The organism is Mitsuaria chitosanitabida ATCC BAA-476 = NBRC 102408 (assembly GCF_001598255.1).
Taxonomy (GTDB): Bacteria; Pseudomonadota; Gammaproteobacteria; order Burkholderiales; family Burkholderiaceae_C; genus Roseateles; species Roseateles chitosanitabidus.
This window is the reverse complement of sequence record NZ_BCYP01000022.1, coordinates 112,320-168,196: the sequence shown is the minus strand read 5'-3', so window position 1 is coordinate 168,196 and position 55,877 is coordinate 112,320. Positions and strand designations below refer to the sequence as shown.

The 55,877-nt window shown below is 69.7% G+C and carries 54 protein-coding genes, 1 tRNA gene and 1 pseudogene (2 of these 56 cut by a window edge); 32 read left to right on the top strand and 24 right to left on the bottom strand.

Annotated features, from left to right (window positions below; translation table 11 throughout):
• The 7 genes from MCHT01_RS15410 to MCHT01_RS15380 form a co-directional block, all read left to right on the top strand.
• Positions 1–618, top strand: partial view of a dipeptide ABC transporter ATP-binding protein gene (locus MCHT01_RS15410; protein WP_067066223.1) — the 3' portion only. 384 nt of this gene lie to the left of the window's left edge; only the last 618 of its 1,002 coding nucleotides appear in the window; its start codon lies beyond the left edge, outside the window; the stop codon is at positions 616–618.
• 232 nt (positions 619–850) lie between these two features.
• Positions 851–1,102 carry a type II toxin-antitoxin system Phd/YefM family antitoxin gene (locus MCHT01_RS15405; RefSeq protein ID WP_067066222.1) on the top strand — a complete coding sequence of 84 codons (252 nt, stop codon included), beginning with the start codon at positions 851–853 and terminating at the stop codon, positions 1,100–1,102.
• Positions 1,092–1,460 (top strand): type II toxin-antitoxin system RelE family toxin, encoded by a 369-nt coding sequence (locus tag MCHT01_RS15400; protein WP_067066221.1) that lies wholly within the window; start codon positions 1,092–1,094, stop codon positions 1,458–1,460. Before MCHT01_RS15405 ends, MCHT01_RS15400 begins: the two co-directional genes overlap by 11 nt.
• A gap of 83 nt (positions 1,461–1,543) precedes the next feature.
• Entirely contained in the window at positions 1,544–3,142 is a 1,599-nt protein-coding gene (locus MCHT01_RS15395; protein WP_067066220.1) for an ABC transporter substrate-binding protein, read from the top strand.
• A 2-nt stretch (positions 3,143–3,144) separates the two neighbouring features.
• A complete protein-coding gene (locus MCHT01_RS15390) occupies positions 3,145–4,047 on the top strand; it encodes a LysR family transcriptional regulator (protein ID WP_067066219.1) in 903 nt (300 codons plus the stop codon).
• 37 nt (positions 4,048–4,084) lie between these two features.
• A complete protein-coding gene (locus tag MCHT01_RS15385) occupies positions 4,085–4,741 on the top strand; it encodes a M15 family metallopeptidase (RefSeq protein WP_084452715.1) in 657 nt (218 codons plus the stop codon).
• Between the two features lie 108 nt (positions 4,742–4,849).
• On the top strand, positions 4,850–5,929 hold the full coding sequence (locus MCHT01_RS15380; protein WP_067066218.1) for a S66 peptidase family protein: 1,080 nt from the start codon (positions 4,850–4,852) through the stop codon (positions 5,927–5,929).
• 183 nt (positions 5,930–6,112) lie between these two features.
• On the opposite strand, the gene dacB is transcribed toward MCHT01_RS15380, so the two are convergent.
• Both dacB and MCHT01_RS15370 read right to left on the bottom strand, forming a co-directional pair.
• Entirely contained in the window at positions 6,113–7,549 is a 1,437-nt protein-coding gene (gene dacB, locus MCHT01_RS15375) for a D-alanyl-D-alanine carboxypeptidase/D-alanyl-D-alanine endopeptidase (protein WP_067066217.1), read from the bottom strand.
• Positions 7,546–8,493 (bottom strand): ornithine cyclodeaminase family protein, encoded by a 948-nt coding sequence (locus MCHT01_RS15370; protein ID WP_067066216.1) that lies wholly within the window; start codon positions 8,491–8,493, stop codon positions 7,546–7,548. Before MCHT01_RS15370 ends, dacB begins: the two co-directional genes overlap by 4 nt.
• Positions 8,494–8,722: 229 nt before the next feature.
• On the opposite strand from MCHT01_RS15370, the gene MCHT01_RS15365 reads away from it, so the two are divergent.
• Positions 8,723–11,632, top strand: coding sequence for a TonB-dependent receptor domain-containing protein (locus MCHT01_RS15365; protein ID WP_067066215.1), 2,910 nt, complete (start codon positions 8,723–8,725; stop codon positions 11,630–11,632).
• A 379-nt stretch (positions 11,633–12,011) separates the two neighbouring features.
• Entirely contained in the window at positions 12,012–12,491 is a 480-nt protein-coding gene (locus tag MCHT01_RS15360; protein WP_067066214.1) for a hypothetical protein, read from the top strand.
• On the opposite strand, the gene MCHT01_RS15355 is transcribed toward MCHT01_RS15360, so the two are convergent.
• The 5 genes from MCHT01_RS15355 to MCHT01_RS15335 form a co-directional block, all read right to left on the bottom strand.
• Positions 12,481–13,359 (bottom strand): S66 peptidase family protein, encoded by an 879-nt coding sequence (locus MCHT01_RS15355; RefSeq protein ID WP_067066213.1) that lies wholly within the window; start codon positions 13,357–13,359, stop codon positions 12,481–12,483. The two genes, MCHT01_RS15360 and MCHT01_RS15355, sit on opposite strands and share 11 nt — an antisense overlap.
• 74 nt (positions 13,360–13,433) lie before the next feature.
• Positions 13,434–14,738 (bottom strand): serine hydrolase, encoded by a 1,305-nt coding sequence (locus MCHT01_RS15350; RefSeq protein ID WP_148661545.1) that lies wholly within the window; start codon positions 14,736–14,738, stop codon positions 13,434–13,436.
• Between the two features lie 21 nt (positions 14,739–14,759).
• Entirely contained in the window at positions 14,760–16,040 is a 1,281-nt protein-coding gene (locus tag MCHT01_RS15345) for a D-amino acid dehydrogenase (protein WP_259375161.1), read from the bottom strand.
• 259 nt (positions 16,041–16,299) lie between these two features.
• A complete protein-coding gene (locus MCHT01_RS15340) occupies positions 16,300–17,493 on the bottom strand; it encodes an amino acid aminotransferase (RefSeq protein ID WP_067066210.1) in 1,194 nt (397 codons plus the stop codon).
• 198 nt (positions 17,494–17,691) lie between these two features.
• Entirely contained in the window at positions 17,692–19,023 is a 1,332-nt protein-coding gene (locus MCHT01_RS15335) for a glutamate carboxypeptidase (RefSeq protein WP_067066209.1), read from the bottom strand.
• Between the two features lie 172 nt (positions 19,024–19,195).
• Between MCHT01_RS15335 and MCHT01_RS15330 the strand changes: the two genes are divergently transcribed.
• Both MCHT01_RS15330 and MCHT01_RS15325 read left to right on the top strand, forming a co-directional pair.
• Complete coding sequence (locus MCHT01_RS15330; protein ID WP_245643325.1) at positions 19,196–19,510, top strand: putative quinol monooxygenase; 315 nt, start codon at positions 19,196–19,198, stop codon at positions 19,508–19,510.
• Positions 19,511–19,793: 283 nt separating this feature from the next.
• Complete coding sequence (locus MCHT01_RS15325) at positions 19,794–20,264, top strand: BON domain-containing protein (protein ID WP_067066208.1); 471 nt, start codon at positions 19,794–19,796, stop codon at positions 20,262–20,264.
• On the opposite strand, the gene MCHT01_RS15320 is transcribed toward MCHT01_RS15325, so the two are convergent.
• The gene (locus MCHT01_RS15320) at positions 20,224–21,438 is read right to left on the bottom strand and encodes a DUF2332 domain-containing protein (protein WP_067066207.1); all 1,215 of its coding nucleotides are present in this window, start codon (positions 21,436–21,438) and stop codon (positions 20,224–20,226) included. The two genes, MCHT01_RS15325 and MCHT01_RS15320, sit on opposite strands and share 41 nt — an antisense overlap.
• Positions 21,439–21,517: 79 nt before the next feature.
• Between MCHT01_RS15320 and MCHT01_RS15315 the strand changes: the two genes are divergently transcribed.
• Positions 21,518–22,198 (top strand): Crp/Fnr family transcriptional regulator, encoded by a 681-nt coding sequence (locus tag MCHT01_RS15315; protein WP_067066206.1) that lies wholly within the window; start codon positions 21,518–21,520, stop codon positions 22,196–22,198.
• Between the two features lies 1 nt (position 22,199).
• On the opposite strand, the gene MCHT01_RS15310 is transcribed toward MCHT01_RS15315, so the two are convergent.
• Both MCHT01_RS15310 and MCHT01_RS15305 read right to left on the bottom strand, forming a co-directional pair.
• Positions 22,200–22,700 (bottom strand): glutathione peroxidase, encoded by a 501-nt coding sequence (locus MCHT01_RS15310; protein WP_067066205.1) that lies wholly within the window; start codon positions 22,698–22,700, stop codon positions 22,200–22,202.
• A gap of 139 nt (positions 22,701–22,839) precedes the next feature.
• Positions 22,840–23,700, bottom strand: coding sequence for an EamA family transporter (locus tag MCHT01_RS15305; RefSeq protein ID WP_067066204.1), 861 nt, complete (start codon positions 23,698–23,700; stop codon positions 22,840–22,842).
• Positions 23,701–23,887: 187 nt separating this feature from the next.
• On the opposite strand from MCHT01_RS15305, the gene MCHT01_RS15300 reads away from it, so the two are divergent.
• A complete protein-coding gene (locus MCHT01_RS15300; RefSeq protein WP_148661544.1) occupies positions 23,888–24,829 on the top strand; it encodes a hypothetical protein in 942 nt (313 codons plus the stop codon).
• Positions 24,830–24,910: 81 nt separating this feature from the next.
• Here the strand turns inward: MCHT01_RS15300 and lplT are convergent, their stop codons facing one another.
• Positions 24,911–26,188 carry a lysophospholipid transporter LplT gene (gene lplT / locus MCHT01_RS15295; protein ID WP_067066202.1) on the bottom strand — a complete coding sequence of 426 codons (1,278 nt, stop codon included), beginning with the start codon at positions 26,186–26,188 and terminating at the stop codon, positions 24,911–24,913.
• A gap of 219 nt (positions 26,189–26,407) precedes the next feature.
• On the opposite strand from lplT, the gene alr reads away from it, so the two are divergent.
• From alr to MCHT01_RS15280, 3 genes are read left to right on the top strand one after another with little or no spacing between them, the layout of a single operon-like run.
• Entirely contained in the window at positions 26,408–27,511 is a 1,104-nt protein-coding gene (gene alr / locus MCHT01_RS15290; protein ID WP_067066201.1) for an alanine racemase, read from the top strand.
• Between the two features lie 46 nt (positions 27,512–27,557).
• On the top strand, positions 27,558–27,962 hold the full coding sequence (gene arfB, locus MCHT01_RS15285; protein ID WP_067066200.1) for an alternative ribosome rescue aminoacyl-tRNA hydrolase ArfB: 405 nt from the start codon (positions 27,558–27,560) through the stop codon (positions 27,960–27,962).
• Positions 27,963–27,974: 12 nt separating this feature from the next.
• Positions 27,975–28,742 carry a hypothetical protein gene (locus MCHT01_RS15280; protein WP_067066199.1) on the top strand — a complete coding sequence of 256 codons (768 nt, stop codon included), beginning with the start codon at positions 27,975–27,977 and terminating at the stop codon, positions 28,740–28,742.
• Positions 28,743–28,764: 22 nt separating this feature from the next.
• Here the strand turns inward: MCHT01_RS15280 and MCHT01_RS25675 are convergent.
• The 3 genes and pseudogenes from MCHT01_RS25675 to MCHT01_RS15270 all read right to left on the bottom strand — a co-directional run.
• Positions 28,765–28,938 (bottom strand): annotated as a pseudogene (locus tag MCHT01_RS25675) (type II TA system antitoxin MqsA family protein); the annotation flags it as partial.
• Between the two features lie 21 nt (positions 28,939–28,959).
• Positions 28,960–29,847: a DMT family transporter gene (locus tag MCHT01_RS15275; protein ID WP_067066198.1), complete on the bottom strand. Its 888-nt coding sequence runs from the start codon at positions 29,845–29,847 to the stop codon at positions 28,960–28,962.
• Between the two features lie 120 nt (positions 29,848–29,967).
• Positions 29,968–30,597, bottom strand: coding sequence for a LysE family transporter (locus MCHT01_RS15270; protein WP_067066197.1), 630 nt, complete (start codon positions 30,595–30,597; stop codon positions 29,968–29,970).
• Between the two features lie 239 nt (positions 30,598–30,836).
• Here MCHT01_RS15270 and MCHT01_RS15265 point away from each other — a divergent pair, with 239 nt between their 5' ends.
• From MCHT01_RS15265 to MCHT01_RS15225, 9 genes are all read left to right on the top strand, one after another.
• Positions 30,837–32,306 carry a sodium:solute symporter gene (locus MCHT01_RS15265; RefSeq protein WP_067066196.1) on the top strand — a complete coding sequence of 490 codons (1,470 nt, stop codon included), beginning with the start codon at positions 30,837–30,839 and terminating at the stop codon, positions 32,304–32,306.
• A 133-nt stretch (positions 32,307–32,439) separates the two neighbouring features.
• The gene (gene radA / locus MCHT01_RS15260; RefSeq protein ID WP_067066195.1) at positions 32,440–33,798 is read left to right on the top strand and encodes a DNA repair protein RadA; all 1,359 of its coding nucleotides are present in this window, start codon (positions 32,440–32,442) and stop codon (positions 33,796–33,798) included.
• 208 nt (positions 33,799–34,006) lie between these two features.
• Positions 34,007–34,387 (top strand): antibiotic biosynthesis monooxygenase family protein, encoded by a 381-nt coding sequence (locus MCHT01_RS15255; RefSeq protein ID WP_067066248.1) that lies wholly within the window; start codon positions 34,007–34,009, stop codon positions 34,385–34,387.
• Positions 34,388–34,438: 51 nt separating this feature from the next.
• Positions 34,439–34,825 (top strand): hypothetical protein, encoded by a 387-nt coding sequence (locus MCHT01_RS15250; RefSeq protein WP_067066194.1) that lies wholly within the window; start codon positions 34,439–34,441, stop codon positions 34,823–34,825.
• Positions 34,826–34,879: 54 nt separating this feature from the next.
• The gene (locus tag MCHT01_RS15245) at positions 34,880–35,803 is read left to right on the top strand and encodes a branched-chain amino acid transaminase (RefSeq protein WP_067066193.1); all 924 of its coding nucleotides are present in this window, start codon (positions 34,880–34,882) and stop codon (positions 35,801–35,803) included.
• Between the two features lie 94 nt (positions 35,804–35,897).
• Entirely contained in the window at positions 35,898–36,116 is a 219-nt protein-coding gene (locus tag MCHT01_RS15240) for a zinc-finger domain-containing protein (protein WP_067066192.1), read from the top strand.
• A gap of 12 nt (positions 36,117–36,128) precedes the next feature.
• Complete coding sequence (locus MCHT01_RS15235; RefSeq protein WP_067066191.1) at positions 36,129–36,590, top strand: YybH family protein; 462 nt, start codon at positions 36,129–36,131, stop codon at positions 36,588–36,590.
• An 11-nt stretch (positions 36,591–36,601) separates the two neighbouring features.
• The gene (locus MCHT01_RS15230; protein ID WP_067066190.1) at positions 36,602–37,591 is read left to right on the top strand and encodes a YheT family hydrolase; all 990 of its coding nucleotides are present in this window, start codon (positions 36,602–36,604) and stop codon (positions 37,589–37,591) included.
• Positions 37,592–37,622: 31 nt separating this feature from the next.
• Entirely contained in the window at positions 37,623–38,174 is a 552-nt protein-coding gene (locus MCHT01_RS15225) for a DUF2946 family protein (RefSeq protein WP_067066189.1), read from the top strand.
• A 109-nt stretch (positions 38,175–38,283) separates the two neighbouring features.
• Here the strand turns inward: MCHT01_RS15225 and MCHT01_RS15220 are convergent, their stop codons facing one another.
• Complete coding sequence (locus MCHT01_RS15220) at positions 38,284–38,877, bottom strand: c-type cytochrome (protein ID WP_067066188.1); 594 nt, start codon at positions 38,875–38,877, stop codon at positions 38,284–38,286.
• A gap of 283 nt (positions 38,878–39,160) precedes the next feature.
• Here MCHT01_RS15220 and MCHT01_RS15215 point away from each other — a divergent pair.
• The 3 genes from MCHT01_RS15215 (at position 39,161) to MCHT01_RS15210 (ending at position 42,674) form a co-directional block, all read left to right on the top strand.
• Positions 39,161–39,235: transfer RNA gene (locus MCHT01_RS15215), tRNA-Arg, on the top strand.
• A 798-nt stretch (positions 39,236–40,033) separates the two neighbouring features.
• Positions 40,034–41,599, top strand: a complete 1,566-nt coding sequence (locus tag MCHT01_RS25670) for an ATP-dependent nuclease (RefSeq protein WP_084452703.1) — start codon at positions 40,034–40,036, stop codon at positions 41,597–41,599.
• Between the two features lie 67 nt (positions 41,600–41,666).
• A complete protein-coding gene (locus MCHT01_RS15210; protein WP_067066187.1) occupies positions 41,667–42,674 on the top strand; it encodes an NAD-dependent epimerase/dehydratase family protein in 1,008 nt (335 codons plus the stop codon).
• Here the strand turns inward: MCHT01_RS15210 and MCHT01_RS15205 are convergent.
• From MCHT01_RS15205 to MCHT01_RS15175, 7 genes are all read right to left on the bottom strand, one after another.
• Positions 42,661–44,202 carry a methyl-accepting chemotaxis protein gene (locus MCHT01_RS15205; protein ID WP_067066247.1) on the bottom strand — a complete coding sequence of 514 codons (1,542 nt, stop codon included), beginning with the start codon at positions 44,200–44,202 and terminating at the stop codon, positions 42,661–42,663. The genes MCHT01_RS15210 and MCHT01_RS15205 overlap by 14 nt on opposite strands.
• Before the next feature lie 252 nt (positions 44,203–44,454).
• Entirely contained in the window at positions 44,455–45,291 is an 837-nt protein-coding gene (locus tag MCHT01_RS15200; protein WP_148661543.1) for a hypothetical protein, read from the bottom strand.
• Between the two features lie 160 nt (positions 45,292–45,451).
• Positions 45,452–46,120: an ABC transporter ATP-binding protein gene (locus MCHT01_RS15195; protein ID WP_067066185.1), complete on the bottom strand. Its 669-nt coding sequence runs from the start codon at positions 46,118–46,120 to the stop codon at positions 45,452–45,454.
• Positions 46,117–46,785 (bottom strand): molybdate ABC transporter permease subunit, encoded by a 669-nt coding sequence (modB, locus tag MCHT01_RS15190; protein WP_067066184.1) that lies wholly within the window; start codon positions 46,783–46,785, stop codon positions 46,117–46,119. The genes MCHT01_RS15195 and modB overlap by 4 nt, the downstream gene beginning before the upstream one ends.
• A 57-nt stretch (positions 46,786–46,842) precedes the next feature.
• On the bottom strand, positions 46,843–47,595 hold the full coding sequence (gene modA / locus MCHT01_RS15185; RefSeq protein ID WP_084452701.1) for a molybdate ABC transporter substrate-binding protein: 753 nt from the start codon (positions 47,593–47,595) through the stop codon (positions 46,843–46,845).
• A gap of 119 nt (positions 47,596–47,714) precedes the next feature.
• On the bottom strand, positions 47,715–48,038 hold the full coding sequence (locus MCHT01_RS15180; protein ID WP_067066182.1) for a winged helix-turn-helix domain-containing protein: 324 nt from the start codon (positions 48,036–48,038) through the stop codon (positions 47,715–47,717).
• Positions 48,039–48,134: 96 nt separating this feature from the next.
• Positions 48,135–50,267: a diguanylate cyclase domain-containing protein gene (locus tag MCHT01_RS15175; RefSeq protein ID WP_067066181.1), complete on the bottom strand. Its 2,133-nt coding sequence runs from the start codon at positions 50,265–50,267 to the stop codon at positions 48,135–48,137.
• Between the two features lie 228 nt (positions 50,268–50,495).
• Here MCHT01_RS15175 and MCHT01_RS15170 point away from each other — a divergent pair, with 228 nt between their 5' ends.
• The 4 genes from MCHT01_RS15170 to MCHT01_RS15155 all read left to right on the top strand — a co-directional run bounded on the left by MCHT01_RS15170 (position 50,496) and on the right by MCHT01_RS15155 (position 54,659).
• On the top strand, positions 50,496–51,923 hold the full coding sequence (locus tag MCHT01_RS15170; protein ID WP_067066180.1) for a circularly permuted type 2 ATP-grasp protein: 1,428 nt from the start codon (positions 50,496–50,498) through the stop codon (positions 51,921–51,923).
• Position 51,924: 1 nt separating this feature from the next.
• On the top strand, positions 51,925–52,893 hold the full coding sequence (locus MCHT01_RS15165; RefSeq protein ID WP_067066179.1) for an alpha-E domain-containing protein: 969 nt from the start codon (positions 51,925–51,927) through the stop codon (positions 52,891–52,893).
• A gap of 68 nt (positions 52,894–52,961) precedes the next feature.
• Positions 52,962–53,873 carry a transglutaminase family protein gene (locus MCHT01_RS15160; protein ID WP_067066178.1) on the top strand — a complete coding sequence of 304 codons (912 nt, stop codon included), beginning with the start codon at positions 52,962–52,964 and terminating at the stop codon, positions 53,871–53,873.
• 51 nt (positions 53,874–53,924) lie between these two features.
• Positions 53,925–54,659, top strand: coding sequence for a proteasome-type protease (locus MCHT01_RS15155; RefSeq protein ID WP_067066177.1), 735 nt, complete (start codon positions 53,925–53,927; stop codon positions 54,657–54,659).
• A gap of 191 nt (positions 54,660–54,850) precedes the next feature.
• Here MCHT01_RS15155 and MCHT01_RS15150 read toward each other — a convergent pair whose 3' ends face one another.
• Together MCHT01_RS15150 and MCHT01_RS15145 are read right to left on the bottom strand one after the other, a co-directional pair.
• A complete protein-coding gene (locus MCHT01_RS15150) occupies positions 54,851–55,552 on the bottom strand; it encodes a penicillin-insensitive murein endopeptidase (protein ID WP_067066176.1) in 702 nt (233 codons plus the stop codon).
• Positions 55,549–55,877: the 3' portion of a YybH family protein gene (locus MCHT01_RS15145; protein WP_067066175.1), read on the bottom strand. Its footprint extends 145 nt past the window's final position; 329 of the gene's 474 nt are visible here — the last part of the coding sequence; the start codon falls outside the window, past its right edge; the stop codon is at positions 55,549–55,551. The genes MCHT01_RS15150 and MCHT01_RS15145 overlap by 4 nt, the downstream gene beginning before the upstream one ends.

Sequence of the window (55,877 nt, the reverse complement as noted above, 5' to 3'; positions counted from 1 at the left end):
CTGGCCGAGCCGCTGGTCATCAACACCCGCTTGAGCCGCGCGGAGCGGCAGGAGCGCGTCGAGGCGCTGGCCGCGAAGGTCGGGCTGCGGATGGAGCACCTGCGGCGCTACCCGCACATGTTCTCGGGCGGACAGCGTCAGCGCATCGCGATCGCGCGGGCGATGGTGCTGCAGCCCGGCATCGTGGTGGCGGACGAGCCGACGTCGGCGCTGGACCTGTCGATCCAGGCGCAGATCCTCAACCTCTTCATGGATCTGCAGGAGGAGTTCCGCACCGGCTACGTGTTCATCTCGCACAACCTGGCGGTGGTGGAGCACGTGGCGGACGAGGTGCTGGTGATGTACCTGGGCCGCGTGGTCGAGCGCGGCGAGAAGCGTCAGCTCTTCGCGCGTCCGCTGCATCCGTACACGCAAGCCTTGATCAGCGCGACGCCGGCACTGCGGCCGGCGGATCGCCGCGCGCGCATCCGCATCCACGGGGAGTTGCCGAGCCCGCTCAAGCCGCCGACGGGATGCGCCTTCCATCAGCGCTGCCCGATGGCCGTCCCGCGCTGCGCGCAAGTCCGCCCCGAGCTGCGCGAGGTCGACGGGCGGATGGTGGCCTGCGACCTGGTGTGAACGGTGGCCCGCCGCAGATTGCGGTGGGGACAGCCCTCGCTCCAGGTCAGTATTTCGACTGGTCCGAGTCATTGCGAGCGTGGACGCGACGACGTGAAATGACGCCTCTCTCAACGCTGGAGGCGCCTCCATGCCGTATCGCGCACCCGAGTTCCCCATGCCCACCGGGAGCCGTCCGTTCCGGCCGGCCCCACACTCGCCACCCATAATCGACTCGCCCTCTGGAGCCGACATGGACGCGAACAACGACGAACTGGCTGTCAGCATTTCTGCCTTCAAGAAGCAGACCGAGACGATTCTGAAAGAGGCCAACCATCGGCCGATCGCCGTCCTCCGCCATGGAGCGCCGGCCTTCTTCGTGATGGACCCGCTGCTCTATGCGGCGATCATGGAAGACCTCGCGGACCAGCCCGTCTATCAGAAGACCATCGAACGACTGGCCAACGCCTCCCACCTCGTCGAGGTCGACATCGATGACCTCTGACGACGCCCCATCTGGTCGAAGGCGCTACCGCCTTCGCTTCTTCCCGGCAGCCTGGGACGAGTGGCTCGCGCTCGATGGTTCGGTGCGGAAGACGCTGAAGCTGCATTTGGAGAAGCGGCTGATCAACCCTCATCGACCAGGGTCAGTCCTCAACGCCGAGCTGGTCGGCCTCTACAAGATCAAGTTGCTGCGCCAAGGCATCCGGCTGATCTACAGCGTCAATGACGGACTGCTCCTCCTGATCGTCTTCAGCATCGGCAAGCGCGAGGACGCGGCGGCCTACAGGAGCGCGCTCGTCCGGCTCAAGCAAGCGAGGGACAAGGACCAAGGCTCGGGACTGGGGGCCTTGCCCGCATAACCCGGTGTTATGGTCCAACCCGCCCATTTCAGTTGTGACCGTGGAGCCCGCGTTTCGACAATGCGCTGGCTTGCCTCCCCCCGATGCGTCCTGCCCTCCACCACTCCCTGGCCGCCCTGCTGGCCATCGCGTTCTCGACCGCCTTCGCCGCCGGCACCGCCGCGCCGAAGCCGCTGGTCTACTGCACCGACGCCAGCCCCGAGGGCTTCGATCCGGGGTTATGGGATTCGGCCAGCACCAACAACGTCAACAACCAGATGTTCCAGGGCCTGGTCCGCTTCGAGCGGGGCGGCACGGCGCTGCAACCCGCGCTCGCGACGAGCTGGACCATCAGCCCCGACGCCCGCGAGTTCACCTTCACGCTGAGGCCCGGCGTCCATTTCCACACCCGGCCCTGGTTCACGCCCACGCGTGACTTCAACGCCGACGACGTGCTCTTCACCTTCGGCCGCTTCCTGGACCGCGAGCACCCGTTCAACAAGGCCTTCCCGGCCAACTTCATCTATCCGCAGAACCTCGGCCTGGCCAAGGCCATCGCGAAGATGGAGAAGCTGGACGACCACACCGTCCGCTTCACGCTGACCCAGCCCAACGTCACCTTCGTCACCTGGTTCGCGATGGCCTTCGCCGGCATCCAGTCGGCGGAGTACGGCGCCCAGCTGCTGCGCGAGGGCAAGGCCGCGCAGATCAACCGGCTGCCCATCGGCACCGGCCCCTATCGCTTCCGCAGCTACGCCAAGGACGACGTCGTCCGCATGGAAGCCAATCCCGACTACTGGGGCGCGCCGCAACGCACGCGGAAGCTGATCTTCACCATCAGCCGCGAGGCTCCCGTCCGCGTCCAGAAGCTGCTGGCCGGCGAGTGCCAGATCACCTCGCCGCTGCGCGACATCGACGTCGCCGCCATCGACCGCCATCCGGACCGCATCCAGCTCGAGAAGATCCAGGCGCTCAACATCTCCTATCTCTCCTTCAACCTGCGCAAGCCGCCCACCGACAACCGGCTGGTGCGCGAGGCGCTGGACATCGCGATCGACCGCGACGCGATCTTCCGCGCGCTGTTCCCGCGCGGTGACGCGATGCAGGCGGTGAACCCCTTCCCGCCCGCGATCCCCGGCTACAACAAGGCCATCAGGAACGAGTTCAACCCCGAGCGCGCGAAGCGCCTGCTCGCCCAGGCCGGTTTCCCCAACGGCCTGGACATCGACCTCTGGGCCCTGCCCGTCACCCGGCCGACCAACCCCAACGGCCAGCTGATGGCGCAGCTGATCCAGCAGGACTGGGCCCGCATCGGCGTGCGCGCGCAGATCCGCACCTACGAATGGGGCGAGTACCTCAAGCGCGCCAACGCGGGCGAGCACTCGGTCTACATGAGCGGCTGGGCCGGCGATAGCGGCGACGCCGACGACTTCCTGACGCCCAACCTCAGCTGCGCGACCAACAAGTCCGGCGTGAAGTTCTGCAACCAGGAGTTCGAGCGCCTGATCGACGCCGCCCGCGCCACGCCCGACCAGGCCAAGCGCAACGCCCTGTACGAAAAGGCCCAGGAGATCTTCAAGCGCGAGCGCCCGTGGATCACGATGGCACACTCGACGGTCTACATCCCCACCAGCAAGGACCTGCGCGGCTTCCGCATGCAGCCCAACGGGGGGGTGGTCTTCGAGAACGTCTATCGCGAGTGACCATGCGGCTCCGACACATTGAAGTCTTCCACGCGATCATGCAGGCCGGCACGATCAGCGGCGCGGCGCAGTTGCTGCACATCTCGCAGCCGGCCGTGACGAAGGTGCTGCAGCACTGCGAGCTCCAGCTCGGCATGCCGCTGTTCGACCGCGTCCGCGGCAAGCTCTATCCGACCCCCGAGGCGCAGCGGCTCTTCGTCGAGATCGACAAGCTCAACCGCGACCTGGTCGCGATCCGGCGCCTCGCGGCCAACCTGCGCAGCGGCGAATCCGAATCGCTGCGCCTGATGGCCACGCCGACGCTGGGGGCCTCGGTGATCCCCGCCGCGATGACGCACTGGGCGCAGGCCTTCCCCCGCAGCCGCTGCCAGCTCAGCACCAACCACACCCGGGAGATCGTCTCCGCGCTGCTCCTGGGCGAGGCCGACCTGGCCCTGTCGCTGCACGATCCGCGCCATCCCGGCATCAAGGCCGAGGCGCTGGCCACCGGCACCATGATGGCGCTGTGCCCGCTGCACAGCCCCGAGGCGCAGGGCAGCGGCCCGCTGCCGCTGGAGGAGATCCAGTCCGAGCTGATCGCCATGGCCGAGGACGATCCCATCGGCCACATGCTGCACAACGCCAGCGAGGCCGAAGGCCGTCACCTGGACAGCCGCATCACCGTGCAGACCTACCAGCTCGCCCGCGCGCTGGTGGAGGCGGGTGTCGGCATGACCGTCGTCGATCCGTTCACGGCCGCGTCGGCCGACCGCAGCCGCGTCAAGGTGCGGCCGCTGGCGCCGGCGATGAGCATCCAGCTCTACCTGCTGACCTCGGCCAGCGCCCCGCTCGCGCAAGCGGCGCGGCGCCTGGTCAACTACCTGCGCGACGCCGCGCGGGCCAACCTCGAGAGCCTCGACGACTGACCGGTCGCGGCGCTCCCGTCCCATCGCTCCATCTGCCATGCCCACGCCGGACGCCGCCGCTTCTCCCCTCGATCTCCTCGCCTCGCCCGCGCCCATCCCCTGCGAGGAGATCGCCGCGCATCCCGAGTTCCGCGCGCTGCTGACCATCCCCGGCATCGCGGTGGACCTGCGCTACGCGACACCGGACAACTTCGTCGGCCGCGCCGTCTACGGCGGTCTCGACTGCGCCTACCTCCGGCGCGAGTCCGCCGACGCGGTCGAGCAGGCCGCCGCCTGGCTGGCCCGCCACTGCCCCGGCGTGACGCTGGTGGTGCTGGACGCGCTGCGGCCGCAGCGGGTGCAGGAGGCCTTGTGGGCCGAGCTCGAAGGCACGCCGCTGACCCGATACCTGGCGCACCCGGCGCGGCGCTCCATCCATTCCTTCGGGATGGCCGTCGACGTGACGCTGCTCGATGCCGACGGGCGCGAGCTCGACATGGGCACCGGCTTCGACGAGATGACGCCCGCGTCGCACCCTGAATTCGAGGCCGAGCAACTGGCCTCGGGCGGGCTGACCGCCGAGCAGCTCCGGCACCGCGGCTGGCTGCGCGCGGCGATGCGGCAGGCCGGCTTCCAGACCATCAGCACCGAGTGGTGGCACTTCGATTTCGGCGACCGCGACCAGGTCCGCCGCAGCTTGCCCCTGGTGCTCTGACGCGTCCGGGCGGCGGCGTCACGGCCGCGCCGCCGGCCCGACGTCGGCGCGTCGAGCCGGCCCCCTCGCATGCCACCGAACGAATTCGCACGACCTCCCGGAGACCTCATGACCGCTTCCCGCCGCCTGATCCTCACCGGTGCCGCCACCGCCGCGGCCAGCGCGCTGACCGCCGCCTTGCCCGCCCAGGCGCAGAGCGCCGCGCCCTCGCGCGACGCCCGCCCCGGCGCGGCGCCCGAGCCCTTGCGCGCGCGCCGCCTGAAGGCCGGCGACACGATCGGCCTGGTCAGCCCGGCCAACGCCACCTACGAGCGCGAGCCGCTGGAAATCGCGGTCGAGTCCCTGCGATCGCTGGGCTTCAAGGTCAAGCTGGGCCAGCACGTGCGCGGCCGCTACGGCCAGTTCGGCGGCACCGACCTGGAGCGCGCCGCCGACATCAACGACTTCTTCGCCGACGACGAGGTGGCCGGGATCATCGCGCTGACGGGCGGCTCGGGCAGCAACCGCATCGTCGACAAGCTGAACTACGCGCTGATCCGTCGCAAGCCCAAGTTCTTCGGCGGCTTCTCCGACCTGACCAGCCTGGTCAACGCCATCCAGAAGCAGACCGGCCTCATCACCTTCCATTGCCCGGTGGCGGGCTCGGACTGGAACGAGTTCTCGCTGCAGCACTTCAAGTCCGTGGTGATGGACGCGCAGCCCGATCTGTTGCAGAACCCGCCCTTCACCGGCGGGCCCGGCGTGGTGCAGCGCGAGGACCGCATCAGCACGCTGCGCGCGGGCGTCGCGCGCGGTCCGCTGGTGGGGGGCAATCTGGCGGTGCTGAGCTCGCTGGCGGGCTCGGCCTACTTCCCCGACACGCGGGGCGCGATCCTCTTCCTGGAGGAGATCAACGAGTACATCTACCGCGTCGATCGCATGCTGTCGACGCTGCGCCTGTGCGGCGCGCTCGATCAGCTGGCGGGGGTGGTGCTGGGCAAGTTCACCAAGTGCGAGCCTGGCGACGGCTACGGCACGCTGACCCTGGACGAGGTCTTCGACGACTACTTCCTGCCGCTGAACGTGCCGGTCTATCGCGGCGCGATGATCGGGCACATCAAGCGCAAGTTCACCGTGCCGGTGGGACAGGCGGCGGAGATGGACGCGAGCGCGGGGACGATCAGGCTGCTGTCGGCGGCGGTGGTGTGAGGGAGGGCGGGGCTCGCTGCCTCACCCGACCCTCACCCCCGCCCTCTCCCACTCCGTGGGCGAGGGAGCCGCGAGCGCTCAGGCAGTAGCGTTATGAAATCCCGAGCGGCACTGAAGCCCCTCGCCCACGGAGTGGGAGAGGGGTGGGGGTGAGGGCCGGGTGAGGCAGCGAGCCTCCATCCTTCACTGACGCGCCACCCAGTCGATCAGCGCATCCACCGCCGGCCGCGCCTTCATGGCGTTGTCGTCATTGACCAGCACGACCACGATCCAGGTCTTGCCCTTCGCGTCGGGCACGTAGCCGGCCAGCGCCACGGCGTCGCGCAGCGTGCCGGTCTTCAGGCGAGCGCGGCCCTCGGCGGCCGTGCCCTTCATGCGCCGGACCAGCGTCCCATCCACGCCCGCCACCGGCAGCGTGGCCAGCAGCTCCGGCCCGTGCGCGCCGCGTTGCGACGCCAGCAGCACCGCCGCGAGCTGCGAGGCCGTGATGCGCTCGAGGCGAGTCAGGCCCGAGCCGTTGTCCAGCACCAGCCCGGTCGCGTCGATCTGATGCTCCGCGAACCAGGCCCGCACCACGCGACCCGCCGCGACCTGCGAGTCCTCGCCCGGCTGGGCCGCCGAGGCGCCCAGCCGCTTGAAGATCAGCCGTGCCAGCGCGTTGTCCGAGGACTTCATCACCGGCCGGAGCATCTCCGCCAGCGGCCGGTCCCGGTGCTGCGCGAGCACGCGCGCGCCCTCGGGCGCCGTGCCCTCGCGGATCTCGCCCGACAGCGTGCCGCCCAGCGAGGTCCACAGCTGGCGCAGCGCCTGCGCGGCCAGCCATTGCCGGTCCAGCACGTTCAGCGCTTGCGTCACCTGGCAGCCGCGCGGGAACTCGCCCTGCAGCGACAGGCGCCCCGCCCCGCCCGGCAGGGGCTCGAAGCGCGGCGGCTTCCAGCCATCCTCCCAGTCCTTGCAGGGGCGGTCGACCAGGGTCATCGACGAGCCGTCGATCGTCAGACCGCCGAACTGCGGGAAGGGCCGCGCGGTGACCCCGCGGGCGTCGGACGCGAGGTCGAACTGCAGCAGGTTGCCGTTCAGCTGCAGCGCGTCCGGGATGACGTTGTAGGGGAACTCGGGCTGCGAATCGAAGTCGGCCACGCCCAGCTCCGGGCGCGAAGGCAGGAACAGCGCGCGGTCGACGATGACGCCGCCGGCCAGCTCGCGCAGGCCGTGGCGCTCGCGCAGCTCGCGCAGCATCAGCCACAGCGCGGGCCAGTCGAGGTCGGCGTCGCCGTTGCCCTTGAGCACCAGCGGGCCGTCGAGCCGGCCGTCGCGGATCTCGCCCGCCGCCAGCAGCTCGGTATGGCCGCGGCTGTTGGGCCCGAGCTTGTCCAGCGCGACCACCGCGGTGATGGTCTTCATCGTCGACGCGGGCTGCATCAGCTGGTCGGCGTTCAGGCGCAGGCCGGTGCCCGGCGCATCGATCGGGAAGGCGACGACCGCGATCGACGACAGCGGCACGCCCGAGGGCTTGAGCGCCTCGGCCATCGGCGCCGGCGGCTCGTGACCGAGGCTGGCGCAGCCGCTCAGCGCGGCCATCGCGGTCAGCGTCAGCGCGACCAGCAGACGGCGCTTCATGCGCGTTCTCCGGTGGCGTTCTCGCCGGCCTGCACGCCGCGCCAGACCAGCGCCGCCAGCGCCACGTCCTCCAGCCCGATGCCGACGCTCTTGTAGACCACGATGTCGGTGGCCGAGGGCCGGTGATCCGCCGCCAGCAGCTCGCCCAGTTCCTTGAGCCGCTCCGGCGCGATCACGCCCGGCGCGGCCCGGACCAGCTCGCCGGCCTCGGCCTGCGCGGCGGTCTTCCATTCGACGACCACGGCCGCGGCGCGCGACAACAAGGTGTCGTCGAGCTCGCGGGCGATGGGCTTGCTCGATCCGACCGCGCAGACCAGCGTGCCGGGCCGCACCCGAGCGCCGTCGAACAGCGGCTCGGTGGCGCGGGTGCAGGTGGCGATCACGTCGGACTCGGCGACGACGCGGGCCGCCTCGGCGGCCTCGACCGGGACGCCGAACTCGGCCGACCAGCGGGCCGCGACGGCGGCGGCGTCGGTGCGGGCGCAGAGCAGGACGCGCGTGAAGCGGCGCACCGACAGCAGCGCCTCGACATGGGCCTGCGCCTGCACGCCCGAGCCGAACACGCCCAGCACCGTGACGTCGGGACGCGACAGCGCGTCCACCGCCAGCGCGGTGGTGAGCGAGGTGCGCACGCGCGTGAGCTCGTTGGCCTCGACCGTGGCCAGCGGACGACCGGTCGCGGTGTCGAAGAGATTGACGACGAACTGGAACTTGCCGCTCAAGGTCGCGTAGACCTTGGTGCCGAGCAGGTCCGGCAGCACCGCGCCCATCGCGCTGACCATGGGCGCGCCCGGCGCTTGCGCGAGCGCGGCGCGGCTGCGCGCGAGCACCGCGGCCTGGCCGCGCGCGAAGTGGAGGAAGGACTCGCGCAACGCCGCGAGCTGGGCCGGCCGGCGGGCCGGGGTCAGGTGTTCACGCACCTGCGCTTCGGAGATCAATCGCATGGGTGGAAATGTATATTCGCGCCCCCGCTGCATTCCCGCAGGTTATACGCGCGCGACAAGCATTCATCGTGGCCTGCGCAACAAATGGGTGACGGCCCTATGACGAGGAAATCGTCTCGTGCTTGATCATCGTTCACAGCTCGCAACACAGTGGTCGCAATGCCGACCATGTCCCGTGTCGTTGGAGGCGTTCCAGGGACGCCCCGGATCGTTTAACAAGGAGAAGGTCGTGAAATTGAATCAACTCGCCCGCTGTCTCGTCGTGGTGGGTCTGGGCGCCCACGCGGCGGCCTGGTCGCAGGAGGTCCAGAAGATCGAGCGGGTGGAGATCACCGGTTCGAGCATCAAGCGCATCCAGGACGAGGGCGCGCTGCCGATCCAGACGATCTCGCGCAAGGACCTGGACCGCCAGGGCATCGTCTCCGCGGAGCAGCTGATCGCCTCGCTGTCGTCCAACGGCAATGGCCTGGACAACCTGGCCGCCAACGCCGACGTGGTCTCGGGCCAGTCCCGCGGCAACAACGGCGCGACCTCCGCCAACCTGCGCCTGCAGGGCGCCAACGCCACGCTGATCCTGCTGAACGGCCGCCGCATCGCGGCCCACGGCCTGAACGGCGGCGTGGTCGACCTGAACCAGATCCCGATGGCCGCCATCGAGCGCGTCGAAGTGCTCAAGGACGGCGCCTCGTCGACCTACGGCACCGACGCCGTCGGCGGCGTCATCAACTTCATCCTGCGCAAGGACTACCAGGGCCTGCAGGCCAGCGCCTTCACCGACGTGACCGAGCATGGCGGCGGCGCCATCTCCCGCGGCTCGCTGACGGGCGGCGTCGGCAACATCGACAAGGACGGCTTCAACCTGCTGGCGGTCCTGTCGGTGACGCAGAACAAGCGCCTGGACGGCTCGCAGCGCGACTTCGTCAACAGCTTCCAGCCCGAGCGCGGCCTGTCCCCCGACACCCGCGGCACGCCCTTCGCCACGCTGTTCCTGCCCACCACCAGCGGCACGACCATCCGCAACGTGCTGAGCCGCCCGGGCTCCAACGCCAACACCGGCCCGCTGTACAACGGCGCGACCATCAGCAACGTCAACATCCTGGACCTGCCCGGCCAGGCCGGCTGCGCCTCGCAGCCCGGCATGGACGCGTACGCGGAGAAGCTGTGGAACTCGGCGGCCGCGTCGCCGGCCAACCAGTTCGGCTGCGCCTGGGACACCGGCCGCGCCGCGGTCATCCAGCAGCCGGTCAAGAACACCAACCTGGTCACGCGCGGCCAGCTCAAGCTGGGCGAGCACATGCTGACCGGCGAGGTGCTGCTGGGCAAGTCGGAATCGACCAAGTTCTTCTCGCCCAACCAGATCAGCAGCGCCGCGTCGACCTCGACGCTCGGCCTGCCCAACGGCACGACGGTGCGCAACCCGTTCGCCGACCTGGCCTACCCGTCCACCGGCGCGGGCTACCAGCGCGTGTTCGACGCGCTGGTCAAGCAGTTCCCGTCGCTGGCCGGCAACCAGGGCCTGCCGATGACCTTCCGCTGGCGCTGCATGGAATGCGGCGAGCGCGAGATCGGCACCGACACCGACACCGGCCGCTACCTGCTGAGCATGGACGGTCCGATTCCCTTCCTGAAGGACTGGGACTACAAGGCCGGCGCCTCGCACGCCTTCAGCAAGAGCACCTCGACGCTGGGCAGCGGCTACCAGAACTACGTCGGCCTGGCCAACCTGATCAACACCGGCGTGCTGAACCCGTTCCTGCTGGCGGGTGAATCGCAGAGCCCGGCCGCGCTGGCGGCGCTGAACGCGATCTCGGCGGCCGGCACCCAGCTCTACGGCGGCAAGTACACGACGGACGAGTTCGACGCGACCGCGTCGGGTCCGCTGTTCAAGCTGCCCGCGGGTGACGTGATGGGCGCGGTGGGCGTGGACTACCGGATCGAGAAGTACAACTTCGACGGCAACAACACGGTCAACACCAACGACATCAACACCTGGGTCTACAACGCGCCGTTCGACAACGTGAACGCGTTGAGCGGCGTCAAGCGCAAGGTGGGCGCGGTCTTCGGCGAGACCATCATTCCGGTGCTGAAGAACCTCGACCTGAACCTGTCGGTGCGCTACGACAAGTACACCGGCTTCGGCAGCACGACCAACCCGAAGGCGTCGATCCGCTACCAGCCCTTCCAGAGCCTGGTGGTGCGCGGCTCCTACAGCACCGGCTTCCGGGTGCCGACCTTCAACCAGCTGTTCAACGGCGTGACGCAGTCGCCGTACACCGGCGCGGGCGTGCCGGATCCGTCGACCTGCCCGGCCAACGTGGTGAGCAACGCGCCGGGCTGCCAGGCGATCACCTTCGACACACTGTTCGGCGGCAAGGCGGACCTGAAGCCGGAAGAGTCCAAGATGTCCAACATCGGCTTCGTGTGGCAGCCCTCGCCCGCGTACAGCATGAGCGTGGACCTGTGGGACATCCGTCGTGACGGCCAGATCCAGAGCCTGACGCTGACGCAGATCCTGAACAACTACCAGCTGTTCCCGCAGGCCTTCCTGCGCGACAACAACGGGGTGCTGCGGATCGTGGACACGCGCTGGATCAACACCGGCGAGACCCGCACCCGCGGCCTGGAACTGTCGATGCGCGGCACCACGCCGCTGAACGGCGGCCGCCTGTCTGCCGGCCTGGACGGCACCTACCTGCTGGCGAAGAAGTCCAAGCTGCTGGACAACGTGGCCTTCGGCCCGAGCGAGGTGGGTCAGTTCACGCGCTCGAGCGACCTGGGTCTGCGCTGGAAGCACAGCGCCTACGTGACCTACTCGTATGGCGACTGGGCGTGGACGCTGCGTCAGCAGTACTCGTCGGGCTACTACGGCTACGTCCCGCCGGGCGTGGCGAACGGCAACGCCTCGGCGCCGCTGTTCGACCCCTGGGTCAAGCCGTACTACCTGCACCACGTGAGCGTCGCCTACACGGGCGTCAAGAACCTGACGATCACGGCGGGCATCAAGAACATCTTCGACCAGGACCCGCCGTTCGCGAACAGCTACGACAGCAACACCGGTTCGGGCAGCTCGTGGGAGCCGCGCGTGGCCGACCCGCGTGGCCGCTCGTTCACCCTGGGCGTGGACTACAAGTTCTTCTGATCCCGACCCGCCCGCCGCTCACGCGGCGGGACCTCGGAAACGACAAGGCCCGCCGGGACACCGGCGGGCCTTTTTTCTTGGGCCGAAGCGCATGTGGCTCATCGCCCTCAAGTGACGAAGCTTTGACGCATCCGTAGCAGTGATCGCAACAACCGGGCGGAAGATTTCCGCCCTTCGCCCGAGGACGCCTTGTCGGTCTACGGCACTTGGCGACAGGCTCGCCATCGGCAGATGTCGTCGCCGCATCTGGGTGCATACATCGCGACGACCATGCTCACGCCGATGCACGGCCCCGTGAGCGAACCGTCCGCTCAAGGCCACATGGACTGGTGGCCGTTCGCGGGCATGCTGGACTCCGATCACTTCGAGGTGACTGCACATGAACATTGAGCTCGATCCGTCCACCCGCATTCCCGAAGGCCTGCTGCCCTTGCCACTGCCGGAGGAGCGTGTCCTCTACATGGCCGAGCAACCCATCGTCTACCTCACCCGCAACAGTCAGGGGCAGGTCATGCTGGCCTACTTGGCTGGCGAGGATGCGCGACATCGATTCACCTTGCTGGCGCCGATTTCGGATCGCGATCTGCGACTGCTGGAGCAAGGCCAGCTCAGCATGCGGGATGCCTTGACCGGCACATGGATGTGGCTGCTGCGCGAATGCCAGCGAACCGGAGCCGCCGGTCTGTGGGCCGTGTGCCTCGCGCAGTTACCCGAGAACCACTTGCCTCACCCCGGCACGCCGTTGCTACCCGAACACGACTTCATCGCACCCGCCTCACCGGCACGTGCAAGCGTCGACCCCAGCACGCCCCGCGTCATCGGCGTCGGTCCTTGGTCGCCGGGCGCCATCAGGCGCTGACCGTCCTCGCCACCGGATCCATCGTCACCGCGATGCCGATGGGCAGCGGCAGGTTGGGCGAGGTGTGGCCGCTGGGCCAGCCGGCGAGCACCGGGATGCCGAGCTCGCCGAAGTAGTCCGCGAGCACCGCGTCCGGCGCGTCGCCGTCGGTGAAGCTGCCCAGCAGCGCGCCGGCCAATCCGTCGAGCGCGCCGCTCAGGCGAAGCTGGCACAGCAGGCGGTCGATCTTGTACGGGTCCTCGCCGACGTCCTCCAGGAACAGGATCGCGCCCGACAGGTCCGGCATGAAGGGCGTGCCCAGCAGCGCCACCAGCACCGCCAGATTGCCGCCCGACAACACGCCGCGCACCGGCGCGCGGCCGCGATGGAGCGGATGCGGCGCGAGCGCGGGACCCAGCGCATCGCCGGCGCGCAGGCCGGAGCGCAGACGGTCCGCCAACGCCACCGCGTCGGCCCAGCCGCCCTCGCCCTTGTGCCAGTCCGAGGCCGGCATCGGCGCGTGCCAGCCCGCCAGGCCCAGCTGCTGGCGCAGCGCGAGCAGGGCCGTCAGGTCGCTGTAGCCGATCAGCGGCTTGGGGAATCGGCGCAGCACCGCGCGATCGATCCGGTCCAGCAGCCGCGTGCAGCCGTAGCCGCCGCGCAGGCCGATCACGGCATCCACCGTGGGATCGCACAAGGCCTCGTGGAGGTCGGCCAGGCGGCGCTCGTCCGAGGCGGCCAGATGGCCGAGGAAGCTCGGGCCGCCGCAGCCGGGGAAGACCTTCGCGCGGAAACCCAGGCGCTCGATCATCGGCACCACCTGCTCGAGCGTGCCTTCGCGCGGCGGACCGGCGGGAGCGATGACGCCCAGGCAGGCGTGCGCGGGCAAGGGAGGCAGGAGGTATGCAGCGTCGGCCATCGTTCGCGCGCGGCGCGACGCCGCGGATTCGGAGGATCGGAGGGTCAGGTCTCGAGCCACGCCGCCAGGCGCGCGTCGATCGCCGCGCCCAGCGCCGGCACGCGCCAGGTCGTGGCGCAGCGCTCGTCCGGCGCGTAGCGCGCGCCGAGGTTGGTCAGCAGTGCGATCGCGTAATGACGGCGGCGCGGTGAGATGCCGCGCACGATACCGGCATTGGAGACGTAGTTCTCGGTGTTGCCGGTCTTGTGGGCGAAACGCACGTCGCCGCCGGCCGCGAAGCGGCGCAGGTCCCCCGGCATGGCCACCTCGCCCGCATGCAGCGAGCCGTCCGGTTGCAGCCACTTGCCCGGCAGCCGCGACGGCAGTCCGGGCACCCAGCCCGGCACGCCGCCCAGCGCGCCGCTGGACAGGACCTCGTGCAGCGCCTGGTCCTCCAGCGCGTGCAGCATCTGGTTGCGGCTCTCGGGCGACAGCCGCGGCGCGTCGGCCCGCAACCAGGGCGCAGCGGGCGCGGTCGGGTCCAGCCACCACAGCAACCGCACCGTGTCCCAGGCCGTCATCTGCAACTGCCCCACGCCCGAGCCCGCGCCATTGCCCCAGCCGCCATCGGCGACCGTGTTGGCGAAGCGCAGCGTGGTCAGTCCCAGCGATTCGAACAGCCGGTGCAGGTCGTTGCGGACCTCGCGGCCGTCCTCGCGGCGGATGGCGCCGGTCGCATGCATCAGGGTCACCAGCGCCGACGTCGCCTCGTTGCTGCTCCAGGTGATCATGTCGTAGGCCCAGTCGGCGACCAGGCGCTCCCGGCCGCGATAGCTCAGCGGCTGCCACCAGCTCGCCCGGCCCTGATCGACCAGCCGGCCCAGGCCCGCCAGCAGCATCAGCTTCAGCAGCGAGGCCGGATAGGGCGCGACCATGCGCGGCCCCGCGTCGCCGGCCAGCGGCGTCCAGCGCATCGCGGACCAGTCCGAGTCGGGCCGCCACGCGATGGAGTTGCCCTCCGCGTCGCGGGTGTCCGCGACGAAGCGCACCTCGCCCACCGGGCCGGCATCCGCGGGGATCCGGGCGATCAGGCCCTCGGGGTGCTCGCGCGAGAACAGCACGTTCGCCCACACCGGCGCGCCGCGCTCGGGGTACACGACGACCGCCAGATCCAGGCTGGGGAAATGGCGCATCGGCTTGCCGCCGTCCTGCGAATCCGGCGTGGCGCCGAAGTCCTGCGCCAGCACTGCGTCGCGCAGCGCGCGGGCGAGCGTGTCATGCGTCAACGCGACGTCGGCTGAACGAGCCGGCGCGGTCCCGGTCGTGGCGGCGGCCGTGCCGCTCGGCGTCGAAGCCTCGTGGGCACTCATCGGACCGTCCCTCGCGGCGCGTCAGGCCGCGCGCAGTTGCAGGCCGTCCAGCGCGATGGGGCTGGGCTTGCCGGAGACCAGGTCCGCGACGATGCGGGCCGAGCCGAAGGAGAAGGTGAATCCGAGCGCGCCATGGCCCACATTCAGCCACAGGCCGCGCAGCGGGGTCGCGCCCAGCATCGGCGCGCCGCTGGGCGTCGCCGGACGCAGGCCGGCCCAGGGCACGGCGTGGTCGTAGTCCGCGGCCTTGGGGAAGGTCTCGCGCACGTTGCGTTGCAGCGCGGCCAGGCGCTGAGGATCGATGCGCGTGTCCTCGCCCACCAGGTCCACCATCGCGGCGACCCGCAGTTGGTCGCCGATGCGGGCGTACAGCGTCTTGCGCTCGAAGTCGGTGACGCTGACGGTCGGGGGACGGTGCACGCCGTTGATGGGCGCCGACAGGCTGTAGCCCTTGAGCGGATACAGCGGCAAGCGCAGGCCGACCAGTTCGGCCAGCGCCGCGCTCTGCAGGCCGGCGGCGAGCACGATGCCGTCGGCGCTCAGCTCGCCCTGGTCGGTGCGCAGCGCCACCACGCGGTCGCCCTCGACGACGAAGCCGGTCGCGCTGGCCTGCAGGCGGCCCTGGAAGTGGGGATGCGCGGCCAGGCGCTCGCCCAGTTGCACGCTCAGCGCGTGGCAGTCGGCGACCGCCTCGCCGGCGGTGAAGATGCCGCCGGCCAGCCAGGCGCCGCCGCCATCGCCCAGCGAGGGCTCGATGGCCAGGCACTCGTCGCGCGTCAGGGCCCGCTCGGGACCGCCCTGCGTGCGGGCGGCGACACGGGCGAATTCATCGGGCTTGCGGTAGACCACCAGCTTGCCGGGCGTGCGCAGCGCGATGGCGTCGAGCGCGGTCTGCCGCATCAGCTCGCCGAAGCACTGCTGGCTGAAGGCGCCGAGCTCGAGCAGGCGCTCGGTCGTGCGGCGGTTCACCGGGCCGCGGCAATGGGCGAGGAAGGCCGCCAGCCAGCGCCATTGCGCGGCCGTGCCATCGAGCTTGAAGCGCAGCGGGCCGCCCGGATCGAGCAGCCAGCCCAGCGCCTTCAACGGCACGCCCGCGTCCGCCAGAGGAGACACGTAGCGATAGCTCAACTGGCCCCCGTTGGCGCGGCTCGCGCCGGTGGCGAGCTCCGGCGCGCGCTCCACGAGCGTCACGCGGTGCCCGGCCTCCACGAGGGCCCAGGCGGTGGTGACACCCACCACACCGCCGCCGATCACGACAAGCTGCTTCATCCGGACAAGATCATTCTTTGAATGGTCCGGCAGGGTACGGATTCGGCGCCGCGTCAGCCAATGAAAGCGGTGTCGGAGGTCATAACCCTGTTGAATGCGCGCCAGGGGTGCCCGGCGGGGAGACCCTCACCCCCGCCCTCTCCCGCAAGCGGGCGAGGGAGCCACACCAGGCGATGCGCCGGACAGGCGAGGAGGTCATGCGAGCCGATGTCACTCGGTCGGGTCGGTCCCTGAGCACTCCCTCTCCCGCTTGCGGGAGAGGGCGGGGGAGAGGGTCCCCGCGCCCCCCGAATCAGGCCAGCACGGCCGCCATCGCGTTGGCGGTGGCCTCGACATTGCGCGTGTTCAGGCCCGCGATGCACATGCGGCCCGAGCGCAGGATGTACACGCCGAACTCCTCGCGCAGGCGATCGACCTGCTCCGGCGTCAGGCCGGTGTAGCTGAACATGCCGCGCTGGGTCAGGAAGTAGTCGAAGTTGCGGCCCGGCACCTTGGCCGAGATCACCTCGAACAGCGCGTTGCGCATGGCCAGGATGCGCTCGCGCATCTCCTCGACCTCGCCCTCCCACAGCGCGCGCAGCTGGGCGTCGCCCAGCACCTTGGCCACGACCTGCGCGCCGTGCATCGGCGGGTTGGAGTAGTTGCGGCGGATGGTGAACTTCAGCTGGCCCAGCACGTTGGCGGCCTGCGCCGCGTCCGGGCACACGACCGACAGCGCGCCGCAGCGCTCGCCGTACAGGCTCATGTTCTTGGAGAAGCTGTTCGCGACGAAGAAGCTCAGGCCCGCCGCCGTCAGCGCGCGGATCGCGAAGGTGTCCTGCTCCAGGCCGTCGCCGTAGCCCTGGTAGGCCAGGTCCAGGAACGGGATCAGCTCCCCCTCCTTCAGCACCGGGATCAGCGCGTCCCACTGCGACTGCGACAGATCCACGCCCGTCGGGTTGTGGCAGCACGCGTGCAGCAGCACCACGCTGCGGGCCGGCGCCTCCTTGAGCGCGGCGAGCATGGCGTCGAAGCGCAGGCCGCCGGTCGCGGCGTCGTAGTACGGATACGTGCGGCACTCCAGTCCGGAGCCCTCGAAGACGGCGCGGTGGTTGTCCCAGGTCGGATCGCTCAGGTAGAGCGCGCTCTCGGGGAAGTAGCGCTTGATGAAGTCCGCGCCGACCTTCAGGCCGCCTGACGAGCCCACGCCCTGGATGGTCGCGACGCGGTTGCTCTTGAGCGCCTCGCTGTCGGCGCCGAACAGCAGCTTCTGCACTTCGGTGCGGAAGGCGGGGGCGCCCTCCATCGGCAGGTACGGGCGCGCGCCCGCGGCCTCGACCACGGCCAGCTCGGCCCGGCGGACCGAGTCCAGCATCGGGATGCGGCCGTCGTCATCGAAGTAGATGCCGATGGACAGGTTGATCTTCTGCGAGCGCGGATCCTTCTGGAAGGCCTCGTTCAGGCTGAGGATGGGATCGCCCGCGTAGGCGTCGACGTGCTGGAACATGTGGGGACTCCAAGGCTCGGAACCATTCCGAAGCGACGGCGGCCATTATCCCCAGCACGATGCCGCCGCACCGGACCAGCGGCGCGAAAGCGCCACCGGTACAGGGTTCGGGCGATGCCGTCTGGGCATCGCCCCCGCCGCCAGGACGCATGAGGATCCGGCTACCGTCCTGGGCCCAGGGCGCTCAGGCCCGGGCGGTCACGGCGTCTTGCCGCTGCCCAGCGCCATCACCAGCCGCGTGGCCAGCAGCAGCTTGGGCGCGATGGCGTCCACGACGACGTACTCGCTGTCGCTGCTGTGCGCGCCGAAGCCGCGCACGCCCATGCCCTCGATCACCGGCGCCTGCGTCGACAGCGCCGCGTAGGCCGCGTCGGTGCCGCCGCCGGTCGGACGGTCGCGCACGACCAGGTCCAGCTTCTGCTCGTCGGCCAGCGCCTTGACCCGGACGCCCAGCGCGCGCGACGCGTCGGTCGCCTGCAGCGGCGGGCGGCCGCGACGGAAGGCCACGGAGACCTCGGATTCCGGCAGCAGCTTCTTCTGGATGCGCTTCTGCAGCTCGGCCTCCATGCCGTCGAAGTCGGCCATGCGGTCGGCACGCGCGTCGCCCTGGGCGACGGCCTCGGCCGGGATCGCGTTGCGGACCGAGCCCGCCTTGGCCAGCGTCCAGTGCAGCTGCTTGCCGTTCTTCGGGTCCGACAGGTCACGCAGCTGCAGGATCTGGAAGGACATCTCCTCCAGCGCGTTCACGCCCTTCTCCGGCGCGGCGCCGGCATGCGAGGAACGCCCCTTCACCTTCAGGTCCACCGAGGCGATGCCGCTGGTGGCCAGCCGCAGCGTGTCGGGGCCGTTGGGCCCGCCGCCGCCCTCGAAGGACAGCACCGCGTCGTGGTCGCCCCCCAGCTGGGTGATGGTCGCGTGGGCGCCGGGGGAGCCGATCTCCTCGTCGCCGTTGATCAGCACGGTGATCTGGCCGTAGTCGCTGAAGTTGGCGGCCTTCAGCAGGGTGAGCAGGTGAATGATGGTGGCCACGCCCTGCTTGTCGTCGGCGATGCCCAGGCCGTAGGCGCGGTTGCCCTCGACGCGGAAGGGCTGCTGCTGCAGGCCGCCGCGCTGGTACACCGTGTCCATGTGGGCGATCAGCATGACCTTCCTGCCGTTGACGGCACCGCCCTTGAAGACCGCCTTGACCATCTGGCCGACCTTGGCCGGACCGTCGCCCGCGTCCGACGAGGGCGCGGCGATGGTCTTGTGCGGGTCGATCAGATCGACCTGAGCACCCAGGTCCCGCAGCCGCTGCGCGATCACGCCGGCGATCTTGTCCAGGCCCGCGCGGTCGGAGCTGCCGGACTCGATCTCCACCAGCTGCTGCAGCGTCTTGAGCAGCGCGGGCTGCTCGCGGGTGGCCAGGGCCTGGAGTTCCGGCAGCGACTGGGTCTGCGCCTGGGCGGCCGTGGCGGACAGCGCGGCGAAGGCGGCCGCCGCCGCGAGGGTCAGCGCCGCGCGGCGCAGCGGAGGGACGGAAGCACGCATGGGGGAGGTCTCCTGCAAAGGGTGGACCGATCCTATCCACGGCGCGGTTCGCGCGTCTGCGTTGAAAGTGTTTTGCGTGCGAAGGGCTGTCAGGGTGGACCCTGATTCCCTAGCATCCGTCGCTCCCCGCGGCCTCTGCGGGATCCCCCAACGGACCACCGACGGATCAACGATGACGATGCCCTCCCCCTCTCCCCGCCCGCTGACCATGATCGCCGTGATCGTGGCCGCGCCCGGCCAGCGCGAACGTCTGCGCGAAGCGCTGACCGGCCTGCTCGCGCCGACGCGGCAGGAACCCGGCTGCCGGGACTACCGGCTGTTCGAGCTGCTCGACGAGCCCGGCACCTTCCAGATGCACGAGACCTTCGACGACGAGGCGGCGCTGGAAACGCACCGTTCGATGCCGCACTTCCGCGCCTTCGAGGCGCAGGCGCCGACGCTGCTCGGCGCGCCGCTGAAGCTGGTGCGGCTGTCCGCCGTGGGCTGAGCCCCCACCGTCGACGCGGCGGCGACGGCCGCGCTGGCGCCCGGCCGCGCGTTGCGGCAGGCTCGCGGTCATGCGAGCGCCGATCACACCCGCCACCGCCTGCGCCGCGTCGGACCCGATGTCCACCGCGCCGGGACCTGGATCTGGATCTGGATCTGGATCTGGATCTGGGACTGGGCCTGGGCCTGGGACTGGGACTGTGGCGGTGGGTGCGAATGCGAAGGCGGCTGCTGCGAGTGCGAGTGCGAGTGCGAGTGCGAAGGCTGGCGCCGCGGGCACGGCCGTGGCCCTGGTCCTGGCCGCGCTGAGCCTCCTCGCCGGCACCGCCCGCGCCGAGGACGCCCGCCGCAACGTCTTCGACGACCCTTTCCTCCAGCTGCCCACCGCGATCCCGCCGTCGGCCTGCCCGGTCCCGCCGGGTCCGCTGCTCACCGACGCCGAGGCCAAGGCCCAGTCGCACGGCCGCATCGAGCGCGGCACCAGTTGCTTCCAGAGCGGCCGCTGCCGCCTGCCCAACGCCTATCTCTACGACAAGGAGATCATTCCCCGCGTCCGGCAGGCCGTGGCCGCCGACGGCCGCTTCGACGCGACGACCAGCGTCTGGGCGTTGGGGCAGCGCCGCTGGGTCTGGCTGCAGGGCTGCGTGCGCACCCCCGACGAGGCGGCGGCGCTCGAGGCGCTGGTCCGGCAGATCGACGACGTGGAGAACGTGGTCAACGAGCTGAAGGTCGTGCCGGGCTCGCCAGCCAACTGATCCATCGCCCGTGCGCGTGCGACCAGGCCAGCGGCTCCGTCCGAAGGGCACCGTCGCGATCGCGCCATTGCAAGGTCCACAGGGTCGCGCTGTCGGGCGGCTCGCCCTCCGGATCCGGTGGCAGGGTGTCCAGCGGCGCGAATCGACCCAGTTCGCCGCTGATCCAGGCCAGCCCGCGCTCGCGGACCAGCCGCCCCAGGCGCTCGACGTACGCGCGCAGCGGCTCGCGGTCGAAGTAGGCCAGCACCCAGACGTTGGCGATCACCGGTGTCACGCCCTCGGGCAGGCGGCCCATCCAGCGCTCGAGCTCACCCAGGCCGTCCTCGGTGCGCAGCAGCGGCACGGGATGCCGGCGCGCATCCGCGAGCGCGCGGTCCAGGCGCTCCCGCCGCGCCGCGTCGCCGGGCCACAGGCAGGCGCGCAGCCAGCGGGTGGCCACCGGGTCCTCGGGCGCGACCGGTTGCAGGTCCACGCCCATGCGGTGGGGCGCGCGCCATGCCGGCACGCCGAGCAGCGCGGCGGGCCGCTCGCCGCGCCACTGGGTCCGGATGAGCGGCGCGTCCGGCGTCGCCCCGGGCAGGAGCTCGACCGCGTCCTGATACGCATAGCGATCGACGCCCAGGTTCAGGCCCGCGCTGCATCCGAAGTCGAACAGCGCCAGCGGCACCGGTGCCTGCGCCGTGCCGCCGAGCCGCGTCGCCAGCGTCTGCAGGGCGGGCCGCAGCACGGCGCAGCGGCCGGTCTCGTTGGTCTGCGTGGTGCGCGATCGGGTCAGCGCGCGCAATGCGGCGTCCTCGCGTCGCATGAAGTCCTTGAGCAGGGCCGGCAACTCGGCATCCGGCGCGCGATGCCCGCCGACGCTGGCGTAGTAGGCCGCCAGCGGATGGGGCTCGCCCGCGAGGATGCGATCGTGGAGCGCCGCCAGCAGCAGCACCGCCAGATGCTGCGTGGGCGGCGCCTCGAGCAAGGGGGCCATCAACGCCGGGTCGGCGGCGATGATCCCGGCGAGCGCCGCATAGAGCGCGTCATCCTGCCCGTCGAGCGCCGCGAAGCGGCCGAAGCGATGGGCGATCCGGCTGAGCGCCTCGGCCGGGTCATGCCCGTCTCGCCCGTCTCGCCCGTCTCGCCGGAGCATCGTGTCGGTCGAGGACGACTCTTCGTGGTGTTGCTGCATGAGCGTGACTCTAGGATCGTCGTCGCCGTCAGAATGTCGGCCATCCGACAAAGTCTGATTCCCGATTCCCATCCGGACCATGCCGCCCCAGCCCTCGCCTCCCACGCGGTCCGCCGTCGACGCGCTCCGCGCCAACTTCCCGGAACTCCGGCCACCGGGCGCGCTGACCGGCCGGCTGGAGGCGCTGCTGCCCTGCCGCGCGCTGCCCGCCGGGCGGGTGCTGTTCGCGCAGGGCCAGTCCCCGAAGGCCTTCTACATGGTGGCGGGCGGCGAGATCGAAGCCCGCTTCGCCGCGCTCGACGGCCGCATGTCGGTGCTGGAGCACGTGCGCGCGCCACGGCTGTTCGGACTGGCCGCCTTCGTGACCGGCAAGCCCTCGCGCTACGAGGCGGCGGCGCGGGTCGACAGCCGCGTCTGGGTGATCGGCGAGCCGGCGTATCGGCTGCTGATGGACGACTGGCCCGGCTTCGCCCGGGCACTGATGCGCGAGTTCGCCGAACGCTTCGAGGGCAACCTGCGGCTGCTGGAGGCCGCCCGGCACCTGAGCGCGCCGGACCGCTTCGCGGTCGCGCTGCGCCAGCTGGCGAGCGAACGCGCCGGGCCGGTCGACGCCGAGGGCTGGCGCGAGTTGCGCGCGACGCAGGCGGAGCTGGCCCAGCTCGCCCACCTGTCCCGGCAGACGGTCAACCAGCTGCTGCGCGCCGAGCAGGACCAGGGCCGGCTGCGGCTGCGCTACGGCCGGATCGCATGGAAGGGCTGAGTCAGTCCGCCAGCGCGGCCTCGATGTCGCCGCGCAGCGAGGCCGGCGCGTCGTTGGGCGCGTAGCGCTTGAGCACCTGTCCGTCGCGGCCGACCAGGAACTTGGTGAAGTTCCACTTGATCGCCTGCGTGCCCAGGATCCCGGGCTTCTCGCCCTTGAGCCACTGCCACAGCGGATGCGCTTCCCCGCCGTTGACCTTGACCTTGCCCATCATCGGGAAGCTCACCCCGTAGTTGAGCTGGCAGAACGAGGCGATCTCGTCGTTGCTGCCCGGATCCTGTCCGCCGAACTCGTTGCTCGGGAAGCCGACGATCACCAGGCCGCGCGCCTGGAAGTCGCGCCACAGGTCCTCCAGCCCCTTGAACTGCGGCGTGAAGCCGCACTCGCTGGCGGTGTTGACGACCAGCAGCACGCGGCCGCGGTACTGCGACAGCGACACAGGCTCGCCGGCGATGCTGACGGCTTCGAAGTCGAAGGCTGTCTTGCCGTTGTTGGCGCTCATGGGGACCTCCTCTTGGCGACCCGGGGGGCCGTGGCGCATCCTAGCGCGGCAAGCCGTGCCCGGCGTGTCGCGCGGGCGGAGCGAACCGGACGGGCCCGCCGTACCGGGCCGCTCCGGCAAGGGCCGGGCGGGTCCGGCCTCAGGCGCGCCGGTGTTCCAGGGCCGCCAGCAGCGCGGCGGCGAGGATCGCCCCACCGCCCAGCGCGGTCTTTCCGTCCAGCGTGCCGCCGCCCAGCAGCAGCGCCGAGATCGCCGCCACCGGCACCTCGGTCAGCATGACCACCGCGGTCAGGTTGGCCGGCAGCCGCGCCGCCCCGTATTGCAGGGACAGGTTGGAGATGAAGAACAGCACGGCCATGCCCGCCAGCGGCAGCAGCCAGACCGCGCCCGGCAGCCAGGGCCAGGGCGCCAGGCCGGCGCCCGCCATGCCCGCCGCCGACACCCCCGCCACCAGCACGCCGCCGGTGAACATGGCCAGCGCCCGCGCGCCGGGGCTGCGGGCGGACTCGCGCCTCAGCATGACGTTGTTGAACGCGAAGGTCATGCCGCCCACCAGCCCCAGCACGTCGGGCAGCGAGGACGGGACCGGCCAGCCGCCGTCTTCGGGCGACAGCACCGCCATCGCGCCGCCCAGCGCCAGCGCGATGCGCAGCCCGGCCATGGCCGTCAGCGGCTCCTTGAGGATCAGCCGGGCCAGCAGCACCGCCCACAGCGGCATGAGATAGAACAGCAGCACCACCCGCACCACGTCGCCGGTGGCCACGCCCCAGTTGAAGGCGGTGTTGGTCATGCCCGCGGCCAGCGTCACCAGCCACAGGCCGGGAGAGCGCCACCACTCGGCCATCGCCCCGCGCTGCGTCGCCATGACCACGATCCACGACAGCGTGTACATGATCACCGTGGTCCACAGCGGGTGCATCCCGGCGGACTCGAACTGGCGGAACGGCCACCACGACAGCCCCCAGATCGTGGCGTTGAGCATCAGGGCAAGAATCGGCATGCGGATCGGGACGGAAACAGAAGGAAAAGCAGGGGACAGGCGTCACACGGGATCGCCAACAATGCCGAGGGTTTGTAGCATGGCGCAAGGACTGACCCTGCCCTCCAATCGGGGCGCCGTGCGCCTGTCATGCATGCGGCTTACCCTGCCGCGTGTGTCCAGTCCACCTTTTTAGGGAGAGCTTCTCTTGGATCACCTGGCCTGTTTCGCCCCCGAGGATTTGCAGTCCGCCGCACGGCCCGACCTGCAGAGCTATCACTGGCGCCTGTTGGCGCAGGGGGATTCCTGGTTCTCCACTGCCCAGGCCAAGCTCAGCGCGCACGCCAACCTGCTGCAGGAGCTGGTGCTGGCCAAGCCCGCGGTCGCGATCAACTGCGCCGGCCAGCGCGAAAGCCTGTCCAAGGTCGTGGAGCTCGAATCCGCGCCCGATTTCGTCCGGCTGCTGACCGCCGCCGACGCCCCCGTCTGGGACGGCGTGCTGCTCTCCGTGGGCGGCAACGACCTGATCAAGGCCGCCCAGACGCCCACCTTCATCGACGGCCAGGAAGTCCCGCTGCACCTGCGGCTGCTGCGCCGCCAGACCGAATGGGGCGCGCCCTCGGACGGTGTGGGCCGCTACTTCTCCGAGCCCGGCTGGGCCACCTACGCCGAGTACCTCAAGGCCAACCTGCGCCACCTGCTGACGCTGCGCGACCAGGGCCCCTCGGCCGGCAAGCCGGTCTTCATGCACTGCTACGCGGTGCCGATGCCGCGTCCGGCCGGCGCCGAGGACGCGGGCCACGGCCCCTGGCTCTACCCGGCGCTCAAGGCCTACGCCATCCCGGCGGCCGACTGGGCCGCCGTCAGCCGGCTGATGGTGATGCACCTGGCCCAGCTGCTGAAGACGCTGATGGCGGACAAGGAGCAGTTCCCCGGGCTGTTCGTGTTCGACTCGACCGCCGTCCCGCTGGCCTCGGCCACGCCCGGCGCCAGCGGCATCAGCGGCGACTGGCACAACGAGATCCACCTCAACCACAGCGGCTGCCTCAAGATCGGGCGCGCCTGGTCGGAGCACATCAACCAGGTGCTGAGCACCGGCGGCCTGATCGTGGACACGCCCGCGAGCGGCAAGGGACGCGCGCGGCGCTGAGCGGATCGGGTGGCGCCCGGCGAGGCGCCCAAGGAGAGACGGCCCCTGAAGAGGGGCCGTCGTCGTTTGCGGAGCGCGGATTCAGTGCTTGTCGCTGCGCGCGATGGAGAGCAGGCGCTCCAGTTCTTCCGGGTGCTCGCGCAGGTTGTGCTTGTGCCAGCGTCCGACCACCCACATGATCGCCGCGACCAGCAGGCCGAAGATCGTGATCGAGCCGAAGGCCGAGGTGCCGAAGCGGGTCAGCATCGTGTACAGCGCGCCCAGGCCCAGGATGCAGGCCTGCTCGTTGAAGTTCTGCACGGCGATGGAGCGGCCGGCGCCCATCAGGTTGTGGCCGCGGTGCTGCAGCAGCGCGTTCATCGGCACGACCAGGTAGCCGCCGATGCCGCCCAGGAGCACCAGGAACGGAATCGCCAGCCACAGGTTGTCGATGAAGTTCAGCACCAGCATCAGCAGACCCATGCCGATGCCCAGCGGGATGACGTTGGTGGCCTTGTCCAGCCGCACGGCCATCGACGCAATCACCGCGCCCGCCGCCGTGCCGATCGCCACCACGCCCGCCAGCGCCGAGGCCTGCGTCGTGCCGTAGCCCAGCGCCGCCGCCGCCCAGGCGAAGACGATGTAGCGCATGTTGCCCGACACGCCCCAGAACAGCGTGGTCATGCCCAGCGAGATCTGGCCCAGCTTGTCTTGCCACAGCCGCGAGTTGCAGGACGCGAACTCCCGCACCAGGTCGGTGGGGTTGTGGGAGATCGGCTGCAGCGGCGCCTCGGTGCGCGGGATGCGCAGGTTGAAGAGCGCCGCGATGAAGTACAGCACCACCATGAAGGCGATCGCCGCCTCGGGCGGGGTGTCGATGCCGGTGTCGATGAAGGGGACGTCGAAGCTCAGCAGGAAGGACGAGGCGCGCTCGCCCAGCAGCTGGCCGCCGAAGACGGCGCCCAGGATGATGGAGCCGATGGTCAGGCCCTCGATCCAGCCATTGGCCTTGACCAGCTGCGACGGCGGCAGGAGCTCGGTGAGGATGCCGTACTTGGCCGGCGAGTAGGCCGCCGCGCCCAGGCCCACGATGGCGTAGGCGATCAGCGGGTGCACGCCCACCAGCATGCTCAGACAGCCCAGCACCTTGATCGTGTTCGATATGAACATGACCTTGCCCTTGGGGACCGCGTCGGCGAAGGCGCCCACGAAGGGCGCCAGCACCACGTAGAACAGGGCGAACATGGGGACCAGGGCGGCGCGCTGCCATTCGGCGGCACCGCTGGTGCGGAGCAACTCCACGGCGGCGACGAACAGCGCGTTATCAGCCAGCGAGCTGAAGAACTGCGCTGACATGATGGTGTAGAAGCCTTTTTTCATCGACCCGGCATACCTGGAACTGCGGTGAACACGCTGGGTCCACAGGGTGGGAGAAGGCAGCGCTGCGGCGGGTTTATAGCATGCGCCTGTTTTGGTAACAGACCTTCACGGACCAACTGCACTGTGCTAACTCGTCCCGGTTTTCGGGAGGCCTGGGGGCCACGCCGACATGGTGCGCCGCAGCAATTCCGTCGCGGTGGCGGAGGCACAATGCGCCCCATGCCCCGTCCCATCGAAGCCCTGATCCACCAGCCCGCGCTGGCCCACAACATCGCTCGCGCCCGTGAGCTGGCGCCCGACGCGCAGGTGTTCGCGGTCGTCAAGGCCAACGCCTACGGCCACGGCATCGAGCGCGTGTTCGACGCGCTGCGCAGCGCCGACGGTTTCGCGCTGCTGGACCTGGACGAGGCCCAGCGCATCCGCGACCTGGGCTGGCGCGGGCCCATCCTGCTGCTGGAAGGCTGCTTCGAGACCCGCGACCTGGAGCTGTGCTCGCGCCTGAAGCTCTGGCACGCCGTGCATCAGGAACAGCAGATCGACTGGCTGGCGATGCACAAGACGCACGAGCCGCATCGGGTCTTCCTCAAGCTCAACAGCGGCATGAACCGGCTGGGCTTCACGCCCAGCGCCTTCCGCGGCGCCTGGACCCGGCTGAACGCGCTGCCGCAGGTGGACGAGATCTCGCTGATGACGCACTTCTCGGACGCCGACGGCCCGCGCGGCATCGCGCACCAGACCGCCGTCTTCAAGGAAGCCACGGCCGACCTGCCGGGCGCGCGCACGCTGAGCAACAGCGCGGCCATCCTGCGTCACGCCCAGGATCCGGCGGTGCGGGCGGACTGGGTCCGCTCGGGGATCATGACCTACGGCAGCGCGCCGGACTATCCGGAGCACGGCATCGCGCACTGGAACCTGAAGCCCACGATGACGCTGCGTTCCAAGGTGCTGGCCGTCCAGCATCTGAAGGAAGGCGACAGCGTGGGCTACGGCAGCAGCTTCGTGGCGCAGCGGACGATGCGCATCGGCACGGTGGCCTGCGGCTACGCCGACGGCTACCCGCGGCACGCGGGCCACGGCACGCCGGTGCTGGTCGGCGGCGCGCGCACGTCGACCATCGGCCGCGTGTCCATGGACATGCTGGCGGTGGACCTGACGGATCTCCCGGCCGAGGGCATCGGCAGCGAGGTCACGCTGTGGGGCAAGGGTCCCAAGGACGCGGTGCTGTCCATCGACGAGGTGGCCCAGGCCGCCGGCACCATCGGCTACGAGCTGATGTGCGCGATCGCCAAGCGCGTGCCGGTGCACGTCGAGACGCTGGCCTGAGGCCGGCACGCCCGCCCCCCGGATTTCCGATCCCCTCCGCCGGCCCATGCACCTCGACTGGACCCCGGCGGACTGGGAGCTGGAGGTCTCCGCCATCCGCGCCAGCGGCCCCGGCGGGCAGAACGTCAACAAGGTCAGCAACGCGGTCCACCTGCGCTTCGACATCCGGCGCTCGACGCTGCCGGCCCCGATCAAGGAGCGCCTGCTGGCACTGAGCGACCAGCGCATCACGTCCGAGGGCGTGGTGGTGATCAAGGCGCAGGAGTCGCGCAGCCTGGAGCAGAACCGCGCCGACGCGATCGCCCGGCTGGTCGCTCTGGTGCAGAGCGTCGCCCATGTGCCCAGGAAGCGGCGGCCGACCAAGCCCACGCACGGCTCGCAGAAGCGGCGGCTGGAGGCCAAGAGCCAGCGCGGCGAGATCAAGGAGGGGCGCGGCAAGGTCCGCGTCTGAGAGAGGACCTTCATGTTCAAGACCCTGCGGATCCTGATCCTGCTGCTGGTACTGCTGACGGTGGCCGGCACGACCTGGCTGGGTCGCTGGCAGGCGCAGTCGTGGAAACGGCCGCAGGTGGTGACGCTCTACCCGATCAACGCGGGCGGCGACGCGGCGACCGAGGCCTACCTCGATCGGCTGGACGAGAGCGCCTTCGCCGGCCTGGAGCCCTACTTCAAGGAGCAGGCAGCGCGCTACGGCGTGGCCTTGTCGCAGCCGGTGCGGATCGTGCTGGGCCGGCGCGTCAGGGCCCTGCCGCCGCCGGTGCCGCGCGACGGCAGCGTGCTGTCGGCGATCTCCTGGAGCCTGCGCATGCGCTGGTGGGCCTGGCGCGAGACGCCGCCCAGCTCGCCGGTGCCGGACGTCCGGCTGTTCCTGATGTATCACCCGACGGACTTCGCCTCGGCGCTGCCGCACTCGACCGGACTCGAGAAGGGCCGGCTGGGCCTGGTGCATGTCTTCGCGTCGCGCTCTCAGGCGGGCCCGAACCAGGTCGTGATCGCGCACGAGGCGCTGCACACCTTCGGCGCGACGGACAAGTACGACCCGATCACGCTGATGCCGCGCTTCCCCGACGGCTACGCGGAGCCACAGGCCGAGCCGCGCCTGCCGCAAGCCCGGGCCGAGCTGATGGCGGGCCGGGTCCCTCTGCGCGAGAACGAGGCCCGCATCCCCGCCGACCTGACCGAGACGCTGATCGGTCCCGTCACCGCGCTGGAGATCGGCTGGTTGAAGTAGGTCGGCGCCGCTCGGTTCACCTTCACGGCGTGGCGACCCGGATCTCGTCGAACAGGCTTGGATGCCGCTCCAAGACGCTCAGCAGTTGGATCAGCGACCGCGGCGGCTGGTTCTTTCCGGTCTCATATCGGGAGAATGCGTTCGCACCACCACCGAACAGCGCGGCAGCTTCCCGCTGATCCAACGCGAACTTCTTGACGATCGTTGGCGGTGCCGCTCAACGCGCCGGCCGCGTCGCCACAAAGATGCTCCCCAGGCACAGCACCATGCCCGCGAGCGCGAGCATCGTCGGGCGCCAGCCCTCGAAGAGCGCCGAGATGCCCAGCGCGATCACCGGGATCACCACGCCGGTGAGCGCCGCCCGGGCCGTCCCCTGCCGCTGCGCCAGCTTGAAGTACAGGACGAAGGCCACCACCGACCCCAGCACCGCCAGGTACAGCAGGCTCAGCACGTAGCTCGGTGTCCACGAGAACGTGAGCCCCTGGCCCGTCACCACCGAGGTCGTCAGCAGGAACAGCGACCCGTACCCCATGCTCCAGGCCAGCACCGGGACCAGCGCCAAGCCGCGGCGGGTGAGCGTCAGCGTCAGCACGTTGCCGACGCAGGCCGCCAGCACGGCGCACAGGCCCAGCACCAGCCCGTAGGCCGCGGTCGGGCGCGAGCCGGTCGAGGCGATCTCCGGCCAGAAGATCATCACCACGCCCGCCACCGCGCCCACCGACGCGCCCAGGAAGCGCGCCGTGACCCGCTGCCCGAAGAACACCCGACCCGACAGCGCGTTGCCGAAGACCATCAGGCAGAACAGCACCGCCACCAGGCCGGTCGGGATATGGCGCTCCGCCTCGTAGACGGAAAAGTAGTTGCCGCTGTACTGGACGATGCCCGTCGCCAGCATCAGCCCGTGCGCCCCCAGCGGCAGCCGCAGCGACAGCTTCTGCCAGCGCGCGAAGCCCGCCAGCATCAGCGCCGCCAGCCCGAAGCGCCAGCCCACGGAATTGAGCACCGGCACGCCCGAAGCGAGCTGGTACAGGATCACGTGCCAGGTGCTGGCCCAGATCAGCGTCGGGCCCCAGAACAGCCAGCGGTCGGAAACAGTGGAGGACATAACAAGCAAAACAAAGAAGCCGCCCAGTCGGGCGGCCTCCGGTGGCATCGGACCGCCGCATCGGCAGCCCGCGGACTCAAGCGAGGTCTTGAGCGAGCCGCCGATCAGGCAGCTCGCGGATCAGGCGGCCTTCTTGAAGGTCGCCAGCAGCGCGCCGGCCGCCACGAACAGCGAGCCGAAGACGCGGTTCATCGCCTTGAGGTGGGACTCCGAGCGCAGCGCCCGCAGCACCCGCGCCGCCAGCACCGTGTAGCCGGCCATGACGACCGCGTCGGTGAAGGCCAGCGTCGCGCCGATGACGGCGTACTGGGCGCCCAGGCTCTGATGCAGGTTCAGGAACTGCGGCACCACGGCCAGCAGGAAGACGGTGCCCTTGGGGTTGACCGCGTTGATGCCCCAGCCGCGCATCACCAGTTGGCGGCGCGTCACCTGCACGCCCTCGGCCTGCTCGGCCACCAGCGGCTTGGCCGGCGAGCGCCATTGCTGGATGCCCAGATAGACCAGGTAGGCCACGCCCGCCCACTTGACCACGGCGAAGGCGCGCTCCGACGCGGCGATCAGCGCCCCCAGGCCGGCGCCCACGAAGACGATCTGCGTCAGGATGCCCAGGATCAGGCCGATGGTCATGAAGTAGCCGCGCTTGAAGCCGTGATTCAGACCGGCGCTCATCGCCGCGATGGCGCCCGCGCCCGGGGACAGGCTGATGGCCCACGAGGCCGCGAAAAATCCCAGCCAGACTGAAAACTCCATGATCGACTCCTGCGAAGAGCCGCCGTTGTAGCACGCCACCCCGCCGGCGGCGAAGGTCAGGGTTAACGAGAACCCCCTGTCCATCGGGTCCGCGGGCGGCCGCGCCCGGCACGCGTCCGCCTCCCGGGACCCTCCGTCGAGCGGGGACCCGCGGGCGGCGCCGGGTGGATTCGCCGGGTTATGCCCTGCGCCGCAATCGGAATGCGAGCCCGTCGGCACCGCTCCAATAATCCCGCGCCATGTCCGCCTCCGTCCTGCTCGCCGTCGTCGTCCTCTATTTCGCGCTGCTGCTCGCGGTGGCCTGGTGGACCTCCCGCCGCGCCGACAACGACAGCTTCTTCATCGGCAATCGCAACAGCCACTGGGCGCTGGTGGCCTTCGGGATGATCGGGACCTCGCTGTCCGGCGTGACCTTCATCAGCGTGCCCGGCTCGGTCGGCTCCGGCGCGTTCAGCTACTTCCAGATCATGCTGGGCCAGGTCGCCGGCTACGCGGTCGTGGCCTTCGTGCTGCTGCCGCTGTATTACCGGATGCAGCTCAGCTCCATCTACCGCTATCTCGGCGATCGCCTGGGCCTGGCGGCCCATCGCACCGGCGCCGGCTTCTTCATCCTGTCCCGCACCCTGGGCGCCACCGCCCGGCTCTACCTGGTCGTGCGCATCCTGCAGGACCTGGTGCTGGCGCAGTTCGGGATGCCCTTCTGGCTGAGCGCCCTGCTGGTGCTGGTGATGATCCTGCTCTACACGCTGGAGGGCGGCGTCAAGACCATCGTCTGGACCGACACGCTGCAGACCACCGGCATGCTGGGCGGCCTGGTGATCTGCGTGATCTTCCTGCTGCACGCGATGGGCCTGGACCTGGGCTCGGGCTGGCAGGCGATGCGCGCCGCGGGCCTGGCCGAGGTCTTCGTCACCGACCCGATGAGCGCCTCCCACTGGGGCAAGCAGTTCCTGGCCGGCGCCGCCATCGCCATCGCGATGACCGGCCTGGACCAGGAAATGATGCAGAAGAACATCTCGGTCAAGCGCCTGGCCGACGCCCAGAAGAACATGATGGTGATGGCCGCCATCATGACGGTGGTGGTGCTGCTCTTCCTGTTCCTGGGCGGATTGCTGTCGCTGTACGCGGCGCAGCAGGGCATCACGGCGCATGGCGACCGCCTCTTCCCCGCCGTCGTGATGGAGCACCTGCCCGCCTGGGTCCAGCTGATCTTCGTGGTGGCGCTGATCTCGGCGCTCTTCCCCAGCGCCGACGGCGCGATCACCGCGCTGACCTCCAGCACCTGCATCGACCTGATCGGCCTGCAGCAGCGCCAGGACTGGGACGAGGCCCGCAAGCGCCGCGTCCGCAAGACGGTCCACCTGGGCTACGCGGCGCTGTTCCTGCTGCTGACCCTGGGCTTCCGCTGGCTGGACGACCCCAGCATGGTCAACCTGATCCTCAAGCTGGCCGGCTACACCTACGGGCCGCTGCTGGGGCTCTTCGCCTTCGGCATCCTGACCCGCCGCCGCCTGCGCGCCGGCGTGCTGCCCTGGATCGCGCTGGCCGCCCCGGCACTGTGCTGGGCCGTCGACGCCCACCAGGCGACCTTCTTCGGCGACTACCGCATGGGCCTGGAGCTGCTGCTGGTCAACGCCGCGCTGACCTTCGGCGGGTTGTGGGCCGGGTCGCGGCCGCCGGCCGCTTATCCACATGCGAAGGCCGCTTGATCACAGGCTGACCCCAGGTCGCCCACAGCTCACCCACAGGCAGGGCCGGGTCTGTTCACAGGCTTCTCAACAGCGTTGTCCACAGCCTGGACCACGGCGTGGACCTGGATGAGGGCGGCGACAATCGCGCCCCATGGCCTCTCCGAAAACCCAATACGTCTGTTCCGAATGCGGCGCCACCAGCGCCAAGTGGCTGGGCCGCTGCCCCTCCTGCAGCGCCTGGAACACGCTGGTCGAGACCGCCGCCGAGCCCGCCGGCGGCAAGAACCGCTACCAGGCGCTGGCCCGCAGCCAGCCGGTGACGACGCTGTCCGAGATCGAGGCCCGCGACTTCGACCGCACCCCCACCTCGCTCGAGGAGCTGGACCGCGTCCTGGGCGGCGGCATCGTCAGCGGCGGCGTGGTGCTGATCGGCGGTGATCCCGGCATCGGCAAGTCCACCCTGCTGCTGCAGGCGATCGAGGCCCTGTCCCAGCGCATGAAGGTGCTCTACGTGACCGGTGAGGAATCCGGCGCGCAGGTCGCGATGCGCTCCCGGCGCCTGGGCCTGGACGGCTCCCAGGTCCGCGTGCTGGCCGAGATCGGCCTGGAGAAGATCCTCGCCACCATCGAGGTCGAGCAGCCCGACTTCTGCGTCATCGACTCGATCCAGACGCTGTACTCGGAGCAGCTGTCCTCGGCGCCGGGCTCGGTCGCCCAGGTACGCGAGTGCGCCGCCCAGCTGACCCGCACCGCCAAGTCCACCGGCTGCGCGATGGTGCTGGTCGGCCACGTGACCAAGGAAGGCGCGCTGGCCGGCCCGCGCGTGCTGGAACACATCGTCGACACCGTCCTCTACTTCGAGGGCGACACCCACAGCAGCTACCGCCTGGTCCGCGCGATCAAGAACCGCTTCGGCGCGGTCAACGAGATCGGCGTCTTCGCGATGACCGAGAAGGGCCTGAAGGGCGTCACCAACCCGAGCGCGATCTTCCTCTCCACCCACGGCGAGCCCGTGCCCGGCTCCTGCGTGCTGGTGACACTGGAGGGCACGCGCCCGATGCTGGTGGAGCTGCAGGCGCTGGTCGACAGCGGCGGCCCGAGCCCGCGGCGGCTGTCGGTCGGCCTGGAGCGGGACCGGCTGGCGATGCTGCTGGCGGTGCTGCACCGCCATGCCGGTGTGGCCACCATGGACCAGGACGTCTTCGTCAACGCCGTCGGCGGCGTGCGCATCAGCGAGCCGGCGGCCGACTTGGCCGTGCTGCTGTCCATCCAGAGCTCGCTGCGCGGCAAGCCGCTGCCCAAGGGCTTCATCGCCTTCGGCGAAGTCGGCCTGGCCGGCGAGGTCCGGCCCGCGCCCCGCGGTCAGGAACGGCTGAAGGAGGCGGCCAAGCTGGGCTTCTCGATCGCCGTCGTGCCGCAGGCCAACGCGCCCAAGAAGCCGATCGAGGGTCTGACGGTCCACGCCGTCGCCCGCATCGAGGACGCCATCGAGATCCTGCGCGGCATGTGAGCCCCGGCGTCGTCGCCGGGCTCCAGCAGCCCGGCCGCGCCGCTCCCCGCATCCGCAATCGCCGCAACCGGGCGGCCCGCGGCGCGACGACAATGCCGGCTCCGCCCGCCGCCACCGCGGCCAGCCGCCACGGAATCCCGCCATGAGCGCAGACCACGCCCTCGATCCCGCCATCGCCGACTCGATCGCCCGAACGATCGCCTCGCCCCTGGGCCGGGCCGAGTTCCCGCATGAACCGCCCTACTACGCGGTGATCTTCTGCAGCCAGCGCACCGAGGAGACGCCCGGCGACGGCTACGGCGACACCGCCGACCGCATGGTCGCCCTGGCCGTCGGGCAGCCGGGCTACCTGGGCGTGGAGAGCGCCCGCGGCGCCGACGGCCTGGGCATCACCGTGTCCTACTGGCGCGGGCTGGAGGACATCCGCGCCTGGCGCGCCGTCACCGAGCACGTCGCCGCCCGCGACCAGGGCCGGCGCGACTGGTACCGCCATTACGAACTGCGCATCGCCAAGGTCGAGCGCCACTACGGCTGGGAACGCGCCGACGGTCCGGCCGATCCCGCCCATCCCTCGGCCACGGGCGCCTGAGCGCCCTGGCCTTCACGCCTCCCGCATCTCCCGCCCACGAGTTTTCCCCGCATGAACCGTACCGTCAGCATCCTCCTCGCCGTCGCCGCCATCGTCGTGGGCGCCCTGCTCTTCGGCTGGAAAGGCGCGATCCTGGGCCTGTCCGGCATCGTCTTCGCCCTGCTGCTGCAGTTCTCCCAGCTGATGCGCGTCATGCGCACCGCCCAGAATGCGCCGATGGGCCATGTCTCCAGCGCGCTGATGCTGCAGTCCCGCCTGCACGAGGGCATGAAGCTGCTGGACCTGGTGAAGATGTGCGGCTCGCTGGGCGTGAAGTCGGGCGAGGGCACCTACCGCTGGACCGACGCCGGCGGCGACGCGGTGGACGTGGTCATGGCGGGCGGCAAGGTCGTGCGCTGGACGCTGATCCGCGCACAGGACGCAGGCCCGGCCGCATAAAATCCACGACTTTGCAGCACCGGGCCGTCTGCGCGGCCGAGAAAAGGACACGCCATGTCTCTCGACGATCGCGACGGCAAGATCTGGATGGATGGGGAGCTGGTGGACTGGCGCGACGCCAAGATCCATGTGCTGACCCACACCCTGCACTACGGCTGCGGCGCCTTCGAGGGCGTTCGCGCTTATCAGACGCCCAAGGGCACCGCGATCTTCCGCCTGCGCGAGCACACCGAGCGGCTGTTCAACAGCGCCAAGATCCTGCGCATGAAGCTCCCGTTCTCGATCGAGCAGGTCGAGGAGGCGCAACGCGCCGTCGTCCGCGAGAACCAGCTCGAGAGCTGCTACCTGCGCCCGCTGACCTGGATCGGCTCGCAGAAGCTGGGCGTCAGTCCCAAGGGCAACAAGGTGCACCTGATGGTCGCCGCCTGGGCCTGGGGCGCGTATCTCGGTGAAGAGGGCCTGAAGCGCGGCATCCGCGTCAAGACCAGCAGCTATACCCGCCACCACGTCAACATCACGATGACGCAGGCCAAGACGGTGTCCAACTACACCAACTCCATCCTGGCCAACATGGAAGCGACCGAGGACGGCTACGACGAGGCCCTGCTGCTGGACGCCTCGGGCTTCGTCTCCGAGGGCGCGGGCGAGAACCTCTTCATCATCAAGAACGGCGTGGTCTACACGCCCGACCTGTCGGCCGGCGCCCTGAACGGGATCACCCGCAACACCATCTTCGCGATCTGCCAGGATCTGGGCCTGAAGCTGGTCGAGAAGCGCATCACCCGCGACGAGGTCTACATCTGCGACGAGGCCTTCTTCACCGGCACCGCCGCGGAAGTCACGCCCATCCGCGAGCTGGACCGCATCGAGATCGGCGCCGGCAGCCGCGGCCCGATCACCGAGAAGATCCAGTCGGCCTTCTTCGACATCGTCAACGGCCGCAACCCCAAGTACGAACACTGGCTGACACTGGTCTGAGCGGCGGCCTTTCTCCGCCCCCTCGCTTTCCAGCCGTCCTGCACGCCCTCCGCACGCAACGAGCACGCCCCGAGCAAGCCACGAGAACAAGATCATGAGCGCCAACACCACCACGCCCAAGGCCGTCGTCGAAGTCACCGCCCAGGACCTGCAAGGTCCCGGCGTCGTCTTCTGCCCCAACCCCAAGATGCCGCTGTGGAGCAACCACCCGCGCGTCTACATCGACCTGAGCCACGCCGGCGAAGGCGCCTGCCCCTACTGCGGCACGGTCTACAAGCTCAAGGCCGGCGAGGTCCTCCCCTCGGGCCATTAAGGACACCTCACCATGGTGCGCAAGCCTCAGACCGCCCTGCTGCTGGCCTCTCCCGAGGACACCGAAGCGCAGTTCTACGAGGCCTTGCAGGCCGGCGACCTGGAACGGCTGATGGCCGTCTGGGGCGACGAGGACGAGGTCTGCTGCGTCCATCCGGGCGGGCCGCGCGTCGTCGGCGCCGCGGCGATCCGCGCGAGCTTCGAGCAGATCTTCGCCCGCGGCGCGGTCCCCGTGCACCCGGAATGCCAACGCCGGCTCGTGGTCGGCGACACGGCCATCCACCAGGTGCTGGAGCGCATCGAGATCACCGACGAGGACGGCACCCAGAGCGCCTGGGTGGTCGCGACCAACGTGTACCTGAAGACGGCGCTGGGCTGGCGCATGGTCGCGCACCATGCCAGCCCGGGCACCTCGCAGGATGTGAAGCAGGAGCTGTCGGTCGTGTCCGTGGGGGCGCCGACCACCCTGCACTGAAAGGTCCCCGCATGCAGTACCAGGCTCCCCGCTGGTTGCCGGGAGGCCATGCCCAGACGATCTGGCCCGTGCTCTTCGCGCGGCGCCACGAGGGTCCCGCCCCGGCGTTCCGCCGCGAGCGCTGGACCACGCCGGACGGCGATTTCGTCGACGTGGAGTTCCTCGACGACCCCCAGGCCGCCGCGATGAACGGCCACGCGGCGGATCGCCCGCTGCTGGTGCTCTTCCACGGGCTGGAAGGCACCGTCCAGAGCCAGTACGTGCAGGCCTTCGCCGCGGTCGCGCGGGCGCGCGGCTGGGCTTTCGCGATGCCCTACTTCCGGGGCTGCTCGGGCGAGATCAACCTCGCGCCGCGGGCCTATCACTCGGGCGACTACGTCGAGATCGGCTGGATGCTGGACCAGCTGCGCGCCGCGCATCGCGGACCGATCATCGCGGCCGGCGTCTCGCTGGGCGGCAACGCGCTGATGCGCTGGGCCGAGGAGTCCGGCGACAGCGCGGCCGCGACTGTCAAGGCGGTGTGCTCGATCTGCTCGCCGCTGGACCTGACCGCCGCCGGCCACGCGATCGGCAAGGGCTTCAACTACTTCGTCTACACGCGCATGTTCCTGCGCACGATGATGCCCAAGGCCCTGGGCAAGCTGAAGCAGCATCCCGGGCTCTTCGACCGCGACCGGCTGATGCGGGTGCGCAACCTCTACGAGTTCGACGACATCTTCACCGCGCCGCTGCACGGCTTCCGCGACGCGGACGATTACTGGCTGCGCGCCTCGGCCAAGCCGCACCTGGCGCGGATCCGCGTGCCGGCGCTGCTGCTGAACGCGCGCAACGATCCGTTCGTGCCGGCACGCAGCCTGCCGGAGCAGAGCCATGTCGGCCCGCAGGTGACGCTGTGGCAACCCAAGGGCGGCGGCCATGTGGGCTTCCCGGCGGGACGGCCGCCGGGCCACGTGTGGGCCATGCCGGGCCGGGTCGCCGACTGGCTGGCGCAGCATCTGTGAACGGCCGGCGCAACGCAAGGAGACCCGCCTGATGGACGCGATCGTCGAAGCGGCGCTCAAGAAGTGGCCGAACGTGCCGCATTGCTACGGCTGGCTGGCGCTGGACGCGCGCGGCGACTGGTACATGCGCGACGAACGCATCCAGGCCGCGGGACCCTTCCCGCGGGTCAAGGGCAGCCGCATCGTGCATGACAAGCTGATCGGCTTCATCCACCGCAACTATGCGGCGGACGAGCATGGCGCCTGGTTCTTCCAGAACGGACCGCAGCGGGTCTATCTGCAGCTGGAGCTCGCGCCCTGGATCTGGCGCCTGCAGCCTGACGGCCGGGTACTGAGCCACACCGGCCGCGAGGCACAGGTCCTGGGCGCGGTGCTGGACGAGCAGGACCGGCTGTTCCTGGAGACCGACCTCGGACTGGGCCTGGTCCACACGCAGGACATGGGACCGGCGGCCGACGCGATCGAGTCGGGCCGCTGGACGCTGTCGAACGCGACGCACGCGGAGCTGGTCGCCCGGCATGGGCTGCAGCTCGAGCCCCAGGATCCGAAGCGGGCGCCGTCGGCACCTGCCGGCAAGGACTGACCCCGTCGTCGTCTGCCGGGCGGAGGTCGACCCGCCGATGCCGGACACCGTCCGGCAAAGAAAAAGCCGACCCTCGGGTCGGCTTGCTTCGTGCGTTCGGTCGCGTGGCTTACTGCGACGCGCCGGAGGCGGGAGCTTCCGCGCCGGACGCGGCGCCGGAGGCCGCGGCGGCGGGCGCCTTGGGCTCGTCGAACTTGGCCCCGCCATGGTTGGCCATGTAGACGACCGCCCGGGAGATCTCGAAGTCGCTGGCTTCGCCACCGCCTTGCGGCGGCATGGCGCCCTTGCCCTTGAGCGCGGAATGGACCAGGTTGTCGAAGCCGGACTTCACGCGCGGGCCCCAGGCGTCGGCGTCGCCGAACTTGGGCGCGCCCATCAGGCCGGTCCCATGGCAGGCCGAGCACTGGGCCTGGAAGACCTGTTCACCGGTGCGCAGCACCACGGGCGCGTTCGCGTCCTTGAGGTCGACGCTGCCCACGCGCTGGATGCGGGCGGCGACCGCCTGCTCGTCCAGGCCCGAGCCGCCGGCGCCTTCCTTCATCTGGCTGGACACGTAGTTGGCCAGCATGATGATGATCACGATCGGGAGGATGAAGGCGAAGGCGACCGCGACGACAAGTTGCTTGGGCGTCTTGATCGGCCCCTCGTGGGCGTCGTGCGCGTGCGTGTCCTGGGCGTTGGCGTAATCCTGGGTTCCGCTCATGAATTCCTCGTGGATGTCGACAGCAGACTCGCGTCGGCGAGAGGGCCCGTTCCTGGGATTCGGCCCTCGTGCGCAGACAGGGGGAACAGCAAATCGGCGCAGTATAGCCAGCGGTCCCCCGCCCCACCCTGGGGCTTTCGTCAAGGTGGAAGCAAGACGACGGGGCATCCGGGCGATGCCCGGAACAGGTCGACCGGGGTGGGTTTTCCGAGGAAACGCGCGATGCGGGAGGCGCTCGTGTGGCGGGGCGGCGCGGAACAAGGCTAGAATGCGCGGCTCCACGGCGACCGTGGTGAAGTGGATATCATTGGGCCCTCCGAAGGCTTAGTCGCAAGTTCGATTCTTGCCGGTCGCACCAAACATCTCGCGTTTGATCTGCATAGCTCGGACGCTCCAGTAACGGGACCTTCGGGTCCCGTTCTGCTTTGTGACGCAGTTGCATTTGCCGCTTGGCCCATCCGGCGGTGTGCCCAGTCTCTTCCCGCGCACATCGCGTCGCTTGATCGTGTATCGCCAAGCATCTCCAGCACATCACATAGGCGACTCAACACGGGCCACCTTGAGGCCTTTCACCGTCGCACCCTCGCCGGTCAGCTAGGCTTTGCGGCGCCTCTCGCCCAGGCCCCACCCCACAAATCAGCGCTCTTGTGTAGCCACTGCCCCGGAAATTTTCGGCGCAAGGAAGGACTACCAAAGCCAGTTCTCGCGTCTGGCCAAGCCCACGCTGAGAGCTACGTCGTAGCCCAAGTTCACCAAGACAGCACCCCGATCCGGCCTACGAAGGAGCTTCGCGCGCGTCACACAACCGAAGCGCCGCAGCGAAGGCAATCAAGGTCGATGAGCACGAGGAGCCTGTTCGCTCTCGTTTCGACTCCTTTCCGGAGTAGCTCAACTACTCTCCAAACCCCCTAACGATCAAATGCACTGCTCCTTGCAAGCGCGGCTCTATGCAAACACCCGTCACCCCATTCATGGCGCAGAGTGGGCAGTCCTGCGATCTCCTGACCGATGCAGTGCGACGATCGTCGTTTCATCCTGAGAAAATGCCAACTGCTTCTCATGCGGACAACCTAGGAGTAAGCACCCGCAACAGGTCTCTCAGTAAATGGATAGACTGCGTCGCAACGGCCGTTCGAGCCAAAGCGCGAGGGAGAGCATGAAATACGCCGAGAGCAAACTGGATGATCGCTTGAGAAAGTGGTTTCAATCCGACAATAGTCGAGCCCTACTCAGAGGAATATCTCTCGAAGAAGGTGCCCTCCGCAGCCTCACCTCGCTCGACATAACCTTCGAATACCCAATCACAGCAGTCGCGGGGAAGAACGGCGCGGGGAAATCGACACTCCTTGCCATGATTTGCTGCGCGTTTCATGCGGACAAAAGTGGCTACAAACTTCCGAAACGCAACAACAACTACTATACTTTCTCCGACTTCTTTATTCAGCATGCCGAAGAAATATCCCCTGAAGGAATATCAATATACTACGATATTGCATATAACGCTTGGAAGCCCTCTCCTCGACTTCCGGAAGGCGTAGGCAGGGGCTACCAAGAGCGGAAAAAGAGTCGGGGAGGGAAATGGAATGACTACGATCAGCGCGTGCATCGAACTGTCGTTTTTCTTGGCATTGAACGAATAGTTCCACACAGCGAACGCAGTCAATCTAGATCATACTCACGCGTATTCAAGCATGCTCCCGAACGCGGGTGGGAGCGAAAAGTTATGTCAGCGGTCGGGTACATCTTGGGGAAGAAGTATGACGACTTCAGATTTCTTGAGCACTCCAAATATTCCCTACCGGTCGTACGATGCGGCGCAATAACATATTCCGGCTTTAATATGGGCGCCGGCGAGAATGCGTTATTTGAGATCTTTTCGACAATTTATGCCGCAGGAGATGGCGCGCTGCTGGTTCTAGATGAGATCGAACTGGGCCTCCACTCGGAAGCCCAGCGAAAACTAATCGAAAAACTGAAGGATGTCTGCCTTGAGATGCATACGCAGATCGTGTGCACAACCCATTCGAAAGAGATATTCGAGTGCATCCCTCCAGATGCGAGATTTTATATCGAGAACGTAAAAAACTCGACCCGGGTAGTCCAGGGAATATCTGCAGAATATGCATTCTCAAAACTTAGCGCACGACAGGGGCTCGAATTAGATCTACTGGTAGAAGACGATGTAGGCATGGCGCTCGTTTCGTCGGCACTCCCCACTAATGTTCGCAGCCGGGTTAACGTCATTGAGATGGGTTCAGGAAAATTGCTCTCAAGACAACTGAGCGCTGCATACTTAATGAACGAACCCAAGCCCATTATCTCCATTTACGATGGGGATCAGCGCAAACGGGAAGGCGAGAATCTATCGCACGCTAAGCGCATGGCGGAAGATCCTGACGACGACTTCAAAGAATGGTTCGAGAATCGAATTGGATACTTGCCTGGCGATGTGTGGCCAGAATCTTGGCTTCTGCAGAAGGCTATGGAATGCACGGGGAAACTATCGGTCGCATTCAAGGTTGATGAGGCTTCGTTATACGACCTAATATCTTCAGCGTTGCAAGCACCAAAACATAAAGAGTTGTACGCGCTGTCCGAATCTTTGAGTCTGCCCCGGCAGGTCGTCCTCCACTATGTCGCGAATGCCGTGACGGAAGGGTTCTCGGAGGAATTCATCCCACTGGGCATAGTCGTAGTTGCCGCACTCGCTCGCGCTGCCTGAGAAACCTCGGCCCACGCGCAAGGCGCAGATTCAGGGAACTGGTAGACCTCCTCGTCAGTTCGTACCCATGCGACTCCTCATCCTCGGCGGCACCGTCTTCCTCGGTCGCCACGTCATCGACGCCGCGCTGGCCCGCGGTCACACCGTCACGATGCTCAACCGCGGTCGTCGCGGCCAGGATCTCTTCCCCGAGGTCGAGCGCCTCGTCGGCGATCGCGACGGCGACATGAGCGCCCTGCGCGGCCGCGACTTCGACGCCGTCATCGACTGCAGCGGCTACACGCCGGCGCAGATCGAGCGCGCGCTCGCGGCACTCGACACGGGTGCGCCGCAGGTGGTGTTCGTGTCGTCGATCTCGGCGTACGGGCGCTTCGTCCCGGACAAGGTCTACGACGAAGCCTCGCCACTGGCCGCCGGTCACGAGGGCTACGGCGCGCTCAAGGCCCGTGCCGAGGAAGCGCTCGCGCATGCCCTGCCGGACCGCCACACCCTGGTCCGGCCGGGATTGATCGTCGGACCGCATGATCCGACCGGCCGCTTCACCTACTGGCCGGAACGCGTCGCGCGCGGCGGTGAGGTGCTGGCGCCGGGTCGGCCGGAGCGACCCGTGCAGTTCATCGATGCGCGCGACCTCGCGCGCTTCTGCGTCACGCTGGCGGAGACCCGCGTCACCGGCGCGTTCAACGCGATCGGCCATCGCCTGCCGATGCGCGAGCTGCTCGACGCCTGTGTCGCGGCCGCGCCGGGCACCGACGCGCGCTTCACCTGGATCGACGACGAGGCGCTGCTCGCGCTGGAGGTCGCGCCGTGGACCGGCCTGCCGCTGTGGCTGCCGGAGAGCGACCCCGACTACGGCGGCATGCTGCTCGCCGACTGCGCGCGGGCCTTCGCGGCGGGCCTCGCGACGCGGCCGACGGCGGCCACCATCGCCGACACGCTGGCCTGGACGCGCGCGCCGCGCGAGGCCGACTGGGACGGGGCGAAGCTGGTCGCGACGCTCACGCCGGCGCGCGAGGCGCAGTGCCTCGCGTCCTTCCAGGGCGCGGACGGCCCCCGTCCGCTCAAGCCAGCTTGAACACCGCGATCGCCGAGGACAGCCGCTTGGACTGATCCTTCAGGCTCTCCGCCGCGGACGCGGCCTCTTCCACCAGCGCCGCGTTCTGCTGCGTCATCTGGTCGAGATGGCCCACCGCCGCGTTGACCTGGCTGATGCCGTCGCTCTGCTCCTGCGACGCGGCGCGGATCTCGGCAATGATGTCCGTCACCCGCTGCACGCTGGTGACGATGTCGCCCATCGTGCTGCCCGCATCGGTCACCAGGCGCGAGCCCGATTCCACGCGCTCGACGCTGGTGGCGATCAGGGTCTTGATCTCCTTGGCCGCCTCGGCGCTGCGCTGCGCCAGCGAGCGCACCTCGCCGGCCACCACCGCGAAGCCGCGGCCCTGCTCGCCGGCGCGCGCGGCTTCCACCGCGGCGTTCAGCGCCAGGATGTTGGTCTGGAAGGCGATGCCGTCGATGGTGCCGATGATGTCGGCGATCCGGCGCGAGCTGTCGCTGATCTCGCCCATGGTGCTGACCACCTGGCCCATCACCGCGCCGCCGCGCTGGGCGGTCTCGGAGGCGGAGCTCACCAGCTGGTTCGCCGTCGTCGCCGCGTCCGCCGTCTGGCGCACGGTGCCGGTCAGCTGCGTCAGCGAGGCCGCGGCCTCCTGCAGGTTGGACGCGGTCTGCTCGGTGCGGGCGGACAGGTCCATGTTGCCGGTGGCGATCTCCGCGCTGGCCGTGCCGATGCTGTCGGTGGAGCCGCGCACGTCGCCGATCAGGCGCAGCAGGGCGTTCTGCATGGTGTCCAGCGAGCGCAGCAGCTGGCCGGTCTCGTCGGTGCCGCCGGTGTCGATGCGATGGGTCAGGTCGAAGCGGGCGATCGCCTCGGCGACCTCGCCCGCCTGGTGCAGCGGCCGGGTGATCGAGCGCGTCAGCCACAGGGCCAGCGCGCCACCGGCGACCAGCGCCACCACGCCGAACACCACGAGCGCGATGCGCGCATGCTGGCTGGTGTCGGTCAGGGCCTTCATCGACGCGTCCAGCTGGTCGCGCTGCTGCTGCAGCACCACGCGGATGGCATCGAGGTAGCTGCTGGAGGCGTTCTGGAACTCGGCGTCGAAGATCTGCTTGGCGCGGTCGCCGTCGCCGGCCTTCTTGGCGGCGGTGATGGCATCGCGCACGCGCAGGTACTCCTTGCGCAGGGCGATGACCTTCTCGAAGTTGGCGCGCTCGTCGGGCGTGGTGAGCAGCTTGTCGAGCTTCTCCTGAAGCTCGGACGACAGCTTGGTCGAGTCGGCGGCCTGCTTGGTGAAGAAGGTGGCCAGGCTCGGATCCGCGCTGGCCGCGATCGCGGTGGTGCGGGTGGCCCCGTTGAAGACGTTGCGGTACCAGTCGGAGGCGACGCGCTCGGTGACGATCGAATCCTCGTACATCGCCTGGGTCTGATCCGCGACGCGGCTCAGGCCCCAGTACCCCAGCGCCGATCCAATCAGCGCGATGACCAGCACCAGGGCTTGGACGAGCCCGAGGCGCTGGCCGATGGACCTCTTGGCGGTCATGGCGGACAGCATATGGACAACTCCTCGGCCGCCGGCCCGGGGAGGGAGGTCGGGCTGCGACAGCCTGGCGATGTTGCACCTGTACGGGGCACGGCACCAGTGAGGAAATGACGCCGGATCCCCGGTCGTGGTCGAGGCGCGACGGGTTGGCGTGCATTGCTCACGCATCGCCGCGGCACCCGACGGATGGGCGGTCGCGCTCGGCCCGGCGAGAGGCGAGAGGCGAGAGGCGAGAGGCGAGAGGCGTGGGGCTCAGGCGACCGGCACACCGCGTGCGGCCAGCGCCGCCAGGAGGCCCGCCGGATCGTCCACCCGGAGGTCGAGCGCCGTCACCCCCGACGCCACCGGCGCGCCCCGCACGCGCAGTCCGGTCAGGGCCCCGGCGGCGACCATGAGCCGCAGGTTCGGCGCATCGAGCGGACTGATCGTCAGCGCCTGCCCAGGCGAGGCCGCTGGCTGGCGCGCGGTCCGCCGCGCCAGCGGGATCGCGCGATCGATCAGGCTGAGCGGGAGCGCGCCCGTCACGCGAGTGCCCAGTCGCAGGTGCAAGGCCCGCGCGTCGAGGACATGGGCGCCGGCCCGGAGCCAGTAGCGGTCGCCCAGGCCCAGCACGAAGATCCAGATCGTCAGCACCAGCAGGGCGTCATGGACGGCGGCGAGCTTGGCCGCTGGCATGCCGAAGGCCTTCATGAGCAGGTAGCCGACCGGCAGCTCGACGATCAGGCACAGGGCCAGGACGATCGCGGCGGCGGGGTAGCTGCTCTTGCCGAGATAGCCGAAGGCCAAGCCTTCGGGCAGCGCCGGCGGTCGTCGTCGGGTGATCCATCGCGCGAAGCCGGTCAACAGGCCCAGGACGTGCCGTTGAAGGCCGAACACCTCGACCGGTTGCAGGGCGAGCACGCCATGCAGCACGCCCTTCCCCGCCGCGCGCGCCGCCCGCCACCGCCCCCACCCGCCGGCGAATCCGGCGGCGTAGCGCCCCTCCACCAGCAGCGCGGCGCCGGCGAGGACGCTGGCGCGAAGGATCCCGCGCGTCGACTCGTCGATGAAGAGCCGGCTCAGCGCCGTGAGGAACAGCGAGAAGAACACGATCCCGGCGATGCGGGACCAGGGGACGGCGGCAAGGGCGGTCATCCGGTGGCGACGTGGTGGCGACCCGCGCACGATGCCTCATCCCGGGCAAATGGCAAGTCGGCTGGCTCGGGACCCGGGCGAGGCTTGATCGATGTCGGATCGTGTCACGCCGGACTCAGGCGGCGTCCACGCCCCCCTCGCTCAGCCGGATCCGGCGATCCCCGAAGCGCTCCACGTCCTCGGGGTCGTGCGTGATCATCAGCATCGGGATGCCGATCTGCGCCAGCAGCGCGTCCAGCTCCGTCCGCATGCGCCCGCGCAGCTCCGGGTCCAGCGCCGAGAAGGGCTCGTCCAGCAGCAGCGCGCGGGGCTCGTTGACCAGCGCCCGCGCCAGCGCCGTGCGTTGCCGCTGGCCGCCGGAGAGCTGATGCGGCCGCTGGCCCGCGACCCGCTCCAGCTCGAAGGCGCGCAGCCAGCGCTCGACCGGCTCGCCACCGCCGTGGCGGGTCGGATTCAGCCAGCCGCGCTGGAGGCCGAAGGCGATGTTCTGCCGCACGGTCAGGTGCGGGAACAGCGCGTAGTCCTGGAAGAGATAGCCCAGCCGGCGATCTCGCGCCGGCACGTCCACGCCCTGCGCCGAATCGAAGACCGGCTGGCCGTCGACCAGGATGCAGCCCTCGTCCGGCTTGAGCAGACCCGCGATGGCCTGCAGCGTCAGCGTCTTCCCGGCGCCCGACGGGCCGTGGACCACGGTCCGCCGCGCGTCGGTCGAGAACTCGATCGCCAGGTCGAAGCTGCGATCGCCGCCGTGGACGCGCTTGCGGATGCGGACGTCGAAGCTCATGCGCGGCCCTTCGGTCCGGCCAGACGGCCCGCCACCAGCAGCACCACGATGCAGGTCGCCGAGACGATCAGCACCAGCAGGTTGGCCGTGTCGTCCTGGCCCGCCTGCACCGCCTCGTAGACGGCGACGGAGAGCGTCTGCGTCTTGCCCGGGATGCTGCCGGCCACCATCAGCGTCGCGCCGAACTCTCCGAGCGCGCGGGCGAAGGCCAGCAGCACGCCGGCCAGCACGCCGCGCCAGGCCATCGGCAGAGTCACGCGGAAGAAGAGCGCCCATTCGCCCAGGCCCAGCACGCGGCCGGCGCGCTCGAGTTGCGGATCGACGCCCTCGAAGGCGGCGCGGGCCGATTTCATGACCAGCGGGAAGGCCACGATGGTCGCGGCGATCACCGCGCCCTGCCAGGTGAAGATCAGGTTGATCTGGAAGTGCTCCCACAACCAGGCGCCCAGCCAGCCGCGCTTGCCGATCACGACGAGCAGGTAGTAGCCGAGCACTGTCGGCGGCAGGACCATGGGCAGGGTCAGCACCGCGTCCAGCAGTTCCCGTCCCGGGAAGCGCCAGCGCGCCAGCGCATAGCCGCAGGCGACGCCGAGCAAGAGGTTGAGCGCCGTCGCCCAGCCGGCGACCTTCAGCGACAGCGCGAGCGCGATCCAGGCTTGATCCACAGGGTCGCGTCGCTCCGTCGTTCAGCGTCGGTCGGCGTCGTCCGGAGCGTCGGCCGCTCAGGGCTTCTGGAAGCCGTACTTGGCCAGCACCGCCTGGCCCGCCGGGGAGGCGACGAAGGCCAGGAACTGCTTGCCGCCGTCGGCGTTCTGCCCCCCGTTCACGACGGCGATCGGGTAGGAGATCGGGGTCTCGGTCGGGACGCTGAAGAGGATCTTGACCTTGTCCTTCAGGACGAAGGCGTCGGTGGCGTAGACGAAGCCGGCCTCGGCCTCGCCGCGCGAGACGTAGTCCAGCGCCTGGCGCACGTTCTGCGCGAAGACGGCCTTGGGCTCGACGGCCGCCCACAGGTTGGCCTTCTCCAGCGCGCTCTTGGCGTAGCGGCCGGCCGGCACGCCTTCGGGCTTGCCGATGGCGACGCGTTTGACGCCCGGCTGCTGCAGATCGGCCAGCGCCTTCAGCGACTGACCGCCCTCGGACGGCGTGATCACCACCAACGCGTTGCTCACGAAGTTGCGGCGCGTGCCGTCCACCAGCAGCTTCTGCTGCTGGGCCTTGTCCATGGTCTCCTGGTCGGCGGAGGCGAACACGTCCACCGGCGCGCCCTTGGCGATCTGCGCGAGCAGCGCATCGGACGCGGCGAAGTTGAACTGCAGCTTGGTGCCGGGGTGGGCGGATTCGAAGGCGGGGGCCAGTTCCTTGAAGGCGTTGGTCAGGCTCGCGGCGGCGGAAACCGTCACGTCCGCGGCGTGCGCGAAGCCAGCGGCCATCAGGGCCAGGGTCAGCACGGCGCCACGGCGGGCAACAGTCATCGGTCCAGTCCAGCGCATGGCGTTTCCCTCGGCAGGGTGGCGGTTGAGGAGGCTCGCAATATATCCCAGGATATTGCGAGTCTCTGGCGGGGAGAGCCCGAAGACCCTCTCCCCTGCCCTCAGGACGCCAGCAACTTCATCAGCTGCCGGATCTCCGGCTTGCAAGCCTGCAGGGCCGTCGCCTCGATCTGCCGATACAGCCCGACCAGCGCCCGGCCCGTCTCGGTCAGCGCGCTGCCGCCCCCCTTGGCGCCACCGGCAGCCGTGGCGACCGCAGGCTCCTTCAAGGTCCGGTTGAGCTCGTCAATCAGCAGCCAGGCCCGGCGATAAGACATGTCCAGCGACTTCGCCGCCGCCGTGATCGATCCCGTCTCGTCCAGCGCCTCGAGCAGCGCGATCTTGCCGGGACCGACCGCGATCACATCGCCGACGGTGACGCGCATGCGCAACCGCAGCTCCGGTCGCGGTGCATCGTCGAGTGAGAGTTCTGAAGAAGCCATCGGCGGATTACACCGCAAGCCCGCGTCCGGGCCGCTCGGTCATTCCGCCATCCGCCAGCAGCCGCGACCGGCCGCCTTGGCGGCATAGAGCGCGTCGTCCGCGCGGCCCAGCAGCGCCGGCTCGCTCTCCGGCCCGCCGACGTGGCAGGCCACGCCGATGCTGGTCGACAGCCGCAGCGCCTGGCCCTGCAAGGTCAGCGGCTGCACCACGGCGTCGAGCACCTTCTGTGCCACGGCCGCGGCCTCGCTCGGTTCGTTCAGGTTCTCCAGGATGAGCACGAACTCGTCGCCCGCCAGGCGGCAGAGCTGGTCGGTCTCGCGGATCACGCCGCGCACCCGGTCGGCGAAGACCTTCAGCACCACGTCCCCGGCCGCGTGGCCCAGCGTGTCGTTGACCTGCTTGAAGTGGTCCAGGTCCAGGAACATCAGCCCCAGCGTGCGCTCGTTGCGCCGCGTCCGGGCCAGCGCCTCTGACAGGCGGGACTCGAACTGGCGCCGGTTGGGCAGCCCCGTCAGCGGGTCGATGCGGCTGAGCTGGTCCAGCTCCCGCTCCACCTGCTTGAACGCGGAGATGTCGGTGGCCAGCGTGTAGACGCCCGCCACCGTGCCGTCGGGGCGGATGTCGGGGACGTATTCGGTCAGCAGGTCGCGGCTGATGCCGTTGGACTCGGAGCGCGTCTCGAAGCGCTGCCGCACGCCCGCGAGCGCGCCCTTGAGGAACTGCAGGCGCGGCTCGTAGAGCACGGGCCCCACCACGTCCTCCAGCGTGCGCCCCAGCACCGCCCCGGGCTCCATGCCCATCCAGCTGCGGAAGGTGGCGTTGAGGAAGCGCAGCCGCTGGTCGGCGTCGATGTAGGCGATCAGCACCGGCAGGTTGTCGGCGATGGTGCGCAGCCGACGCTCGCTGGCCTCCTGCTGGCTCATCGCGTCCTGCAGCTCGGCGGTGCGTGCCTGCACCCGCCGCTCCAGCGAGGCGTTGAGCTCCGCCAGCGACCGGTCCTGCGCCGCCTGGCGCTCGGACAGTTCCTGCAGCGCGTGCGACAGCACGGCCGCCTCGCGGTAGCCGCCGACCTGCGGGAGCGCGTCCTCGCCCAGGTGATGGCGACGCGCCAGCGCGCGCGTCAGCTCGTCCAGCGGCCGGCTCATGCGGCGCGCCAGCCACCAGCTCACCGGCACGGCCAAGGTCAGCAGCAGCACCGCGCTCAGCATGATCTGGCGGCGCAGGCGGAAGTAGTCCTCCAGCGCGATGCTCACCGGCTGACGCACCAGCACGGTCCAGCCCAGGCCGGGGTACGGGCCGTAGCCCTCGCTGGGCACGCTGACGACGAAGTAGTCGACACCGTCGACCCGCTGCTCGCGCAGCCCGGCGCCGTTCTCGGCGGGCAGGGCCAGCGGCTTGCCCTCCAGCTCGGAGGGGCCGAGGATCACCGCGCCGTCCTTGCCCAGGACCAGGGCCTCGGCCTGGTGCGAGGCCATCGTCGCGTCGATCAGCTCGCTCTTGATCTGGCGCGCCCAGCCCCAGCTCAGGTGCACGCCGAAGACGCCCTGCAGCTGGCCGCGCGGGTCCAGCAGCGGGACCGCGAAGTCGACGAAGCGCCAGGGCTCGCTCTGGCGCGGCAGCAGCTTCTCCAGCAGCAGCGCGGAGTGCACGTCCCCGACGAAAGGCGCGCCCTTGCGCGCCCCCTGCCACCACGGCCGCTTGGAGACGTCGACACCATCCAGCAGCCCGCCCGCCGCGGCCACGACCTTGCCCTGCGCGTCCGTCACGCCCAGCCAGGCGAAGTGGTCGAAGCCGATCTGGATCTGGTCCAGCGCGCGGCGCATGGACTCGGGATCGTCGAAGCGCCGGAAGGGCTCGAGCTGCGCAAGCACGCGGACTTCCTTGTACTGCTGCGCCATGCCGTGGTCCAACCCGTCGCGGAAATCGACGGCCACCTGGCGCAGCGCCTCGACCGCGCGACGCTCGGCATGGGCCCGGGCGAAGTTCTCGATCAGCAGCGCGGAGCTGAGCACCGCCACCGCGACCGCGGCCAGCACCATCGCGGTGAGCCAGCGGCCCAGCGACGCGCGGGAGCCGCGCGGCGGCACGTAGGCGCCGGCATCGGGCGCGGGCGGCGGCTCTCCGGAGGGGGCGGCACCGGGAGAAGGGAGGACCTGGGCGTCGTTGGGCATCGAAGCAGTTGTAGCGACTGGCGCGTCTGGGCGCAACGCGGAGTATTGCCACTGCACCAGCGGCGGGCAAGGCCGAGGCACCGCCTCGGGGCGGGCTTCACGCGCGCACCGGAAGCGGGCAAGCTGTGGTATCGGCCAAGGCCCGCCGGCGCGCTGCGCTGGGCACGGGCCTTGCAATCAGGCTCGGGGCGGGCCGCCGGCCGTCGGCGGCGCCGCGTTGGAGACCCCATGCACGCGCTGACCCTACCGGCCGCCGGCCACTACGACGAGATGCTGCTGCAAAGCGGCGCCATCCGGCCCAGCTACCAGGCCTTCGCCGACTGGCTGCACGCGCAGACGCCCGACGCGCTGGCCAAGAAGCGGGCGGAGGCCGACCTGCTCTTCCACAAGGTCGGCATCACCTTCGCCGTCTACGGCGACGAGGCCGGCGCCGAGCGCCTCATCCCCTTCGACACCGTGCCCCGCATCGTCCCGGCCGATGACTGGCAGATGCTGGAGCGCGGCCTGCGGCAGCGCGTCACTGCGTTGAACCGCTTCCTCTGGGACATCTATCACGACCACGAGATCGTCAAGGCCGGCCTGATCCCGGCCGAGCAGGTCTTCGCCAACGCCCAGTACCAGCCGGCGATGCAAGGCCTGGACCTGCCGCTGGGCATCTACGCCCACATCACCGGCGTGGACCTGATCCGCCATTCCGACGGCGGCTACTACGTGCTGGAGGACAACCTGCGCGTGCCCTCCGGCGTGAGCTACATGCTGGAGAACCGCAAGATGATGATGCGGCTCTTCCCCGAGCTCTTCGCCCGCTATCCGATCGCTCCCGTCGCGCACTACCCGGCGCTGCTGCTGAACACGCTGCGGCAGGCCAGCCCCGCCGACAACCCGACCGTCGTGGTGCTGACGCCGGGGCCCTTCAACTCCGCCTACTTCGAGCACGCCTTCCTGGCGCAGCAGATGGGCGTGGAGCTGGTCGAGGGCCAGGACCTGTTCGTCAAGGACGGCTTCGTGTTCATGCGCACGACGGTGGGCCCCAAGCGCGTGGACGTAATCTACCGCCGCATCGACGACGCCTTCCTCGATCCGCTGGCCTTCCGCGCCGACTCGATGCTGGGCGTGCCGGGGCTGCTGTCGGTCTACAAGCAGGGCCACGTGGTGCTGGCCAACGCCATCGGCACCGGCGTGGCGGACGACAAGTCCATCTATCCCTACGTGCCGGACATGATCCGCTTCTACCTGGGCGAGGAGCCCATCCTGCACAACGTGCCCACTTGGCAGTGCCGCAAGGCGGTCGACCTGGACCATGTGCTCAACCACATGGCCGAGCTGGTGGTGAAGGAAGTCCACGGCGCGGGCGGCTACGGGATGCTGGTGGGGCCGGCGTCGACGGCGGCGGAGGTCGAGGACTTCAAGGAGCGCGTCAAGGCCAACCCGTCCAACTACATCGCGCAGCCCACGCTGTGCCTGTCCAGCTGCCCGACCTTCGTCGAGCGCGGCATCGCGCCGCGCCACATCGACCTGCGGCCTTTCGTGCTCTCGGGCCGTGAGGTCAACATGGTGGCCGGCGGACTGACGCGGGTCGCGCTGAAGGCGGGCTCGCTGGTCGTCAATTCGTCGCAGGGCGGCGGGACGAAAGACACCTGGATTCTGGAGAACTGAGATGCTCAGCCGTACCGCCGCACAGCTCTACTGGATGAGCCGCTACATGGAGCGCGCCGAGAACCTGGTGCGCATGCTCGACGTCACGCACTCGCTGTCGCTGCTGCCGCAATCGCGCGGCGCCGCGACGGAGCTGGCCGCGCCGCTGGCCATCACCGGCACGCTGGAGGCCTATCAGGCGCGCCATCCGCGCCTGAGCGCGGAGCAGCTGTTCCGCTTCATGGGGATGGATCTGGAGAACCCCGCCTCGGTGCTGTCCTGCATCCGGCAGGCCCGCGAGAACGCCCATGCGGTGCGCGGCCAGATCACCGCCGAGATGTGGGAAGCCCTGAACACCAGCTGGCTGGAGGCGCGCGAGCTCGCGCGCACCGGCGTGGTGGAACCCTCGTCCTTCTTCGATTGGGTGAAGGAGCGGTCGCACCTCTTCCGCGGCGCCACCTACGGGACGCTGCAGCGCAACGACGCCTACTGCTTCATCCGATTGGGCACCTTCGTCGAGCGGGCCGACAACACGGCGCGGCTGCTGGACGTGAAGTCGCAGCTGATCGCGCCGGCGGTGGACTCGCTCGCGCCGGTGGACGCGCCCAGCGAGAGCGCGCCCGACTTCTATGCCTGGAACGCGCTGCTGCGATCGCTGTCGGCCTTCGAGGCGTATCACGCGGCCTACCGCGACAGCCTGAACGGCCGCCGCGTGACGGAGCTGCTGATCCTGCGCCCCGACGTGCCGCGCTCGCTGCGCGCCTGCTGCGACGAGATCCGCGCGGTGCTGCCGCAGATCGAATCGCGCGAGGGCGCGCAGGATGCAGGCCGCAAGGTCAAGCAGAGCGCCGGCCGGCTGGCGCTGAGATTGGAGTACGGTGCGGTGGACGAGATCCTCGAGCAGGGCCTGCACACCTGGCTGACCGGCTTCCTCGAGGACTCGGCGCGTCTGAGCCTGGACATCCAGCAGGCCTACTTCGAGGCGCAGTGAGCGACGGTCGCCGCCAACCGCCCATCGCTCATCGCTCACCGCGCCTCGGCCATCCAGGAGTTCCGGCCATGCATCTGCACATCTCGCACGAGACCGTCTATGACTACGACGCGCCGCTGTCCCGCAGCACGCAGTACCTGCGGCTGACGCCGCGGCGATCGCGCGGGTTGCGGATCCTGCACTGGGGCCTGGCGCTGCCGGCCCCGGCGAGCAGCTGCGCCGACGCCTTCGGCAACACCATGCATGTGCTGAGCCTGGACGGCCCGCGCCGCGACATCGTCCTGCGGGCCATTGGCGAGGTCATCACCGACGACGGCCCGCCGCGGCCCGATCCGGAGGACGAGCTGCCCGCGCCGCTCTTCCTGCGCGACAGCGTGCTCACGCGCGCCGACGACGCCCTGCGCCGTTTCGCCACCGGCTTCGCGGAGGCCGCGAAGGCCGATGCCCACGGCGCGCTGCTGATGCTGATGGCCGCCATCGGCGAGCGCATGCCCTATCTGCGCGGCTACACCGACGCGGCCACGCCGGCCGCCGAGGCCTTCCAGACGGGGCGCGGCGTCTGCCAGGACCACGCGCAGGTCTTCGTCTGCTGCGCGCGGCTGCTGGGACTGCCGGCGCGCTACGTGTCGGGCTACCTGGCGACCGATGCCGAGCACGTCGCCAGTCACGCCTGGGCGGAGGTGCGGCTGCCCGATGCCGCACCGGCGGACCTGCCGGGCTCCGGCTCGGGCGACGACCCGTCATCGATGGCGCGCACCGACGCCGGCTCGCGGACCATGGACGGCGGCCCGCGGATGGCGGGCGGCTGGCTGGGCTACGACATCAGCAACCAGTGCCTGGCCGACGGCCGGCACGTGAAGCTGGCGATCGGCGCGGACTACCTGGACGCGTGCCCGGTCCGCGGCGTGCGCACGGGCGGGGGTCTGGAGACGATGCGGGCCGAGGTGCTCGTGAAGCCCGGCACGGCCGATCAACAGTGAGGATGCGGCCTGACGGCATGCGGTCAGGCTGATGCGCTAACCTTCCGCCCCATGACTTACTGTGTTGCCATGCGGCTGCGTGCCGGCCTGCTGTTCGCCTCGGATTCCCGCACCAATGCGGGCGTGGACCACATCGCGACCTTCCGCAAGATGAATGTCTTCGAGCAGCCGGGCGATCGCCTGATCACGCTGCTCACCGCCGGCAACCTGGCCACGACGCAGAGCGTGGTGAGCCTGCTGCGCCAGCGCGCCAAGGGCGAGGGCCCGCATCTGATGAACCTCACGTCGATGTACGACGTGGCGGAGCTGGTGGGCCGGACGCTGAAGGAGGTCGTCACCCGTGACAGCGAGGGCAACGGCCAGTTGAACCAGGGCGTGGACTTCGGCGCCAACTTCATCGTCGGCGGCCAGATCCGGGGCGAGCCGCCGCGCATCTTCCACGTCTACCCGCAAGGCAACTTCATCGAGGCGACCGAGGACACCCCCTATCTGCAAATCGGCGAGTCCAAGTACGGGAAGCCCATCATCGACCGCGTCATCGACTTCGACAGCTCGCTGGCGGAGGCGACCAAGTGCGCGCTGATCTCGTTCGACTCGACGATCCGGAGCAACCTGTCGGTGGGGCTGCCGATCGACATGCTGCTCTACAGGACCGACAGCTTCGCGCCGGCGGAACCGCATCGGATCACGAAGGACGACCCCTACTTCACCACCATCAGCCAGGGCTGGGGCGGCGGGCTGAAGCGAGTCTTCGAGCAGTTGCCGGACGAGGACTGGTTCGCGTGAGCGGAGCCGGTTCCGGCCTCGGGGCTTGACCTTTCCGCCGCGGCGTCCCTGGATGTACTCGATCTCGGCCAGTGCGCCGCGATGATCGGGCATGGACTCGAGTGACTTGCGGTACGCGGCCTCGCGCTCGACGATGGAATAGGCGCGGCCGAACATGGCGCTGCATCGACCGCGTGATCGACGCCACCTGATCAGCGGGACTTCGGGCGATTCGTGTCGCAGCGGATCGCGAAGTCCACGTGGTAATGCTCGTCGTGGCGCACCCACGGCTTGCCGCGCATGAAGTTCAGGTGGTCGCGCAGCCACGGCCCTCGCGGCGTGGCGAAGAGACGCGGCAGGTAGTCGCGGTCGAAGATCACCAGCGCCAGCCCGGATCCCTCGGCCTTCGCGGCGGCATCGAGCTGGTAGAGATGCTCGGCCATCGCCTCGAAGTCGATCCGATAGCCCTCGAACCGCGCGTTCTTGTCGAACTCGGTGTCATAGCCGAAGTGCTTCGTGACCGGCGTCGGCAAGGCCACGGAGCGGCCTTGCGCATCCCGCACCGGCACGAAGAAGTCGACCGAGCTCCCGTTCTGATGCGTGTGGTGCGGCTTGAAGCGGCCCCCCTCGGCCAGTCCGGTCTCTCCATAGACGAAGACCGTGCCGGGGAGCGTGGTCTCCATGGACCGGTAGCTGGTCTCGACGATCCGCGCCACCGTCGAATGCACATGGGTGCGGCCCGCCGCGGCCGCGATGCGGCTGTAGGCGGAGAAGTTGGGGCCGCTCGTCGGGAGACGGACGCTGTCCTCGATGCGGCCCTGGGCCACGGTGCCGAAGCAGCGACTCTCGGCAGCCTCGCCCAGGGAGGGGATCGCGCCCAGTGCGAACGCAGCAGCAAGCACGCGGACGATCACGTCTTTCCCGCATCCTTGCAATCGCAGACATCGCTGCCGTTGTCGAAGACCACGCGCCAGCGCCCATCGGGATCGAGCCGCCACGTCGACGCGAAGCGCGCGACGAGCTTGCCCTTCACATGGACCGGCCCGGTGCTGTAGCCGAGCTTGCCGTCCGGGAGCACCTCGACCAGGTCGGGCGCCCAGGAGAACGGCGCCTCCGCGCCTTCGAAGAAGCGCTTCCATGACGCGAGCACGGCGGCCCGCCCGCGCAGTGGTGTCTTGCCGTTGATGAAGACCGCGTCCTCGGCGACGAAATCGGCGAAGGCCTTGAAGTCCCGGCGCG

Coding starts and splice junctions, on each gene's coding strand:
- arfB (WP_067066200.1), top strand. CDS start 27,558: ATGCACCTCGACTGGACCCCGGCGGACTGGGAGCTGGAGGTCTCCGCC.
- MCHT01_RS15390 (WP_067066219.1), top strand. CDS start 3,145: ATGCGGCTCCGACACATTGAAGTCTTCCACGCGATCATGCAGGCCGGC.
- MCHT01_RS15230 (WP_067066190.1), top strand. CDS start 36,602: ATGCAGTACCAGGCTCCCCGCTGGTTGCCGGGAGGCCATGCCCAGACG.
- MCHT01_RS15280 (WP_067066199.1), top strand. CDS start 27,975: ATGTTCAAGACCCTGCGGATCCTGATCCTGCTGCTGGTACTGCTGACG.
- MCHT01_RS15310 (WP_067066205.1), bottom strand. CDS start 22,700: ATGAGCGCCAACAACGGCAAGACAGCCTTCGACTTCGAAGCCGTCAGC.
- lplT (WP_067066202.1), bottom strand. CDS start 26,188: ATGAAAAAAGGCTTCTACACCATCATGTCAGCGCAGTTCTTCAGCTCG.
- MCHT01_RS15240 (WP_067066192.1), top strand. CDS start 35,898: ATGAGCGCCAACACCACCACGCCCAAGGCCGTCGTCGAAGTCACCGCC.
- MCHT01_RS15170 (WP_067066180.1), top strand. CDS start 50,496: ATGCACGCGCTGACCCTACCGGCCGCCGGCCACTACGACGAGATGCTG.
- MCHT01_RS15270 (WP_067066197.1), bottom strand. CDS start 30,597: ATGGAGTTTTCAGTCTGGCTGGGATTTTTCGCGGCCTCGTGGGCCATC.
- MCHT01_RS15380 (WP_067066218.1), top strand. CDS start 4,850: ATGACCGCTTCCCGCCGCCTGATCCTCACCGGTGCCGCCACCGCCGCG.
- MCHT01_RS15175 (WP_067066181.1), bottom strand. CDS start 50,267: ATGCCCAACGACGCCCAGGTCCTCCCTTCTCCCGGTGCCGCCCCCTCC.
- MCHT01_RS15250 (WP_067066194.1), top strand. CDS start 34,439: ATGAACCGTACCGTCAGCATCCTCCTCGCCGTCGCCGCCATCGTCGTG.
- MCHT01_RS15155 (WP_067066177.1), top strand. CDS start 53,925: ATGACTTACTGTGTTGCCATGCGGCTGCGTGCCGGCCTGCTGTTCGCC.
- MCHT01_RS15330 (WP_245643325.1), top strand. CDS start 19,196: ATGACGATGCCCTCCCCCTCTCCCCGCCCGCTGACCATGATCGCCGTG.
- MCHT01_RS15400 (WP_067066221.1), top strand. CDS start 1,092: ATGACCTCTGACGACGCCCCATCTGGTCGAAGGCGCTACCGCCTTCGC.
- MCHT01_RS15360 (WP_067066214.1), top strand. CDS start 12,012: ATGAACATTGAGCTCGATCCGTCCACCCGCATTCCCGAAGGCCTGCTG.
- MCHT01_RS15405 (WP_067066222.1), top strand. CDS start 851: ATGGACGCGAACAACGACGAACTGGCTGTCAGCATTTCTGCCTTCAAG.
- alr (WP_067066201.1), top strand. CDS start 26,408: ATGCCCCGTCCCATCGAAGCCCTGATCCACCAGCCCGCGCTGGCCCAC.
- dacB (WP_067066217.1), bottom strand. CDS start 7,549: ATGAAGCGCCGTCTGCTGGTCGCGCTGACGCTGACCGCGATGGCCGCG.
- MCHT01_RS15335 (WP_067066209.1), bottom strand. CDS start 19,023: ATGCGTGCTTCCGTCCCTCCGCTGCGCCGCGCGGCGCTGACCCTCGCG.
- MCHT01_RS15370 (WP_067066216.1), bottom strand. CDS start 8,493: ATGCGATTGATCTCCGAAGCGCAGGTGCGTGAACACCTGACCCCGGCC.
- MCHT01_RS15350 (WP_148661545.1), bottom strand. CDS start 14,738: ATGAGTGCCCACGAGGCTTCGACGCCGAGCGGCACGGCCGCCGCCACG.
- MCHT01_RS15165 (WP_067066179.1), top strand. CDS start 51,925: ATGCTCAGCCGTACCGCCGCACAGCTCTACTGGATGAGCCGCTACATG.
- MCHT01_RS15180 (WP_067066182.1), bottom strand. CDS start 48,038: ATGCGCGTCACCGTCGGCGATGTGATCGCGGTCGGTCCCGGCAAGATC.
- MCHT01_RS15220 (WP_067066188.1), bottom strand. CDS start 38,877: ATGAGCGGAACCCAGGATTACGCCAACGCCCAGGACACGCACGCGCAC.
- MCHT01_RS15315 (WP_067066206.1), top strand. CDS start 21,518: ATGCCGCCCCAGCCCTCGCCTCCCACGCGGTCCGCCGTCGACGCGCTC.
- radA (WP_067066195.1), top strand. CDS start 32,440: ATGGCCTCTCCGAAAACCCAATACGTCTGTTCCGAATGCGGCGCCACC.
- MCHT01_RS15210 (WP_067066187.1), top strand. CDS start 41,667: ATGCGACTCCTCATCCTCGGCGGCACCGTCTTCCTCGGTCGCCACGTC.
- MCHT01_RS15385 (WP_084452715.1), top strand. CDS start 4,085: ATGCCCACGCCGGACGCCGCCGCTTCTCCCCTCGATCTCCTCGCCTCG.
- MCHT01_RS15160 (WP_067066178.1), top strand. CDS start 52,962: ATGCATCTGCACATCTCGCACGAGACCGTCTATGACTACGACGCGCCG.
- MCHT01_RS15235 (WP_067066191.1), top strand. CDS start 36,129: ATGGTGCGCAAGCCTCAGACCGCCCTGCTGCTGGCCTCTCCCGAGGAC.
- MCHT01_RS15245 (WP_067066193.1), top strand. CDS start 34,880: ATGTCTCTCGACGATCGCGACGGCAAGATCTGGATGGATGGGGAGCTG.
- MCHT01_RS15265 (WP_067066196.1), top strand. CDS start 30,837: ATGTCCGCCTCCGTCCTGCTCGCCGTCGTCGTCCTCTATTTCGCGCTG.
- MCHT01_RS15340 (WP_067066210.1), bottom strand. CDS start 17,493: ATGTTCCAGCACGTCGACGCCTACGCGGGCGATCCCATCCTCAGCCTG.
- MCHT01_RS15205 (WP_067066247.1), bottom strand. CDS start 44,202: ATGACCGCCAAGAGGTCCATCGGCCAGCGCCTCGGGCTCGTCCAAGCC.
- MCHT01_RS15320 (WP_067066207.1), bottom strand. CDS start 21,438: ATGCAGCAACACCACGAAGAGTCGTCCTCGACCGACACGATGCTCCGG.
- MCHT01_RS15195 (WP_067066185.1), bottom strand. CDS start 46,120: ATGAGCTTCGACGTCCGCATCCGCAAGCGCGTCCACGGCGGCGATCGC.
- MCHT01_RS15395 (WP_067066220.1), top strand. CDS start 1,544: ATGCGTCCTGCCCTCCACCACTCCCTGGCCGCCCTGCTGGCCATCGCG.
- MCHT01_RS15225 (WP_067066189.1), top strand. CDS start 37,623: ATGGACGCGATCGTCGAAGCGGCGCTCAAGAAGTGGCCGAACGTGCCG.
- modA (WP_084452701.1), bottom strand. CDS start 47,595: ATGACTGTTGCCCGCCGTGGCGCCGTGCTGACCCTGGCCCTGATGGCC.
- MCHT01_RS15305 (WP_067066204.1), bottom strand. CDS start 23,700: ATGCCGATTCTTGCCCTGATGCTCAACGCCACGATCTGGGGGCTGTCG.
- MCHT01_RS15275 (WP_067066198.1), bottom strand. CDS start 29,847: ATGTCCTCCACTGTTTCCGACCGCTGGCTGTTCTGGGGCCCGACGCTG.
- MCHT01_RS25670 (WP_084452703.1), top strand. CDS start 40,034: ATGAAATACGCCGAGAGCAAACTGGATGATCGCTTGAGAAAGTGGTTT.